At 68.4% G+C, this 56,448-nt stretch carries 55 protein-coding genes and 1 pseudogene (1 of these 56 running past the window's edge); 40 read left to right on the top strand and 16 right to left on the bottom strand.

Translation table 11 applies throughout. The annotated features are described in order from the left end of the window. The first annotated feature begins 139 nt into the window (after nt 1-139). Together rny and EV643_RS46900 are read left to right on the top strand one after the other, a co-directional pair. Nucleotides 140-1,903 carry a ribonuclease Y gene (gene rny / locus EV643_RS12805; protein ID WP_133800245.1) on the top strand — a complete coding sequence of 588 codons (1,764 nt, stop codon included), beginning with the start codon at nt 140-142 and terminating at the stop codon, nt 1,901-1,903. Between the two features lie 273 nt (nt 1,904-2,176). Continuing rightward, nucleotides 2,177-3,046: pseudogene (locus tag EV643_RS46900) on the top strand (IS110 family RNA-guided transposase); the annotation flags it as partial. A gap of 489 nt (nt 3,047-3,535) precedes the next feature. Here EV643_RS46900 and EV643_RS12815 read toward each other — a convergent pair. The 4 genes from EV643_RS12815 to EV643_RS12830 form a co-directional block, all read right to left on the bottom strand. Beyond that, on the bottom strand, nt 3,536-3,910 hold the full coding sequence (locus EV643_RS12815; RefSeq protein ID WP_133800246.1) for a nuclear transport factor 2 family protein: 375 nt from the start codon (nt 3,908-3,910) through the stop codon (nt 3,536-3,538). A gap of 99 nt (nt 3,911-4,009) precedes the next feature. Next, entirely contained in the window at nt 4,010-4,963 is a 954-nt protein-coding gene (locus EV643_RS12820; RefSeq protein ID WP_166665429.1) for a phosphotransferase, read from the bottom strand. Nucleotides 4,964-5,027: 64 nt separating this feature from the next. Further along, on the bottom strand, nt 5,028-6,191 hold the full coding sequence (locus EV643_RS12825; protein ID WP_133800248.1) for an acyl-CoA dehydrogenase family protein: 1,164 nt from the start codon (nt 6,189-6,191) through the stop codon (nt 5,028-5,030). 16 nt (nt 6,192-6,207) lie between these two features. Next, nucleotides 6,208-6,786, bottom strand: coding sequence for a DUF1707 SHOCT-like domain-containing protein (locus EV643_RS12830; RefSeq protein ID WP_133800249.1), 579 nt, complete (start codon nt 6,784-6,786; stop codon nt 6,208-6,210). A gap of 139 nt (nt 6,787-6,925) precedes the next feature. Between EV643_RS12830 and dxr the strand changes: the two genes are divergently transcribed. From dxr to trxA, 10 genes are all read left to right on the top strand, one after another. After that, on the top strand, nt 6,926-8,152 hold the full coding sequence (gene dxr, locus EV643_RS12835; RefSeq protein ID WP_133800250.1) for a 1-deoxy-D-xylulose-5-phosphate reductoisomerase: 1,227 nt from the start codon (nt 6,926-6,928) through the stop codon (nt 8,150-8,152). Beyond that, the gene (locus tag EV643_RS12840; protein WP_133800251.1) at nt 8,149-9,459 is read left to right on the top strand and encodes a M50 family metallopeptidase; all 1,311 of its coding nucleotides are present in this window, start codon (nt 8,149-8,151) and stop codon (nt 9,457-9,459) included. The genes dxr and EV643_RS12840 overlap by 4 nt, the downstream gene beginning before the upstream one ends. A 19-nt stretch (nt 9,460-9,478) precedes the next feature. Continuing rightward, the gene (ispG, locus tag EV643_RS12845; protein ID WP_133800252.1) at nt 9,479-10,630 is read left to right on the top strand and encodes a flavodoxin-dependent (E)-4-hydroxy-3-methylbut-2-enyl-diphosphate synthase; all 1,152 of its coding nucleotides are present in this window, start codon (nt 9,479-9,481) and stop codon (nt 10,628-10,630) included. Between the two features lie 3 nt (nt 10,631-10,633). Further along, a complete protein-coding gene (locus EV643_RS12850; RefSeq protein WP_133800253.1) occupies nt 10,634-11,605 on the top strand; it encodes an LLM class flavin-dependent oxidoreductase in 972 nt (323 codons plus the stop codon). Nucleotides 11,606-11,684: 79 nt separating this feature from the next. Then, nucleotides 11,685-12,566: a trypsin-like serine protease gene (locus tag EV643_RS12855; protein WP_133800254.1), complete on the top strand. Its 882-nt coding sequence runs from the start codon at nt 11,685-11,687 to the stop codon at nt 12,564-12,566. 126 nt (nt 12,567-12,692) lie between these two features. After that, nucleotides 12,693-12,947, top strand: coding sequence for a type II toxin-antitoxin system VapB family antitoxin (locus tag EV643_RS12860; protein WP_133800255.1), 255 nt, complete (start codon nt 12,693-12,695; stop codon nt 12,945-12,947). After that, nucleotides 12,944-13,366, top strand: coding sequence for a PIN domain nuclease (locus tag EV643_RS12865; RefSeq protein ID WP_133800256.1), 423 nt, complete (start codon nt 12,944-12,946; stop codon nt 13,364-13,366). Before EV643_RS12860 ends, EV643_RS12865 begins: the two co-directional genes overlap by 4 nt. A gap of 30 nt (nt 13,367-13,396) precedes the next feature. Beyond that, nucleotides 13,397-13,954 (top strand): nucleosidase, encoded by a 558-nt coding sequence (locus EV643_RS12870; protein ID WP_133800257.1) that lies wholly within the window; start codon nt 13,397-13,399, stop codon nt 13,952-13,954. A 55-nt stretch (nt 13,955-14,009) separates the two neighbouring features. After that, entirely contained in the window at nt 14,010-14,378 is a 369-nt protein-coding gene (locus EV643_RS12875; protein WP_133800258.1) for a MerR family transcriptional regulator, read from the top strand. Then, entirely contained in the window at nt 14,375-14,710 is a 336-nt protein-coding gene (gene trxA, locus EV643_RS12880) for a thioredoxin (protein ID WP_133800259.1), read from the top strand. Before EV643_RS12875 ends, trxA begins: the two co-directional genes overlap by 4 nt. A 37-nt stretch (nt 14,711-14,747) precedes the next feature. On the opposite strand, the gene EV643_RS12885 is transcribed toward trxA, so the two are convergent. Next, the gene (locus EV643_RS12885) at nt 14,748-15,113 is read right to left on the bottom strand and encodes a nuclear transport factor 2 family protein (RefSeq protein WP_133800260.1); all 366 of its coding nucleotides are present in this window, start codon (nt 15,111-15,113) and stop codon (nt 14,748-14,750) included. A gap of 55 nt (nt 15,114-15,168) precedes the next feature. Between EV643_RS12885 and EV643_RS12890 the strand changes: the two genes are divergently transcribed. From EV643_RS12890 to EV643_RS12925, 8 genes are all read left to right on the top strand, one after another. Beyond that, nucleotides 15,169-15,789, top strand: coding sequence for a CGNR zinc finger domain-containing protein (locus EV643_RS12890; RefSeq protein ID WP_133800261.1), 621 nt, complete (start codon nt 15,169-15,171; stop codon nt 15,787-15,789). 94 nt (nt 15,790-15,883) lie between these two features. Continuing rightward, entirely contained in the window at nt 15,884-16,048 is a 165-nt protein-coding gene (locus tag EV643_RS12895; protein ID WP_133800262.1) for a ribbon-helix-helix domain-containing protein, read from the top strand. Next, a complete protein-coding gene (locus EV643_RS12900; RefSeq protein WP_133800263.1) occupies nt 16,045-16,695 on the top strand; it encodes a VOC family protein in 651 nt (216 codons plus the stop codon). The genes EV643_RS12895 and EV643_RS12900 overlap by 4 nt, the downstream gene beginning before the upstream one ends. Then, nucleotides 16,692-17,183, top strand: coding sequence for a GNAT family N-acetyltransferase (locus EV643_RS12905; RefSeq protein WP_133800264.1), 492 nt, complete (start codon nt 16,692-16,694; stop codon nt 17,181-17,183). The genes EV643_RS12900 and EV643_RS12905 overlap by 4 nt, the downstream gene beginning before the upstream one ends. Before the next feature lie 103 nt (nt 17,184-17,286). After that, complete coding sequence (locus tag EV643_RS12910) at nt 17,287-18,111, top strand: GNAT family N-acetyltransferase (protein ID WP_133800265.1); 825 nt, start codon at nt 17,287-17,289, stop codon at nt 18,109-18,111. An 87-nt stretch (nt 18,112-18,198) separates the two neighbouring features. Beyond that, the gene (locus EV643_RS12915) at nt 18,199-19,530 is read left to right on the top strand and encodes a M14 family zinc carboxypeptidase (RefSeq protein ID WP_133800266.1); all 1,332 of its coding nucleotides are present in this window, start codon (nt 18,199-18,201) and stop codon (nt 19,528-19,530) included. A gap of 27 nt (nt 19,531-19,557) precedes the next feature. Then, a complete protein-coding gene (locus EV643_RS12920) occupies nt 19,558-19,929 on the top strand; it encodes a DoxX family protein (protein ID WP_133800267.1) in 372 nt (123 codons plus the stop codon). Between the two features lie 110 nt (nt 19,930-20,039). After that, nucleotides 20,040-21,803 (top strand): proline--tRNA ligase, encoded by a 1,764-nt coding sequence (locus EV643_RS12925; RefSeq protein ID WP_133800268.1) that lies wholly within the window; start codon nt 20,040-20,042, stop codon nt 21,801-21,803. Nucleotides 21,804-22,221: 418 nt separating this feature from the next. Here the strand turns inward: EV643_RS12925 and EV643_RS12930 are convergent, their stop codons facing one another. Continuing rightward, complete coding sequence (locus EV643_RS12930) at nt 22,222-23,025, bottom strand: N-acetyltransferase (RefSeq protein WP_133800269.1); 804 nt, start codon at nt 23,023-23,025, stop codon at nt 22,222-22,224. Nucleotides 23,026-23,213: 188 nt separating this feature from the next. Here EV643_RS12930 and EV643_RS12935 point away from each other — a divergent pair, with 188 nt between their 5' ends. Further along, a complete protein-coding gene (locus EV643_RS12935; protein ID WP_133800270.1) occupies nt 23,214-23,990 on the top strand; it encodes a sulfite exporter TauE/SafE family protein in 777 nt (258 codons plus the stop codon). A gap of 200 nt (nt 23,991-24,190) precedes the next feature. Next, nucleotides 24,191-24,958: a class I SAM-dependent methyltransferase gene (locus tag EV643_RS12940; RefSeq protein WP_238165548.1), complete on the top strand. Its 768-nt coding sequence runs from the start codon at nt 24,191-24,193 to the stop codon at nt 24,956-24,958. Nucleotides 24,959-24,989: 31 nt separating this feature from the next. On the opposite strand, the gene EV643_RS12945 is transcribed toward EV643_RS12940, so the two are convergent. Then, nucleotides 24,990-26,105, bottom strand: a complete 1,116-nt coding sequence (locus EV643_RS12945) for a cytochrome P450 (RefSeq protein WP_133800272.1) — start codon at nt 26,103-26,105, stop codon at nt 24,990-24,992. Nucleotides 26,106-26,228: 123 nt separating this feature from the next. Between EV643_RS12945 and priA the strand changes: the two genes are divergently transcribed. The 7 genes from priA to EV643_RS12980 all read left to right on the top strand — a co-directional run bounded on the left by priA (nt 26,229) and on the right by EV643_RS12980 (nt 34,362). Then, the gene (priA, locus tag EV643_RS12950) at nt 26,229-26,966 is read left to right on the top strand and encodes a bifunctional 1-(5-phosphoribosyl)-5-((5-phosphoribosylamino)methylideneamino)imidazole-4-carboxamide isomerase/phosphoribosylanthranilate isomerase PriA (protein ID WP_133800273.1); all 738 of its coding nucleotides are present in this window, start codon (nt 26,229-26,231) and stop codon (nt 26,964-26,966) included. Further along, nucleotides 26,963-29,254, top strand: coding sequence for an HAD-IB family hydrolase (locus EV643_RS12955; protein WP_133800274.1), 2,292 nt, complete (start codon nt 26,963-26,965; stop codon nt 29,252-29,254). Before priA ends, EV643_RS12955 begins: the two co-directional genes overlap by 4 nt. Continuing rightward, nucleotides 29,251-30,450: a zinc-dependent alcohol dehydrogenase gene (locus tag EV643_RS12960; protein ID WP_133800275.1), complete on the top strand. Its 1,200-nt coding sequence runs from the start codon at nt 29,251-29,253 to the stop codon at nt 30,448-30,450. The genes EV643_RS12955 and EV643_RS12960 overlap by 4 nt, the downstream gene beginning before the upstream one ends. Before the next feature lie 36 nt (nt 30,451-30,486). Next, nucleotides 30,487-32,067, top strand: a complete 1,581-nt coding sequence (larAH, locus tag EV643_RS12965; protein WP_133800276.1) for an NPN-dependent hydroxyacid isomerase, LarAH14/15/16 family — start codon at nt 30,487-30,489, stop codon at nt 32,065-32,067. 1 nt (nt 32,068) lies between these two features. Further along, nucleotides 32,069-33,001 carry a lysophospholipid acyltransferase family protein gene (locus tag EV643_RS12970; RefSeq protein WP_133800277.1) on the top strand — a complete coding sequence of 311 codons (933 nt, stop codon included), beginning with the start codon at nt 32,069-32,071 and terminating at the stop codon, nt 32,999-33,001. A 102-nt stretch (nt 33,002-33,103) separates the two neighbouring features. Further along, nucleotides 33,104-33,865, top strand: a complete 762-nt coding sequence (gene hisF, locus EV643_RS12975; protein ID WP_133800278.1) for an imidazole glycerol phosphate synthase subunit HisF — start codon at nt 33,104-33,106, stop codon at nt 33,863-33,865. Between the two features lie 5 nt (nt 33,866-33,870). Further along, on the top strand, nt 33,871-34,362 hold the full coding sequence (locus EV643_RS12980) for a MarR family winged helix-turn-helix transcriptional regulator (RefSeq protein WP_133800418.1): 492 nt from the start codon (nt 33,871-33,873) through the stop codon (nt 34,360-34,362). Between the two features lie 152 nt (nt 34,363-34,514). On the opposite strand, the gene EV643_RS12985 is transcribed toward EV643_RS12980, so the two are convergent. Together EV643_RS12985 and EV643_RS12990 are read right to left on the bottom strand one after the other, a co-directional pair. Beyond that, nucleotides 34,515-35,801: an MFS transporter gene (locus tag EV643_RS12985; RefSeq protein ID WP_133800279.1), complete on the bottom strand. Its 1,287-nt coding sequence runs from the start codon at nt 35,799-35,801 to the stop codon at nt 34,515-34,517. Nucleotides 35,802-35,958: 157 nt separating this feature from the next. Continuing rightward, entirely contained in the window at nt 35,959-36,555 is a 597-nt protein-coding gene (locus EV643_RS12990; RefSeq protein ID WP_133800280.1) for an ArsR family transcriptional regulator, read from the bottom strand. 141 nt (nt 36,556-36,696) lie between these two features. On the opposite strand from EV643_RS12990, the gene EV643_RS12995 reads away from it, so the two are divergent. Continuing rightward, a complete protein-coding gene (locus tag EV643_RS12995; RefSeq protein WP_166665430.1) occupies nt 36,697-37,233 on the top strand; it encodes an RNA polymerase sigma factor in 537 nt (178 codons plus the stop codon). After that, on the top strand, nt 37,226-37,834 hold the full coding sequence (locus EV643_RS13000) for a hypothetical protein (protein WP_133800282.1): 609 nt from the start codon (nt 37,226-37,228) through the stop codon (nt 37,832-37,834). The genes EV643_RS12995 and EV643_RS13000 overlap by 8 nt, the downstream gene beginning before the upstream one ends. A gap of 83 nt (nt 37,835-37,917) precedes the next feature. On the opposite strand, the gene EV643_RS13005 is transcribed toward EV643_RS13000, so the two are convergent. The 3 genes from EV643_RS13005 to dacB are packed head-to-tail and all read right to left on the bottom strand — an operon-like array spanning nt 37,918 to nt 41,490. Continuing rightward, entirely contained in the window at nt 37,918-38,889 is a 972-nt protein-coding gene (locus EV643_RS13005; RefSeq protein WP_238165549.1) for a GNAT family N-acetyltransferase, read from the bottom strand. Further along, nucleotides 38,889-39,842 carry a GNAT family N-acetyltransferase gene (locus EV643_RS13010; protein ID WP_166665431.1) on the bottom strand — a complete coding sequence of 318 codons (954 nt, stop codon included), beginning with the start codon at nt 39,840-39,842 and terminating at the stop codon, nt 38,889-38,891. The genes EV643_RS13005 and EV643_RS13010 overlap by 1 nt, the downstream gene beginning before the upstream one ends. Before the next feature lie 40 nt (nt 39,843-39,882). Further along, on the bottom strand, nt 39,883-41,490 hold the full coding sequence (dacB, locus tag EV643_RS13015; protein ID WP_238165550.1) for a D-alanyl-D-alanine carboxypeptidase/D-alanyl-D-alanine endopeptidase: 1,608 nt from the start codon (nt 41,488-41,490) through the stop codon (nt 39,883-39,885). A gap of 300 nt (nt 41,491-41,790) precedes the next feature. Here dacB and EV643_RS13020 point away from each other — a divergent pair, with 300 nt between their 5' ends. The 4 genes from EV643_RS13020 (at nt 41,791) to EV643_RS13035 (ending at nt 46,819) form a co-directional block, all read left to right on the top strand. Then, a complete protein-coding gene (locus EV643_RS13020) occupies nt 41,791-43,095 on the top strand; it encodes a family 43 glycosylhydrolase (protein ID WP_133800285.1) in 1,305 nt (434 codons plus the stop codon). 152 nt (nt 43,096-43,247) lie between these two features. Further along, complete coding sequence (locus EV643_RS13025; RefSeq protein WP_238165551.1) at nt 43,248-45,434, top strand: alkaline phosphatase family protein; 2,187 nt, start codon at nt 43,248-43,250, stop codon at nt 45,432-45,434. A gap of 3 nt (nt 45,435-45,437) precedes the next feature. Then, nucleotides 45,438-46,205 carry an MBL fold metallo-hydrolase gene (locus EV643_RS13030; protein WP_133800286.1) on the top strand — a complete coding sequence of 256 codons (768 nt, stop codon included), beginning with the start codon at nt 45,438-45,440 and terminating at the stop codon, nt 46,203-46,205. Then, nucleotides 46,202-46,819, top strand: a complete 618-nt coding sequence (locus EV643_RS13035) for a DedA family protein (RefSeq protein WP_133800287.1) — start codon at nt 46,202-46,204, stop codon at nt 46,817-46,819. The genes EV643_RS13030 and EV643_RS13035 overlap by 4 nt, the downstream gene beginning before the upstream one ends. A gap of 11 nt (nt 46,820-46,830) precedes the next feature. Here EV643_RS13035 and EV643_RS13040 read toward each other — a convergent pair whose 3' ends face one another. After that, nucleotides 46,831-47,472, bottom strand: a complete 642-nt coding sequence (locus EV643_RS13040; protein WP_133800288.1) for a TIGR03085 family metal-binding protein — start codon at nt 47,470-47,472, stop codon at nt 46,831-46,833. A 107-nt stretch (nt 47,473-47,579) separates the two neighbouring features. Here EV643_RS13040 and EV643_RS13045 point away from each other — a divergent pair, with 107 nt between their 5' ends. After that, nucleotides 47,580-49,433 carry an ABC transporter ATP-binding protein gene (locus EV643_RS13045; protein ID WP_133800289.1) on the top strand — a complete coding sequence of 618 codons (1,854 nt, stop codon included), beginning with the start codon at nt 47,580-47,582 and terminating at the stop codon, nt 49,431-49,433. Continuing rightward, the gene (locus EV643_RS13050; RefSeq protein ID WP_133800290.1) at nt 49,430-51,226 is read left to right on the top strand and encodes an ABC transporter ATP-binding protein; all 1,797 of its coding nucleotides are present in this window, start codon (nt 49,430-49,432) and stop codon (nt 51,224-51,226) included. The genes EV643_RS13045 and EV643_RS13050 overlap by 4 nt, the downstream gene beginning before the upstream one ends. A 224-nt stretch (nt 51,227-51,450) precedes the next feature. On the opposite strand, the gene EV643_RS13055 is transcribed toward EV643_RS13050, so the two are convergent. After that, nucleotides 51,451-51,771 carry a Fe-S cluster assembly protein HesB gene (locus EV643_RS13055; RefSeq protein WP_133800291.1) on the bottom strand — a complete coding sequence of 107 codons (321 nt, stop codon included), beginning with the start codon at nt 51,769-51,771 and terminating at the stop codon, nt 51,451-51,453. A 602-nt stretch (nt 51,772-52,373) separates the two neighbouring features. Further along, nucleotides 52,374-53,414 (bottom strand): type IV toxin-antitoxin system AbiEi family antitoxin, encoded by a 1,041-nt coding sequence (locus EV643_RS13060; RefSeq protein ID WP_133800292.1) that lies wholly within the window; start codon nt 53,412-53,414, stop codon nt 52,374-52,376. 456 nt (nt 53,415-53,870) lie between these two features. Here EV643_RS13060 and EV643_RS46440 point away from each other — a divergent pair, with 456 nt between their 5' ends. Continuing rightward, nucleotides 53,871-54,737: a GNAT family N-acetyltransferase gene (locus EV643_RS46440; RefSeq protein ID WP_133800293.1), complete on the top strand. Its 867-nt coding sequence runs from the start codon at nt 53,871-53,873 to the stop codon at nt 54,735-54,737. A 58-nt stretch (nt 54,738-54,795) separates the two neighbouring features. Here the strand turns inward: EV643_RS46440 and EV643_RS13070 are convergent, their stop codons facing one another. Beyond that, nucleotides 54,796-55,896 carry a dipeptidase gene (locus EV643_RS13070; protein WP_133800294.1) on the bottom strand — a complete coding sequence of 367 codons (1,101 nt, stop codon included), beginning with the start codon at nt 55,894-55,896 and terminating at the stop codon, nt 54,796-54,798. 99 nt (nt 55,897-55,995) lie between these two features. On the opposite strand from EV643_RS13070, the gene hisI reads away from it, so the two are divergent. Next, nucleotides 55,996-56,340 (top strand): phosphoribosyl-AMP cyclohydrolase, encoded by a 345-nt coding sequence (hisI, locus tag EV643_RS13075; protein ID WP_133800295.1) that lies wholly within the window; start codon nt 55,996-55,998, stop codon nt 56,338-56,340. After that, nucleotides 56,337-56,448, top strand: partial view of an anthranilate synthase component I gene (locus tag EV643_RS13080; protein WP_133800296.1) — the 5' portion only. It continues 1,403 nt past the right edge of the window; the window shows 112 of its 1,515 coding nt (coding positions 1-112); it begins with the start codon at nt 56,337-56,339; its stop codon lies beyond the right edge, outside the window. The genes hisI and EV643_RS13080 overlap by 4 nt, the downstream gene beginning before the upstream one ends.

Below are 56,448 nucleotides of genomic sequence, written 5' to 3' on the forward strand. Positions count from 1 at the left end.
GGCGCCCACCGGGTGTTCCGGCATCTGCCGGACCTGGTCGGCGCGTTTCGGCGTACCGTTTTCTCGACCGCTGTGTGGTGATTCCCTTCGACCAAGAGCTGGTCACGCCGTGCGCGTGGCTCGAAGAGGGGAGACGCCGATGCAGCAGCTTTCGGCCCGGCCGGCGATTTCGTTCGCGGCGATGCCCACTGTGACCTCCGTCGGGCTGGTCCTGATCGGGTTGCTGATCGTCGCTCTGCTCGCCTGGATCGGGTTCACCCTCTCGCGCCGCAAGGCCGCCGATGTGACCGCAGCTGTAACCGCGGCCGCGACCGCCGCTGAGGCGAACGCCAAGCTGGAGGCGGCGCATGCGGTCGCCGAGGCGAAGTCCGCCGGTGACCGGGTCCGCCGCGAGGCCGAGGAAGAGGCGGCCGCGCTCCGGAACCGCGCGAAGGATGCCGAGCAGCAGGCCGACGAGTCGCGCCGGTTGGCCGAGGAGCAGCGCCGGCAGGCCGAGGACCGCGCGTCGGAGATCCGGCGGGAGGCGGAGCTGCGGGCGACCGAAGTACGGCGCGAGGCGGAGGGCGAGGCACAGTCGATCCGGGAGGATCTGCGCGAGCAGCGCCTCGAGATGGAGCGGCGCGAGCACCGGTTGACCGAGCGCGAGGAACGCCTGGACGAGCAGCACCGCGGAATCGAGGAACGGCAGAACGAGCTGACCACCCAGTTGGCCGAGCTCGATCGGCAGCGGGCCGAGATCCGCAACCTCGAGGAGGAGCGCCGGCGCATCCTCGAAGGCGTCGCCAACCTGACCAGCGAGCAGGCGAAGGCCGAGCTGGTCGCCTCGCTCGAGGCCGAGGCGAAGCGGCACGCGCACACGATCGTCCGCGAGATCGAGCGGCAGGCGCTGGACGAGGGCGAGACGAAGGCGCGCAAGATCATCACCGGCGCGGTGCAGCGGCTCGCGTCGGAGCAGACCAGCGAGTCGGTCGTGTCCGTCGTCCACCTGCCCAGCGACGACATGAAGGGCCGGATCATCGGGCGCGAGGGCCGCAACATCAGGTCGTTCGAGCAGACCACCGGCGTCAATCTGATCATCGACGACACCCCCGAGGCCGTGCTGCTGTCCTGCTTCGATCCGGTACGCCGGGAGACGGCGCGGCTGACCCTCGATTCGCTGGTGCTGGACGGGCGGATCCATCCGAGCCGGATCGAGGAGATCTACGAACGCAGCAAGGGCGAGGTCGCCGAGTTGTGCGAGCGTGCCGCCGAGGACGCGATGGCCGAGGTCGGGATCACCGATCTGCATCCGGAGCTGATCCGGACGATGGGCCTACTCCGGTACCGCACGTCGTACGGGCAAAACGTCCTCAAACACCTGATCGAGTCGGCCCACATCGCCGGGATGATGGCGGCCGAGCTCGGGTTGGACCCGAAGCTGTGCAAGCGGGGCGCGTTCCTGCACGACGTCGGCAAGGCGCTGACGCACGAGTCCGAGGGCAGCCACGCGATCGTCGGCGCGGAGCTGGCCCGCAAGTACGGCGAGAACGACGATGTCGTGCACTGCATCGAGGCGCACCACAACGAGGTCGAGGTGCGAACGGTCGAGGCGGTGCTGACGCAGGCGGCCGACGCGGTGAGTGGTGGCCGGCCGGGGGCGCGGCGCGAATCGCTGGAGGCGTACGTGCAGCGGCTCGAACGCCTGGAGGAGATCGCCATGCACCACGACGGCGTCGAGAAGGTGTTCGCGATGCAGGCCGGCCGCGAGATCCGGGTGATGGTGCTGCCGGACGCGGTCGACGACATCGCCGCCCAGGTGATGGCGCGCGACATCGCCAAGCAGGTCGAGGAGGAGCTCACCTACCCCGGCCAGATCCGCGTCACCGTGGTCCGCGAATCCCGCGCCACCGAGGTCGCGAAATAGTCTTCGTGTCCCTGTGGAGGACGCCCGTCGTGCGTGAAAATGGGGGTGGTTGCCCGCCGACGTCGTACTCGCTTGGTGCCGGGAGGCCGTGAAATAGTCTGATCGCTGGGAGCGTGTTCTAGGGGCCCGGCATTGATGCCTTGAGCTCGAGAGTTCGCCTCTGTTTCCCCCGTTTCGCTCCCGCGGGCAGCCGCCTGTTCGCGCTGTGAGGGATGGAAGGCGGTGGCGTTGGTGGAGGAGATCACGGCGGAGTCGGAGCGGGTGGTTCAGCGGGTGTGTGCGCTGGATCTGGGTAAGGCGGGTCTGGTGGCGTGTGTGCGGGTGCCGCATGAGACGCGGCCGGAGCGCAGGTTGCAGGAGGTCCGGGAGTATTCGACGGTGACGCGGCAGTTGCTGGAGCTGGCGGACTGGCTGCGGGTGCAGCAGGTCGAGCTGGTGGCGATGGAGTCGACCTCGGATTACTGGAAGCCGGTGTTTTATCTGCTGGAGGCTGAGGGGTTCACGTGCTGGCTGCTGAACGCCACGCATGTCAAGCACCTGCCGGGGCGGCCCAAGACCGATCGGCTGGATGCGGTGTGGCTGGCCAAGGTGGTGGAGCGGGGGATGTGCCGGCCGTCGCTGGTGCCCCCGAAGCCGATCCGGCAGCTGCGCGACGTGGTGCGCTACCGGCGGTCGCTGATCCGAGACCAGACGCGGGAGAAGCAGCGGCTGGAGAAGCTTCTGGAGGACGCCCAGATCAAGCTCACGTCGGTGATCAGCGACCTGCAGGGGGTGTCCGGGCGCCAGATGCTGCAGGCGATGATCGACGGCGAACGCGACCCCAAGGTGCTGGCGCAGATGGCACACGGAAAGATGCGCCGCAAGGTCGGGGTCTTGGAGGAGGCCCTGACCGGGTTCTTCGAAGATCACCACGCCGACCTGTGCCGCCGGATGCTGCGGCGCATCGATGACCTGTCGGCCGACATCGCCTCGCTCGACGCCCGGGTGGAGGAGCTGATCGCCCCTTTCGCCCACGCGGTGGCCACCCTCGATGAGATCCCCGGCGTCGGCGTCCGCGCCGCCCAGGAGATCATCGCCGAGACCGGGGTGGACATGACCGTCTTCCCCACCGCCGCCCACCTGGCCTCCTGGGCCAAGTTCACCCCGATCGACCACAACAGCGCGGGCCGCAAGAAAGGCGGCGGCACCGGCAAAGGGCAACCCGTGGCTGGCCGGCACCCTCGGCGAGGTCGTCGCCAGCCTGGCCCGCACCGACACCTTCCTCGGCGAACGCTACCGGCGCCTGGCCCGACGACGCGGCAAGAAACGCGCCATCGTCGCGGTCGGCAACTCCGTCCTCACCATCGTCTGGCACCTACTCAACGACCCCGACCAGCACTACCAAGACCTCGGATCCGACTTCTACGAGTCCCGGATCAACAAACGACGCCGCGAACGCGACCTCATCCGCCAACTCGAACACCTCACCGGACACAAGGTCACCCTCACCCCAACCGCCGCCTGAACACCCCCGACCACCACCCCAGCCCGAACCCACCGGCCCGGCCCTGCTGCCACGCCCTGGCTGAGCATCATTTTCGAGTTAGCCGGTACCGCGGACGCGGCGCGCGCGTAGTACTGGTGTTGGCCGGGTTAGCTGCCGTACTTCGCTCGCCAGGCGGGGGGTTCGAACGGCGCGCCGTAGATCCGGGTTTCCCGGGCGATCCGGCCGTCGCGGAACTCCACGACATTCGCCACGTAGAAGATGTCGCCACCGTAGTCGGACCGGCCGAACACGACGAAGTGGTCGCCCTCGCCGGTGATCCGATGGATCTCGATCGACGGCGGACTCGGGTACACCTGTTGCATCGCCCGCATCCGGTCCCGCCCCACGATCCGCTCACCGGACTGCGGCATCTCCAGCACGTAGTCCTCGGCCCGCAGTTCGTGCTCAGCCTCCGCCGACAACGCCAACTGCCCATCCATCGGCCACAACCGCTCCAGCAACTCCCGATTCCGATCGGTCATCGTCACTCACCCACCCCTTCGTCAGTTCAGTCTGCGCCAGGAGCGTTCAGCCAGCCTTAAAGCCACTCGCCCACGGTCAGCTCATCGAGTCATACGGCGTCAGCTTCTCCGTCGGATCGCGTCGGCGGCGAGCGCGAGGCAATCGTCGAGATGGCCCCACTGGGTTGCGCCCCAGCGGTCGAGGCCGTCCAGGGCGTCGGTGGTTTCGGCGGCGGAGAGGGCGTGTTCGTGGAGGCGGATCAGGCGGGCGGCGAAGTCTTCCACGGCTCGGCGGAGGAGGAAGAAGGCAAGGAGGTCCTGGTGGACGGGGTGCGGGTAGTGCTCGAGAACAGCCTCGAAGGCCGTCGGCTCGACGGGTTGCTCGCCGTGCAGGAGTAGCGCGAGGTCTTGTTCAGGGGGTGCCAGGTGAGCCGTGTCCCAGTCGAGGACGGCGAGGCGGCCGTCGGGGGAGACGAGGATGTTGTCGCCGGTCAGGTCGGTGTGGCAGACGACGTACCGGCGGGCCAGCCGTCTGGCCGATTGCTGGAGGGAACGCAGCCGGTCGAGTTGGTCGAGGAGCTGGGCACGATAAGGCAGGGCGGCCCGGTCGTCGAAGTGCAGAAGGATCTCGTCGGCGACCGCCACCGAGAAGCGTTCGCGGTACGGGACCGTGTCGCCCGGAGCGAAAGTATGCAACTCGGCCACGACCTGACCGAGCTCTTGCAGCACGTCTTTGGGCCAGGACGGCCAGTTCGGCGGGGTAGCGCCGGACAGATAGGGGAACAGGGCAACAACTCCTGCTCGCACAGCTGCGGACAACATGCCGGAACGGGTCGGCACGGGGTACGGCACTCGGGCCCGGAAGCCGTGCGCGTGGAGTCGTCGTACCAAGGGAAGTCGTCCGACCGCGTCACCGGCGCCGCGTCCACCAGGCCAGAGCTTGACGAAGTACAGCTCGTCGCCGGTCCGTACGACGTAACCAGCCGCGACCCAGCCCACCGGGACGAATTCGAGCGAGTCGATGGCCACGCCGTAGGCGAGCTGGAGGTCGGTCAGCAGGCGAGTTCGATCCACTCGCGGTTCAGTCAGCATGGACTATCAGGCGGGCGTCGCGGCGGTATGCGTCGGCGGCGGCAGGTCAGCGGAAGGCGGCGTGGCCGGTGAGGGCTTGGCCGATGACGAGTTGGTGGACTTCCGAGGTGCCTTCGTAGGTGAGGACGGATTCCAGGTTGTTGGCGTGCCGCATGATCGGGTACTCGCCGCTGATGCCGTTGGCGCCGAGGATGGTCCGGCATTCGCGCGCGATCGCGATCGCCTCGCGGACGTTGTTGAGCTTGCCGACGCTGACTTGTTCCGGGCGGAGCGCGCCCTTCTCCTTGAGCCGGCCGAGGTGGACCGCGAGCAGGATCCCCTTGTTCAGCTCGACGGCCAGGTCGGCGAGCTTGGCCTGGGTCAACTGGTACGCCGACAGCGGTTTGTCGAACACCTGCCGCTCACCGGCGTACGAGATCGCGGTCTCCAGGCAGTCGCGGGCCGCACCCATCGCGCCGAAGATGATCCCGAACCGGGCCTCGTTCAGACAGCCGAGCGGACCCGACAAACCCCTTGCCTCGGGCAACATCGCGCTGCCCGGCAACCGGACGTCGGCCAGCACCAGCTCGGATGTCACCGAGGCCCGCAAGGACAACTTCCGGGTGATCTCCGGCGCCGAGAAACCGGGGGTGTCCGTCGGTACGGCGAACCCGCGCATGCCCTCGTCCGTCCGGGCCCAGACGATCGCGACATGGGCGACCGAGCCGTTGGTGATCCACATCTTCGAGCCGTTCAGGATCCAGTCGTCGCCGTCACGGCGCGCGTTCGTCCGCATGCCGGCCGGGTTCGAGCCGAAGTCGGGCTCGGTCAGGCCGAAGCAGCCGATCGCCTCGCCGGCGGCCATCCGGGGCAGCCACTCCTTCTTCTGCTCCTCGCTGCCGTACTTCCACAGCGCGTACATCGCGAGTGAGCCCTGTACCGACACGAGCGAGCGCATCCCCGAATCCGCTGCCTCGATCTCCAGGCAGGCCAGGCCGTAGGCGACCGGACCGAGACCGGCGCAGCCGTACCCGGTCAGGTGCATACCGAGCAGACCGAGTGACCCCAGCTCCTTGGCGAGATCCCGCACCGGGATGGTGGCGGACTCGAACCACTCCGGCAGGGACGGCCGCAGCCGCTCGTCCGCGAACCGGCGAGCGGTCGCCCTGATCGCGAACTCCTCCTCGGTGAGCAGGGAGTCCACATCCACGAGATCCAGCGAAACGGTCATGGCGTCACGCTATCCCTCACTTGCGGTACCAGGGCCACCACCAGTGTCGCTTGCGGGGATGGCGGATCGTCAGTGAGCTGTGCTGGACGCGACCGGTCACGAGCAGGTGGACACCGCCGGGCTGCGGAGCGGTCACCTTGTTCTTGGTCGAGCTGTGCGACAGGTCGACGTCGTCGACGGTGACGCTCCAGCCCTGCGGCACGATCATGACCACCGAACTGTGCTGCGCGTTCGTCTCCACCTGGACCTCCCGCCGGTGGACCGCCGCATCGGTGAAGTCGAGCCGGACCGAGGAGTGCTCGGCCAGTGCCACCACACGTTCCGGCACGACCCAGGCGCCCTCGCGCTTCTGGGCGCTGTGCGAGGCGCGGATCGTCACCACCGGCGCGCTGCTGCTGTGCGAGATCGGCACCAGGTCGGCGGTCGCGGTGCTCAGCTCCAGCTCCGTCTTGGCCGAGTAGATCTGGGTCAGCCGCTCGTCCAGTTCCTGGAAGTCCAGCCGCCCGTCGCTGTGTGCTTCCTGGACCACGGCGGCGGCTCGCTCGCGGTCGCTGTCAGATGCCCGTCGACCGGGCGGCGGCTGTTCCAGACTCATACGCACAAAGTAGCCCTCCTCAAGGCCCGGTACGCCGACCCGCCGGTCCCGTCGGGCGTCGTACTGACGGTCGCGGGTTATCCACAGATCGCGGTACGGCGGATCGCGGGCGCGACGGGTTACCTGGGACAATGACCGGGTGAACCCGCGAACCGTCGTCATTCTCGGCTCGACCGGCTCCATCGGCACTCAGGCCCTGGAGCTCATCGGGCGGAACCGCGACCTGTTCCGGGTGTGCGCGATCTCGGCCGGCGGGGACAACGTCGGGCTCCTCGCGCAGCAGGCGCTGGCGTTCGGGGTCGAAGTGGTCGCGGTGTCCAAGGCGACCGTGGCGCAGGATCTCCAGCTCGCGTTCTACGCCGAGGCGCAGCGGCAGGGATATGCGCAGGGCGAGTTCCGGATCCCGAAGATCATCACCGGCCCGGACGCGTCGAGTGAGCTCGCGGCGATGCCGTGTGACGTCGTTCTCAACGGCATCACCGGGTCTGTCGGGTTGCAGCCGACGCTGGCGGCGCTGGACGCCGGCAACACGCTCGCGCTCGCCAACAAGGAGTCCCTGGTGATCGGCGGACCGTTGGTCACCAGACGGGTGAAGCCGGGCCAGATCGTGCCGGTCGACTCGGAGCACAGCGCGATCGCCCAGTGCCTGCGCGGCGGCTCGGCCGACGAGGTGCGCAAGTTGCTGCTCACTGCCAGTGGCGGCCCGTTCCTGGGCCGGGCGCGGCACGAGCTCGAAGAAGTCACCGTCGAGCAGGCCCTGGCGCATCCGAACTTCGCGATGGGCCCGGTCGTCACGATCAACTCGGCCACCCTGGTCAACAAAGGGCTGGAGCTGATCGAGGCGCACCTGCTGTTCGGTATTCCGATGGACCGGGTCGACGTCGTGGTGCACCCGCAACAGGCCGTCCATTCGATGGTCGAGTTCTACGACGGGTCGACGCTGGCCCAGGTCTCACCACCGACGATGACGCTGCCGATCGCGCTCGGACTGGGCTGGCCCGACCGGATACCGGACGCCTCGCCGCCGTGGAACTGGGCGGAGGCGAGCAGTTGGCAGTTCCTGCCGCTCGACGACGAGGCGTTCCCGGCGGTCCAGCTGGCCCGCGAGGCCGGTACCCGGGGCGGCACCGCTCCGGCCGTGTTCAACGCGGCGAACGAGGTCTGCGTGCAGGCGTTCCGGGACGGCCGGCTGCCGTTCCTGGCGATCGTCGACACCGTCGCCCGGGTGGTGACCGAACACGACGTACCCTCGTACGAGGAACTGTCCATCGACGACGTGCTCGCCGCGGACGCCTGGGCGAGGGCCCGGGCCCGTGAGCTCACCGCCGCTACAACCGACCAGCGCCAGGAGACCACACAGGCATGACCGCACTGCTCACCCTCATCGGCGTGGTTCTGTTCGTCCTGGGCATCCTCGCCTCGGTCGCTCTGCACGAACTCGGTCACATGCTGCCGGCGAAGGCCTTCGGAATGAAGGTGACCCAGTTCTTCGTCGGCTTCGGCCGGACGGTCTGGTCGACCAAGCGCGGTGAGACGGAGTACGGGCTCAAGCTGATCCCGGCCGGTGGGTTCGTCCGGATCATCGGGATGATGCCGCCGGCCAAGGGCGAGGACCCGTCGAAGGTCCGCAAGGCCAACACGGGGCCGATCCAGTCGATGGTGGAGAACGCCCGCACCGCGGAGTACGAGACCATCACGGCCGAGGACAACGGCCGGCTGTTCTACCAGAAGGTGTGGTGGAAGAAGCTGATCGTGATGGCGTCCGGGCCGCTGGTGAACGTCGCGATCGCGTTCGTCCTCTTCGGCGGGCTGTTCATGTTGTATGGCGCGGGCGTCCCGCAGACCACGATCGCCACTGTGACGGACTGCGTGATCCCGGCGTCGCAGGCCTCCGCGGATCGCAAGTGCCAGGACGGCGACCAGGAGTCGCCGGCGAAGACGGCCGGGTTCAAGGTCGGGGACAAGATCCTGTCCTTCAACGGGACCAAGATCGACAGCTGGGACCAGCTGACTCCGCTGATTCGGGCGAACACCGACAAGCCCGCCGAGATCGTCGTCGAGCGCAACGGTGCGCAGGACACACTGCGCACCAACACGATCATCAACCAGGTGCGGGAAGAGGCCGGCTCGGACAAGTTCGTCTCGGTCGGTTTCCTCGGCGTCTCGCCGGAGCAGAAGGTCGAGCGGCAGGACTTCGCCTTCGTCGTCGACAAGATGGGCGAGCTGACCGTCGCAACGGTCAAGGCCCTGGGCAACTTCCCGGAGAAGCTGGTCGGCGTGGCCAAGTCGATCGTCGGCGGCGAGCGCGACCAGGACAGCCCGATGAGCGTCGTCGGCGCCAGCCGGGTCGCCGGTGAGGTCGCGTCGAACAACGAACTGACCGGTGGTGAGCGGATCGCGTTCCTGGTCTCGCTGCTCGCCTCGCTGAACCTCTTCCTCGCGCTGTTCAACTTCATCCCGCTGCTGCCGCTGGACGGCGGGCACATGGCCGGCGCGATCTGGGAAGGGATCAAGCGCGGGTTCGCCAAACTGCTCGGCCGCCCGGACCCGGGCTACGTGGACGTCGCCAAGCTGCTCCCGATCGCGTACGTCGCGGCCAGCGTCATCGTGGTGATGGGTGTGCTGCTCGTCATCGCCGACATCGTCAACCCGATCCGGCTGTTCAACGGATAACTCAACGGTTAAAGGAAAAATGAGCATCAACCTGGGCATGCCCGCGCTGCCTCCGCCGACCCTCGCCCCGCGCCGCAAGACCCGCCAGATCAAGGTGGGCAAGGTGCTGGTCGGTGGTGACGCGCCGGTGTCCGTGCAGTCGATGACGACGACGAAGACTTATGAGGTCGACACGACACTGCAGCAGATCGCGGAGCTGACCGCGGCCGGCTGTGACATCGTCCGGGTAGCTTGCCCGCACCAAGAGGACGCCGACGCGTTGGCGGAGATCGTGCAGCACTCGCAGATCCCGGTGATCGCCGACATCCATTTCCAGCCGAGGTACGTGTTCGCCGCGATAGACGCGGGCTGTGCGGCGGTTCGGGTGAACCCGGGCAACATCCGCAAGTTCGACGACCAGGTGAAGGAGATCGCCGCCGCCGCGAAGGACCGAGGTACGTCGATCCGGATCGGCGTGAACGCCGGCTCGCTGGACCCGCGGCTGCTGAAGAAGTACGGCAAGGCGACCCCGGAGGCGCTGGTCGAGTCGGCGGTCTGGGAGGCGTCGCTGTTCGAGGAGCACGACTTCCACGACTTCAAGATCTCGGTCAAGCACAACGACCCGGTCGTCATGGTGAAGGCGTACGAGCTGCTCTCCGAGCGGGGCGACTGGCCGCTGCACCTCGGCGTGACCGAGGCGGGGCCCGCGTTCCAGGGCACGATCAAGTCGTCGGTCGCGTTCGGCGCGCTGCTGTCCAAGGGGATCGGCGACACGATCCGGGTCTCGCTGTCCGCGCCGCCGGTCGAGGAGGTCAAGGTCGGCCTGCAGATCCTGCAGTCGCTGAACCTGCGCGAACGCAAGCTCGAGATCGTCTCCTGCCCGTCCTGCGGTCGCGCCCAGGTGGACGTCTACACCCTGGCCGAGCAGGTCACGGCCGGTCTGGAGGGGATGGAGGTCCCGCTCCGGGTCGCGGTGATGGGCTGCGTCGTGAACGGTCCGGGCGAGGCCCGCGAGGCCGACCTCGGCGTCGCCTCCGGCAACGGCAAGGGCCAGATCTTCGTCAAGGGCGAGGTGATCAAGACCGTCCCCGAGTCCGCCATCGTCGAGACCCTGATCGAAGAAGCCATGCGCATCGCCGAGGAAATGGGCGAGGCCGCAGAAGGCGGCGAACCCACCGTCACCGTCAGCTGACCCTTGCCGACGTTCGGCGTACTCCACGACTTCCGGCAGAAGCTGCCGTGGTCGGTCTCCACGGCCACGTACTACGAGGAGTGCCTCGGGCTGATCTCGGAGGCCGAGGAGCTCGGGTACTCCGCGGTGTGGTTGTCCGAGCATCACGGCACCCCGGACGGCTTCCTGCCATCACCGTTGGTGGCAGCCGCCGCGATCGCCATGCGGACCGAGCGGATGTCGATCGGCACCAACGTGCTGATCCTCCCGCTGCACCATCCCCTGCGAGTGGCCGAGGACGCGGCCGTGGTGCATGCGCTCTCCGGCGGGCGGTTGGTGCTCGCGGTCGGCCAGGGGTACGCGCCGCACGAGTTCGCCGCCTTCGGGATCGAGCACTCGCACCGGCCGTCCCGGCTCGAGGAAGGGATCGAAGTGATCCGCCGGGCCTGGCGGGACGGGACCACCGGGTTCCAGGGCCGGCGGTTCGACGTACCGGACGGGCCATTCGAACCACGCCCGCCTGCCGGGGCGCCGATCTACGTGGGGGCGGTCGCACCGACAGCGGTTGATCGCGCGGTGCGACTTGGTGACGGGTTGGTGGTCTACGTGACCGAATACGACGACCTCGCCGCGCGGTACGACGTACTGCTCGAAGCGCTCGCGCAGAACGACAGGGACCGGGCGAGCTTCCCATTCGTGTGGACGACGATGGTGCACCTGGCGGACAGCTCGGACCAGGCCTGGGAGGAAGCCGCGCCGGCACTGGCCTACCTGGAATCGCCGCTGCGTGACGAGCACGTTCAGCCGGCCGATCTACCGCGGGACCGCCTCCTGGTCGGCACGCCGGACGAGGTAGGCGACCTGCTCCAGGAGATCCACGCCGAGGTCCCCTTCGACCACCTGGCCTTCTGGGCCCGCCTCCCCGGCCTCGCCGTCCCCCAATCCCGCCGCTCCCAACAACTGTTCGCCAACCACGTCATCCCACGCCTGACCTGATCTTCTCAGCGGTCTCCGATTGGCCTAGGGTGCCAACGGCCCGCCTCTTCGGGTGGGCCGTCCGTCCGGGAGGCTGACCATGAGAACCAAGATCCTCGCCGTACTCGCCACGGGTGCTGCCGCCTGCGCGGCCACCCTGCCGGCCGCGGCGATCAATTCCTACAACGCGACGCCGGCGCCGGAGCGGACCGAGGTGGGGGCGTTCATGGCGCTCTGGGACAACACGGACGACGGCGTCCCGGACCGGTTCGACTGGGTGTGCAGCGGGACGATGGTCGACCGCGACACGTACCTCACAGCGGCCCATTGCACCGATGACTGGCCGGCCGGGACTCGCTTCTACGTCTCCCTCGAGCAGGATGTCCAGTCACTTCTGGACCAGGCCGCCGCCAACGGCCTGACTCCTGCGCAGACGGCCGCCGCCTTCGTCCAGGCCGGCCATGCGGTCGAGGGCGACCCGCACCAGGATCCCGCGTACCCGGGTAACTCGGCCGACTCGCACGACATCGGCGTCATCGACTTCGCTGGGCGGCAGACGGATCCCGCTGACGTCTGGAGCTTCACCTCGGCGACCTTGCCGACCGCGGGACAGCTTGGTCAGCTTGGGAGTCGCGCTCTGGATGCGGCGTCCTGGGTCGTGGCCGGCTACGGCACACAAGAGGCGCAGCGCGGGCCGGGTGGTCAGACCCATCCGGGTGGTGGCGTGCGGATGAAGGCGCCGGTGGACTTCGACGCGCTCAACAAGACCTGGGTCCGGCTGGCGATGACCGCGCCGCAGGGCAACGGCGGCGCCTGCTACGGCGACTCCGGCGGCCCGAACTTCGTCACCCTCGGCGGCAAGTTGGTACTCGCGGCGACCACCATCACCGGCGACACCCCTTGCTACGCGACCAACGTCACCTACCGCCTGGACACCCCCTCCGCCCGAACCTTCCTCGCCCCCTACGTAAACCTGCCCTGACGGGAGATCCATCCAGCGGCATCAAATTGCTGCTGGTTCAGGTGTACGAACACAGCGTCAGTTGGTGCCTGATGTGTCAATCGCTTGGGGCTTCGGTGAAGCCTTCCTTGGTGTATCCTTCAAGTCATGACGCGCATCTCAGTAGACGTGAATGACGAGTGGCTCGACGCCGCTCGTGAGGTGCTGGGCACCGACAGCAAGGTGGCGACCATCAATGCCGCCCTCAGGGAGTTCGCGGTCCGCAAGCAGGCCAAGGAGCTCATCGCGGCACTAGACGCCGTCGAGATGGACTTCACGGGCTCGGCGGAGGCCTGGCGGTACGGCGGCGGGCGTGACCTCAGCAAGCTGGCGGAGCGAGCCCGTGAGGACCGCTCCGCATGATGGCGGCCGCCGCCTACCTGGCAGACACCTCGGTCTTCGTGCTCCGATCCCGGCATCAGGCGGTCAAGGAACGGTTTGATCGGCACCTCCTGGAAGGGCGCTTGGCGTTTTGTCAGATGGTGCTGCTCGAATGTCTGAACAACGCACCGGACCCGAAGGCTTACGCAAGGCTTTCGGGTCTCCTGAAGAACCAGCGCTGGGTCGACGTCACCGCTGAGGTTATGGACCGGGCCGTCGAGGTGCATGGCGAACTGGCCAAGCGGAGCCAGCATCGGAGCTTTGCGCTCCCCGACCTGATCATTGCGGCGACTGCCGAGCTTGCTGGGCTGACAGTTCTGCATTACGACGAGGACTACGAGCGGATCGCCAAAGTGACTGGGCAGCCCGTTGAGTGGGTGGCTCCCAAGGGTTCCCTGTGATGGTGATCTCGTGACGGCTACCCTCTGCGGGTGAGTCGGTACTTGGTGGTCAGTGCTATTGCGGGTGAGGCGAAGTATGTGCCTGAGGGGATTCCCGTGGTGGTGACGGGAGTGGGGAAGACGGCGGCTGCGGTGGCGACGGCGCGGGCGTTGGCCGGCATCGACACGACCGACCTGGTTGTGCTGAATGTCGGTACTACGGGGGCGTTGCGGGACGGGTTGAGTGGGTTGTATCTGCCGAGTGAGGTGATCAACCACGACCTCAACGCGGACGCGATCCGAGCGATCGGGCTGGATCCGATGGAGTCGTTGCCGATCGACGGTGGGGACGGGACGGTGTTGGCGTCAGGGGATGTGTTCGTCACCGATCCGGCGATCAGGGCGCGGTTGGCGGAGCGGGCGGATCTGGTGGACATGGAGGCGTATGGAGTCGCGTTCGCCTGCCGTCAGTTCGGCGTACCGGTTCGGCTGGTGAAGCATGTGTCGGACGCTGCCGACGAGGCCGCGATGGATTGGCCCGCACTGGTCGACGCCAGCGCCAAGGTCCTGGGGGAGTGGGTCCGCGCCGAGACCAGCCGCTCGGCGTAGGCTGGGTTGACCTTGACCCTGGGGGCAAGGTTTAGCGTCGGGGTGAGGAGGCGGGATGCATATCAGCGACCTGGCGGCCGAGGCCGGGGTGACCGTGAAGGCGGTTCGGTACTACGAATCGCAGGGGTTGCTCAAACCGCGGCGGGAAGCCAACGGGTACCGGGCCTACACCGAACGGGATGTCGTGGTGGTCCGCGAGGTGAAGGCGTTGCTGAGCCTCGGGCTGACCGCCGAGCAGACGTATCCGTTCATCGAGTGCCTGCGGGCCGGGAACGAACGGGCCGATGTCTGCCCGGCGTCGCTGACCGCGTACCGGACCCGGATCGCGGAAGTGGATCAGCGGATCGTCGAGCTGACCGAGTTGCGGGCCAAGCTGACCGATCTCCTCGCCGATGCCGAGAGCTGGAGAACGGGAGCAAGATGACGAAACTGCAGTCGGTCGACGACACGACCTTCGACGAGCTGGTCCTGCGTGCGGACAAGCCGGTACTGGTGGACTTCTGGGCCGAGTGGTGCCCGCCGTGCCACCAGATCGTGCCGGTGCTGGAGCAGATCGCCGCGGAGCGCAAGGATCAGTTGACCGTCGTGAAGCTGAATTCGGACGAGAATCCGGTGGTCCCGTCCCACTATCGGGTGATGGCGCTGCCGACGCTCATGCTGTTCCACCGGGGCGAGCTGATCTGGTCCGTCGTCGGTGCCCGGCCGAGGGCGTGGCTGAACAAGGAACTCGACGACGCCCTGCTGACCGCCGTCTGACAGCAGCGCGACCACAGCCCTCTGACGCCGGGCGCCGTCAGAGGGCTGTGTGCTGGAAGAAGACCGCGCGCCACTCGCCGCCGGAGCGATTCCACACCGTGCTCGCATACGCCGGCAGTTGCATCTCGTTGCCCTGGACAAGGGCCGTGACGTCGACCCGGTAGGTGACGATCGCGTTGTCGTCGTCCAGTTGGATGACGCGTTGCTCGGACAGCTCGGTCTTGAGGTAGGGGTTCTCGTTCGCGGCGGCCAGCGAGACCGCCTGCGCCTTGTCCAACGTGCCGTACTTGCTCACCCCGAACGCGTCGTCGCGCAGGTACTGCGCCCAGAAGGCGGCGTCACCCTCCCGGTTGGCCTGCCACATCCGCTCCTCGAGTTCCAGCAACGTCTCCGTGATCGTCATCGCACGCCTCCTGTAACTGGTTATACCGGTATCCAACACCGAATATAGTGGTTACATGACGCCAGGAGCAAGACGGTTGACCTCGCGGGACGGGGGCAGTCACATCTTCGATTCGGGCAGCTTCGCGCTCGAGTTGTTCCTCACCGGCGGCCCGCCGCCGTGGGACCGGTACGAGATCCTGCATGAGCCGGCCGACCTCGCCGCGTGGTTGCCCGAGTCGCATCTCGCCCTGGAGTTGCCGCTCGGAGTCGACGACTTCCGGATCACGGCCAGGGACTTCGCCAAGTTCAAGGAGTTCCGGCAGGCGTTGTGGCGGATCGTCCCGGGTCTCACGGGTAGCCCCAAGCAGCTGCCTGGAGTAGACCCGGCCACCGCCGCGGATCTGCAGATCGTCAACGACGCGGTCGGCCCGATGCCGCGGCCGCAGGTGTCCAGCAACGGTGAGAAGCGCTGGGAGACCCCGGTCACCGGGGCTCAGGTGCTCTCGATCGCCGCCCGCGAGATGGTCGACTTGATCGGCACCGACAAGGCCAAGCGGGTCCGGATGTGCGAGGGGGGCAACTGCTACCTGATGTTCTACGACACCTCACGCCCCGGGAACCGGCGCTGGTGCTCGATGCAGCGCTGCGGCAACCGCCACAAGGTCGGCAACTACCGCAGCCGCCACTACGAGTGATCGCTGAGCTGATACAGCTCGACCAGGACGCCGTGCGGTCCGGCGATGTACGCGGATGTGCTCGATAGCTGTCTAGGATGCTAGCATCCTAACCATGACCGGAGAGGTTGCCAAGAAGGCGCAGTTCAACGTCTATCTGCCGCCGGACCTGATCCGCCGGGTGAAGCACAAGGCGATCGACGAGGGTGCGAGCCTGTCGGCACTGGTCGAGCAGGCCCTGACCGAGTACCTGGACAAGCACGGAGAGGCGCGAGGATGAACGACGTGGTGATCCGTCCGCTGCGGTTCAGCGATGACATACAGGCGATGCGGGCGTTCCTGGAGACGCTCGGACTGCGCTCGCGGATCGAGTCCGAGCGCGGCGGCTGGGTCGACATGGTCGCCGGCCGTGGCATGGTCGCGCTGCACGATGCCGCGACCAGTTCCACCGGCGGCAAGGCCGGCGACACCCGGTTGTCCTTCGAGGCCGACGACATCGACGAGCTGATGGAACGCCTCCTCGCCGCCGGATACCAGGACACGAACGTGTGGGATGAGGCGTACGGCCGGGTGCTCTCGGTCGTCGTTCCCGGCAACCTCACCATCTGGGTCGACGAACGCAACGACGATCTCTACGGCTACAAACTGCATGACGCGCACCCCGACAGCCGCTGGTCCGTCAAGCCGTTCCTGACCGGCGCCGAACAGCCGACCTGCCAGCGTTTCCTGGAGGTCCTGGGCAGCGCCGATGACGTGTACTACGGACCGCCCGCACCCGAGTTCGGCGTACGGCTCGACCTCCAAACGACGGAAGACCTCGACGAGGTACTACGGCGGCTCGCGGCGACGGGGTACGAGGCCAGGCTGGACGAGGACGGCCTCACCGCGACCGATCCGGACGGCCAGATTGTGCGGGTGCACCGATGATCGCCGTACGACGGGCCGGGCGCGACGACATCGACGCGGTTCGTGAAGTCGGGCTGAAGACCTGGCCGGCCGCGTACGCCGGGATCGTGTCGCCCGAGTTCATCGTCGACGGGCTCGCGCAATGGTGGTCCGTCGAGGCGGTCGAGCGCGGGATCGCCAACGGCATCACGCTGATCGCCGAAGACGAAGACGAAGACGCGGACGAGGATCGAGCCGTCGGCATGGTCGGGCTCGGTCAGGAGGAGGGCTTCTGGGTGATGTGGAAGCTCTACGTCCTGCCGGAGTACCAGGCGAGGGGTGTCGGCAAGGCACTCCTGGATGCGGCGATCGAGGCACTCCCCGAAGACGCGAACGAGTTGCTGCTCGACGTACTGGTCGGCAACGCCAAGGCGATCGGCTTCTACCGCAAGAACGGATTCGGACCGGCCCAGCGCAAGCCGTCCAGAGATCTCGGTGCCGACCTGATGTGGATGAGCCTTGACCTCTAGTGTCCCGTTAGCGCGTGTCGCGTGGAGCTCGCCGGTGCGGCGACTCGCGGGAGGGGGTGACCCTGTCCGCGCCTGAGACCGCGGAATCGGCTAGGTTCTGCCCGTGGGTGTACGGGTACTGGGTCCTCGCGACCTGCCGGCAGCAAGGGCCGTCATCGCCCGGGATCCGGTCGTGAACGTGTTCGTGGACAGCCTGGTGCAGGCGTCCGGGCTCGATCCGCGCCGTGGTGCGGAGGTCTGGGGATACGTCGAGAAGGGCGAGATCGAGGCGCTCTGCCACGCCGGCGGCAACATGGTGCCGGTCGGGGCCGACGAGGCCGCGCTGCGGTCCTTCGCGGCGTACGCGCTGCGCCGGGGCCGGAACTGCTTCCAGATCCTTGGTCCGGCGCGTGCGGTCGAGCAGCTCTGGACCGCGCTCGAACCACAGTGGGGGCCTGCCCGCGAGGTGCGCGACGACCAGCCGTTCATGGTGATCGACGGGCCGCCTACGATCGCGCCGGATCCGCTGGTCCGGGCGGTCGAACCCGTCGACCTGTCGATCCTGTATCCGGCCTGCGTGGCGATGTACACCGAAGAGGTGGGGGTGCCGCCGCAGACCGGGCCCGACGGTACGTTCTACCGGTCCAGGGTGGCCGAGCTGATCCGGGCCGGCCGGGCGTTCGCGCGGATCGAGGACGGCAAGGTTTTGTTCAAGGCCGAGGTCGGTTCGGTCGGGACCGGGGTGTGTCAGATCCAGGGGGTCTGGGTGGATCCGTCGCGGCGGGGTGAGGGTCTGGCGGCGCCCGGGATGGCGGCCGTGGTGGAGATGGCGCGGCGGATCGCGCCGGTGGTGACGTTGTACGTGAACGCGTTCAACACGCCCGCGCGGGCGGCGTACGAGCGGGTCGGGTTCCGCACGATCGAGACGTTCGCGACGATCCTGTTCTGAGGCTGAGGGCTCACCGTGATGCTGCGGTGACTGTTGGTGAGGTTTGCTGAACGGCAGCGCCGCCCCGCCCAGCGGAAGGAACCTTCAATGCGAAGAGTTGCTGTCGTACTCGCCTGCCTGGCCGTAGCCGTCTCGGTCCTGCTCGCCCCCGGAAGCTCTGCCGCCCCCGCGGACGTCGGTCCGTCGTACTACGCGTTCAAACTGCCCGCCGGTACTAGTCCTAATACCTTCCCCGCCCCACCGCCCCAGTCGGTCGCGGCCCTGGTGCGGGACGGATTCGACATCAGCCACGGTCACGTGTTGGTGGCCACTCGGGCTGAAGTCGATCAGCTGCGCGACCGTGGGGTGCAGCTGACCAAGATCGGCAACGTGTATCAGCCGGTCGCGCGGGCGGCTACCGGTACGACGTACTACGGCGGGTATCACACCGTGCTCGGTCATGAGCAGCACAACGCGTCGGTCGCCGCGGACCACCCGGAACTCGTGCGGCTTTACGACATCGGTGACTCGTGGAAGAAGACTCGCGGGCAAGGCGGTCACGACATCCAGGCGTTGTGCATCACCAAGTTGGCGGCGGGGGACTGCGCGCTCAACACGTCGGGGAAGAAGCCTAAGTTCGTGCTGCACGCGCAGATCCACGCGCGCGAACTGTCGACGGGTGAGCTGGCGTATCGGTGGATCGACCTGCTGGTCACGTCGTACGGCAAGGACCCGGAGATCACCTCGCTGCTGGACACTCGCGAGCTGTGGGTGATCCCGATCGCGAACCCGGACGGGGTGGACGTGGTCGCCGCGAAGCCGTCGGAACCGGTGCTGCAACGGAAGAACGTGGACAACAGTGCTGGTGGTTGCCCGGCAACCGATGCGGGCGTCGACCTCAACCGGAACTCCGGCTTCCAGTGGGACGCGGCTCAAGGTAGGCCGTGTGAGGAGACCTATCCCGGTACCCGTGCGGTGTCCGAGCCGGAAACCGTCGCGGTACAAGGGCTTCTGGAGAAGATATTCCCGGACACGAAGGGCGAGGTGGGATCGCCGGCCACGGCTGACACGACCGGGGTGTTCCTGACCCTGCACAGTTTCGGCAACGACATCCTCGCGCCGTACGGGTACACGAACACGGACGCGCCGAACAAGGCAGCGCTGGTTGCCCTGGGCAAGAAACTTGGTGCGTCGAACGGGTATCCGGTCTACACCGGCGACGGCGGTGTCGGGTACTTCGCCCCGGGCTCGACCGACGATTGGCTGTACGGCACCCGTGGCGTCCCGTCGTACACGTTCGAGATCGGCCCGGACACAGGTGCCTGCGGCGGCTTCTTCCCGGCGTACTCGTGCATGGACTCCACGTTCTGGCCCGCGAACAGGCCGGCCTTCCTGTACGCCGCCCGCGCCGCCGCCACGCCGTACGGCAAGCTGCCGTGAGGGCTACCTGCCAGTAAGGTCCTCCTCATGAGTGGACGGAGTAGAAGCACCACCGGTCTTGCGGGGCTGTTCGCCGTGCTCGGCATCCTGCATTTCGCCAAGCCGAAGCCGTTCGAGCAGATCATCCCGCGGGCTCTGCCTGCCAAGAAGCAACTGGTCTACGCCTCCGGGGCGGCCGAGCTGGCCTGTGCCGCCGGTCTGCTGCACCCGCGGACCCGGCGCGCGGCCGGGCTGGCGAGCGCGGCCCTGCTGGTCGCGGTCTTCCCGGCCAACGTCCAGATGGCGCTCGACCTCAACCGCAAGGGTTCGACAACCGCGGCGGCGATCGGCTTCGCCCGGCTGCCCCTCCAGCTCCCGCTCATCCGTGCCGCTCTGAACGCTGCCCGCGAGACCCGCTGACCCGTCACCCTTGCCCCCTGTGGAAAAGTGGTGAGAGCAATCGCCTGAGACGGATATCCTCTTGGGCGACCGTTGTTTTCCTTTCCTACTGGTATTTGCTGGAGATTCCCGTGATTCTGCGCATGTCGTCGTTGTTCCTCCGCACCCTTCGCGAGGACCCGGCGGACGCGGAGGTCCCGAGCCACAAGCTGCTCGTCCGCGCCGGGTACATTCGCCGCACGGCCCCGGGGATCTACACCTGGCTGCCGCTCGGCCTGAAGGTGCTGCGCAACGTCGAGCAGATCGTGCGCGACGAGATGGACGCGATCGGCGCGCAGGAACTGGTCTTCCCGGCGCTGCTGCCGCGCGAGCCCTACGAGGCGACCGGCCGCTGGACGGAGTACGGGCCGAACCTCTTCCGGCTGAAGGATCGCAAGGGCGCCGACATGCTGCTCGGTCCGACCCACGAGGAGATGTTCACCCTGGTGGTGAAGGACCTGTACTCGTCGTACAAGGACCTGCCGCTGTCGATCTACCAGATCCAGAACAAGTACCGCGACGAGGCGCGGCCGCGGGCCGGCGTGCTGCGCGGGCGCGAGTTCGTGATGAAGGACTCGTACTCGTTCGACGTGGACGCCGACGGGCTGCAGGCGTCGTACGAGCTGCACCGCAAGGCGTACATCAACATCTTCGACCGGCTCGGCTTCGACTACGTGATCGTCAAAGCGATGTCGGGCGCGATGGGCGGCTCGGCGTCCGAGGAGTTCCTGGCCATCGCGGAGAACGGTGAGGACACCTTCGTCCGCTCCCCGGGTGGGTACGCCGCGAACGTCGAGGCCGTCGTGGTCCCGCAGGCGCCGGCCGTCGACGCGTCGGCCGTGCCCGCCACCGAGGTGGTGGACACGCCGGACACGCCGACGATCGACACCCTGGTCGACGCGCTGAACGCGAAGCACCAGCGGACCGACGGTCGCGAGTGGACCGCCGCGGACACGTTGAAGAACGTGATCGTCATGCTCGTGCACCCCGACGGGACGCGCGAGCCGCTGGCGATCGGCGTACCGGGGGACCGGGCGATCGACGAGAAGCGGCTCGGCGCGCAGGTGGATCCGGCCGAGGTGGTCGCGTTCGAGGACGCCGACTTCGAGAAGAACCCGGCGCTCGCGAAGGGGTACATCGGTCCCGGCGTGCTCGGCTCCGAGAACGCCTCGGGCATCCGGTACCTGCTCGACCCCCGGATCGCCGAGGGGTCCGCGTGGGTGACCGGTGCGGACAAGACCGGGTACCACGTCATCAACCTGGTGCATGGCCGCGACTTCACCGCCGACGGCACGATCCAGGCCGCCGAGGTGCGCGACGGTGACCCGGCGCCGGACGGATCCGGCCCGCTGTCGTCGGCCCGCGGGATCGAGATGGGGCACATCTTCCAGCTCGGCAAGAAGTACGCCGAGGCCCTCGACCTCAAGGTGCTCGACCAGAACGGCAAGCTCGTCACCGTCACGATGGGCTCGTACGGCGTCGGCGTGACCCGTGCGGTCGCCGCGATCGCCGAGGGCAACCACGACGAGCTCGGCCTGGTCTGGCCGCGCGAGATCTCGCCCGCCGATGTCCACCTGGTTGCCACTGGCAAGGATTCCGAGGTGTTCGAGAAGGCGGCGTCGATCGCGGCGGAGCTGGAGTCCCGCGGCCTGTCGGTGCTGTACGACGACCGCGAGAAGGTGTCGCCGGGGGTGAAGTTCAAGGACGCCGAACTGATCGGCGTCCCGACCATCGCCGTCGTCGGCAAGGGTCTCGCCGACGGCACCATCGAGGTCAAAGACCGCCGCACCGGCAACCGCACCGACGTCCCGGTCGCCGAAATCGTCGACCACTTGGTCGCAGTCGTCCGCAGTTGACCCCACCGGCCGTCTGACAACTGGATCGACCCACCCGCTCAGCCCCGGAGTCCCCACCTTCCAAACGGAGGTGGGGACTCCGGCGCATGCGGCGCGCCCCCGGACTGCCACACCACTCACTGGATCGGGGAGCCTTCTTCGCGGCGACTGGTGCGGCTTTCTTACCGCTATACGTGCATTTCCCTCGCACGATCCGCCACAGAGGTAGGCCGGTCTGTGCGGGTCCACCTTGGGCACCGGTCAGGCGGCTCTTTGGGTGATGCGCGACTGGCCCGTGCTCAAGGTGCGGCTGGACAGCTCCAGTGACCGGCGTGGCTTCGAAGGAAGAACCCTGTCGCAGAAAGACGTGGCCCCGGCGACATGACCTAGGTCAGCGGTCCACCGGGGCTTTCATCGGCATGCTACCGCCGAGAGGAAGTCACGGGCGGACCCAGACGGTCCAGCGTTCCAGGCGGTGGTAGTTGAGGCGGGCGTAGACCGGTTGGCCGTTGTCGCTGGCGATGAGGGCGGCGGGCTGGTCGGGGTACTGCGTGGTCGCGGCCCAGGTGATGGCGGCGCCGGCTCCGCGACCACGGGCGGCGGGCAGTACGGCGACGTTCTCGACGATCGTGATTCCTGCGGCGGAGTGGGCGACCGAGGTGGCGAGCGGGATGTCACCGTCGTACCCGAGCCAGATGGTGGACGGGCCGTCGAGGATGGACGGGTGGTAGATCAGGCCGGGCTGATGCGGTTGCAGTTCGGGGAAGGGGTAGCCCTCGATCAGGACGCGTTCGGCTTCCGCGAGGCCGGCCTCATCGGTCACAGCACGGAGCTGCAGATCGGTGCTGGGCGGCGTCGTCATGGTGGAGGGGAACCGCAGCATCAGCGGGGGATGGCCGGCCAGGGCGAGCCCGTGTTCGCGGAGATCGCGGGTCGGCCAGGCGCTGACGAACAGGTAGGGCACGTTGTTCGGCAGTTCGCGGGCGGCGTCGGCGATCACCTCGGCCGGATCCACCGGCTGCTTCGGCACGATCCAGTTGGTCAGCGGCCCGCGATCCCCGAGAATCCCGCCCGCCCAGACGTCCCCGTCGTACCAGGGCCGGCCCGCTCGCCGCGCGGCGTCGGTCGCCCAGGAAGCGTGCGCGAGGACCGCCTGCCGGACCAGCGAGTCGGCCGCCTCAAGGTCGGGCTCCCAGCCGGTCGCGAGCTGCTCACCCTCGGGCGGCAGGATCGAAGAGGCCATCCATTCACTGTTCCACCGCCCGGGCTGACGCACCACCACCCGCCTTCAGCATCTCCAGCACGCAGCGATCTCCTCACCAACCGCAGCGGGGCGCCGTTGTTGTTGCTGTCACAGCTTGTAAGGGTTGAGCTGAATAATGCCCTTACCTGATCATCGATGCGTGATCGTATTCTGCCTGGTGCGCCGCTGTGCCTGACGTAACTCTCTGGACCCTGATCTTCCTGGTGATCGCGGCCTTCTCGGCCGGGTGGATCGATGCGGTCGTCGGTGGCGGTGGGCTGATCCAGTTGCCGGCGATGCTGCTGGGGTTGCCGAACGCGTCGCCGGCGCAGATCCTCTCCACGAACAAGATCTCCTCGTTGTGCGGTACGACGACGAGTGCGGTGACGTTCGGGGTCAAGGTGCGGCCGGATCGGCGTACCGTCCTGCCGCTGACGATCCTGGCCGGGCTCGGGGCGGCCGCGGGGGCGTTGGTGGCGACGAAGATCCCGATGTCGTGGTTCAAGCCGATCGTGCTGGTGCTGCTGGTGGCGGTTGCCGTTTACACCGCGATGAAGCCTTCGCTGGGAGCCCGTACTGCGTTGCGGTTCGACGGGCAGACGCACTACGCGGTGGCGGGCGCGGTCGGTGTGCTGATCGGGTTCTACGACGGTGCGGTCGGGCCGGGGACGGGGTCGTTCCTGATCTTCGCGTTGGTCGGGTTGCTCGGCTACAACTTCCTGCAGGCGAGCGCGAAGGCGAAGATCGCGAACGTCGCGACAAACCTCGGGGCGATCGCGGTCTTCGCGGCACACGGCTCACCGCTCTGGGCACTCGGCCTGACGATGGGCGTCGCCAACATGCTCGGCGGCCTGCTCGGCGCCCGAACCGCAGTCGCCCGCGGCAGCCGCTTCGTCCGCATCATCTTCCTGACCGTCGTCTCCGCCCTCATCCTCCGACTCGCCTACGACATCTTCTTCGCCTGACAGTGAAGGCGTCCTGGGCCTTGGTCGGCGTACCAGTCGACAGGCGGTGGTCGGTTGTGAGGCGCAAATTTCGGTGGGTTCAGGCGTGAAGGTTTGCCGATGAGCGGACTACCTCCTGTCCATCGGTACGCAAATACCCCGGCTGTGTCGGCAGCAGACCCCGGACGTGGAGCGGTCGGGGTGGTTGGAGAGGGTTGGGCATGGTTGATTACGACGGGCGGTTGCATCGGGTTTATGCCGCGGGGCGGGGGCTGGACACGGAGAGTCTGCGGTTGTGGATGCGGGAGTTTGCGCGGTTGGTGCCCGCGGAGCGACCGTTGGCGGTGCTGGATCTGGGGGCGGGGATCGGGCGGTTCACGCCGGCGCTGGCGGAGGAGTTCGGTGGGCCCGTGTACGGGGTGGAGCCGTCCGCGGGGATGCGGGAGCAGGCGATCGCGGGAGCAGCCCATCCACGGGTGACGTATCTGGACGGGGCGGCGGAGGACATCCCGTTGCCCGACGACAGTTGCGACGTGGCGCTGGTCTATCTCGCGTTCCACCACTTCGCCGACCAACGGCGCGCGCTGCGGGAGTTGAGACGAGTACTACGGCCTGGCGGCGTGGTTCTGTTGCGGACCCAGTTCGCGGACTCGATGCCGGATCTGCCTTGGTACAAGTACTTCCCCTCGGCACGGGCCGTTGATGCGGGGATGTACCTGACGCTCGCGGAGACCCGCGCGCTGGCGGAGGCGGCCGGGCTCGTGCCGGACGAGGAGCCGGTTTGGGCGACCGTTGAAGGTCCGCGGACCTTGCAGGCGTCGTACGAGAGGGTGCGGACGAGGGCGCTGTCCACCTTCGAACATCTGCCGGCGGAGGAGATCGAGGCTGGCTTCGAGGAGTTCGAGCGGGACGCGTCGGCTGACCCCGATCGTCCGCTGCCTTTGTTCCCGGCTGCGGTGCTCGTGCTCAGGTGCCCAAGCGGATCCTGAGTGCTCAGGTGCCCAAGCGGATCCTGAGTGCTCAGGTGTCCCAGTGGACCTTGACTGCGGAGGGTTTGCGGAAGACGAGGCCGTGAGGGGCGGGGGATTCCGGGTCAAGGCGGAGGTCGGGGAGTTGGAGCAGGCGGGTCAGGGCGGTGAGGGCTTCGAGGCGGGCCAGGTGCATGCCGAGGCAGATGTGGGGGCCGCTGGCGAAGGCGAGGTGTCGGCGGGCGTTCGGGCGGCGTACATCGAACGTGTCGGGGTCTGAGAAGACGAGAGGGTCGCGGCCGGCGCCGGCCAGGGAGACGATGACGAAATCGCCTCGGCGGATCGAGGCGCCGGCCAACGAGATGTCGCGGGTGGCGTAGCGGTCCACCACCGCGGCGGCCGGCTCCAAGCGGAGGGATTCTTCGACGGCATTCGCAAGCAGCGACGGATCGGCCAGAACCAGGTCGAGCTGCGAGCGGTGGTTGAGGAGATGCCAGAGGGCGTTGGTGATCATCCCCTCGGTGGTCTCGATGCCGCCGAACATCAGCACCGCGGCATTCGCGACCACCTCGTCGACCCCCAGACCCGCGCGCGCCGCCTCGGCGACCAGTGAGGGGGAATCGATGCCCGCGGCAACATGTGCGTGCAGAAGGGCGAACGCCTCCGCACCTTCCGCGGTGACCGGCCGCCCGGCCGAGACGCCCGTGACCGAATCCGAGATCGCCTCGTACCACCCGAGCACCGTCGCGGCCGAGGCAGGCGGCAAACCGAGAGAGTAGGCGACCACCGCCACCGACAACGGCCCGGCGACGGTACGACGCAGGTCGGAAGAGCCGGAAGCCACAATCGCGCCGACCAGATCGTCCACGGTCTGCGAGACCACATCCGCAAATCGAGCTCTCGTCTCCGCCAGCCCGAACGGCTTCTCAAAAGGAGCCCGGTGCGCGGCGTGCGCAGTACCGTCCAACGACAGCATCGACGGCCCCACCACCTGCGCCGTCGAGAATCGCGGATCGTCGACCGTGAAGGTCTCTGGATCACGCATCACCTGCATCGCGTGCTCCCGGCTGCTCACCACCCAGCCGTTCAACGCGTCGACCCACCCGACCGGCCGCAGCGCCGCCAGCGCCGGGTGCGGGTCGTCTTCCAGCTCGGCGAGAGTCGTCATCGAGACCGAGCGTACGATGCAGACCACAGGCTCAACTGGTATTGCTGAGACAGATTGGAGGCCAACGACTCAGCGAGGCAGCGGGTTACGGAAGGGGAACTGAAGCCATCTAGGGTGTGGGCCATGTCTGAGAACCTGGTGCTGCTTCCTGCCGTGGATGTGGCGGATGGTCAGGCTGTCCGGCTGGTGCAGGGCGAGGCCGGCAGCGAGACCTCGTACGGCGATCCACTGGCCGCCGCGCTGGCCTGGCAGGAGGCCGGGGCCGAGTGGATTCACCTGGTCGACCTGGACGCCGCGTTCGGTCGCGGCAGCAACCGTGAGCTGCTCGCGGACGTGACCGGCAAGCTCGACGTACACGTGGAGCTGTCCGGCGGGATCCGCGACGACGACTCGCTCAAAGCGGCCCTCGCAACCGGTGCGCGCCGCGTCAACATCGGCACCGCCGCGCTCGAAGACCCCGAGTGGTGTGACCGGATCATCCAGCAGTACGGCGACCGGATCGCGATCGGCCTGGACGTCCGCGGCCGGACCCTCGCGGCCCGCGGCTGGACCAAGGAGGGCGGCGACCTCTACGAGGTGCTCGAGCGCCTCGAGGCGGCCGGCTGCGAGCGGTACGTCGTCACCGACGTGACCAAGGACGGCATGCTCCAGGGCCCCAACCTGGACCTGTACCGCGACCTGTGCGCGCGCACCGCCAAGCCGATCATCGCCTCCGGCGGAGTCTCCAGCCTGGACGACCTCAAAGCACTCGGCACGCTCGTCAAGGACGGCGTGGAGGGCGTGATCGTGGGTAAGGCACTGTATGCCGGCGCGTTCACCCTGACCGAGGCACTCGAACTCACCCGTGGAGGCGACAAGTGAGGCTTGCCGACAAGCTGGCAGGTAAGAAGGTCCTGGTCACCGGCGCCACCGGGTTCGTCGGTGAGGCGCTGCTGCACCGGATCCTCGGCGAGCTGCCGACCACGACCGTGGTCGCGATCATCCGGCCGAAGGGCTCGCTCAAGGGCACCGACCGGATGGCCCAGTTGCTGAAGAAGGACATCTTCAAGCCCTTCTACGGCGAGAACACCCCGTACGCCGACGCCGAGGCGCTCACCAACGCCCGGATCGAGGTCGTCGAAGGCGACCTGTCCGACGTGCCGGAGTTGCCGAAGGATCTCGACATCGTCGTGCACTGCGCCGGCGACGTGAGCTTCGACCCGCCGATCCACGAGGCGTTCACCACCAACGTGCTCGGCACCAAGAGCCTGCTCGAGCGGATCGTCGAGACAGGCAGACCGGTTCACTACGTGCACATCTCCACCGCCTACACGGCCGGTCGCCGCCGCGGCGCGATCCCCGAGGCCCCGGTCGAGCACAACGTCGACTGGCGGACCGAGGCCGAGGCCGGGATGGCGATGAAGGCCCGGATCGAGGAGGCGTCCCGCGGCGCCGCGATGCTGGTGAAGTTCCGCAAGGAGTCGGAGAAGCTGCACCGCCGGGCCGGTCACCTGACCGCGGCGGCCGACACCGAGCGCCGGCGTACCGAGTGGGTCGCGAAGAAGCTGGTCGAGACCGGCACCGAGCGGGCCCGCAGCCTCGGCTGGACCGACTGCTACACGTTCACCAAGGCACTCGGCGAGCGCGTGGTCGAGGAGTTCTCGAAGACGCTGCCGACCTCGATAGTCCGGCCGGCGATCATCGAGTCCGCGGTGCAGAGCCCGCACCCGGGCTGGATCGAGGGCTTCAAGATGGCCGAGCCGCTGATCCTGGCGTACGGCCGCGGTGAGCTGCCGGAGTTCCCGGCCAGCCCCGACTCGGTGGTCGAGATCGTGCCGGTCGACCACGTCGTCGGCGCGATCTGCGCGGTGATGGCGACCGAGCCCGAGCTGTCGAAGCCGGAGTATTACCACGTCAGCTCCGGTGCGCGGAACCCGCTGACCTTCGAGCAGCTGTACGCCGGCGTGCGGGCGTACTTCTCCAAGCACCCCTTCGACCTGGGCGAGCGGGGCGCCGTCCGGCTGCCGGTCTGGAAGTTCCCCGGTGGCGAGACGGTGGAGACCCTGCTTCGGCACGGCGAACGCGCGCACAAGATCGCCGACCAGATCATCACCCACGTCCCGCGCGGCGAGCGCACCCGCAAGTACGCCCGCGAGCTCGACGTACAGAAGCGCCGGCTGGACTTCCTCCGCCGCTACATGGACCTGTACGCCGAGTACGCGCAGGCGGAGCTCCAGTTCATCGACGACAACGTGCTCGCGTTGCACAACGCGCTCGAGGGTGACGACCAGGAGAAGTTCTGGTGCGACACGTCGATCGTGGACTGGCAGTACTACCTGCAGGAAGTCCACTGCCCGAGCGTGACGGACTCGCTGCGCCGGCTGGACGTCGTACGGAAGAAGCGGAACAAGGCGCTCGCGGAGTCCGCGGGCTCGTTGAAGAAGCTGGACCCGTCCGACGGCGGCGAGATCATCGCCGCGTTCGACATGGACGGCACGCTGCTGTCGTCGAACGTGATCGAGACCTACCTGTGGATGCGGCTGCCCGAGCTGGACAGCCACCAGCGGGTCGGCGAGATCGGGGCGATGCTGCGCAAGCTGCCGAAGCTGATCGCGGCCGAGCGCAAGGACCGCGGCACCTTCCTGCGCACGATCTACCGCCGCTATGAGGGTGCCGATCTGGAAGAGCTGAACCGCATCGTCGACGAGGTCCTGGCCGAGCACGTACTGGAACGGCTCAGTGGCGCGGCCGTCCGGCGGATCCGCGAGCACAAGGCCGCCGGTCACCGCACGATCCTGATTACCGGCGCGGTCCGCCCGCTGACCCGGCCGCTGGAGCCGTTGTTCGACGAGATCGTCGCGGCCGAGTTGGCCGTCGACGACCGAGGTCGCTGTACCGGGTTCCTCACCGGACCTCCCCTGGTCGGCGAGTCCCGGGCCGCGTGGATCAAGCACCGCGCCCGCGGTACGAACATCGACCTGTCCAAGTCCTTCGCCTACGCCGACAGCCACTCGGATCTCCCGATGCTGCAGGCCGTCGGCAACCCGGTCGCCGTGTCGCCGGACGTGCCGCTGTTCCGGGCCGCCCGGGCCGCGCGCTGGCAGATCGTCGACTGGAAGACCCCATCCACCTCGTCCCGCCTGGAGATCCCTGGGGTGAACGCCCGATGATGCTCGCACTCGAGATGTACCGGTCGCCGGCCAAGTTCCTGGCCGCGAAGGCGATGGGGAGCCGGATCCCCGGCATCCTGACCGGCCCGGCCGCGCCGCTGCGACTCGTCACGATCAACGAGCCGAAGGCCGACAAGGAGGGCTGGGCGCGGATCCGGCCGATCCTGTCCGGTATCTGCGGCTCCGACCTCGGCATGGTCACCGGTCACACCAAGCTGTACTTCTCGGCGCTGGTGTCGATGCCGTTCGTCCCCGGTCACGAGATCGTCGGCGAACTGCTCGACGACTGCGAGGACCTGCCGAAGGGCACCCGCGTCGTGATGGACTCGGTGCTCACCTGCGCGGCCCGCGGCGTCGAGCCCTGTGCGGGCTGCGTCTCCGGCCGCACCAACCGCTGCGACCGGATCACCGTCGGCCACGTCGCGCCCGGACTCCAGACCGGCTTCTGCCAGGACACCGGTGGCGGCTGGGGCAACGTCATGGTCGCCCACCGCAGCCAGCTGTACGCCGTACCGGACGGTCTGTCGGACGAGCGGGCGGTCCTGACCGAGCCGCTGTCGGGCGCGGTGCACACCGCATTCAGGGCCAAGGTCGAGCCGGGGCAGTCCGTCCTGGTGAGCGGTGCGGGCGCGGTCGGGCTGTTCGCGACTCTCGCGCTGCGCGAGCTGACCCAGGCCGGCCGGATCACCGTCGTCGCCAAGCACCCCAAGCAGCGTGAGCTGGCTCGGGCGTTCGGCGCGAGCGACGTGGTCGCGCCCGACGAGGTCTTCCGCGGCGTCCGCCGGGCCACCGGCGCCTTCCGGCTGAAGCCGGAGCTGAACGCCAAGGAGTTCCTGCTCGGCGGTGTCGACGTGGCCGTGGACGCGGTCGGCAGCAAGGACTCGATCGACACCGTGCTGCGGGTGACCAAGGCAGGCGGCCGGGTGGTCCTGGCCGGCATGCCGTCGACGGGCGCGGACCTGTCGCCGGTGTGGTTCCGCGAACTGGAGCTGACCGGCACGTATGCCTCCTCGCGGGTGGAGCCGAACGACCGGCCCGCCTTCGAGACCGCGCTGGAAATCGCCGCGAAGGCCCCGCTGGACGGGATCGTCGGGGCGCGGTACCCGCTCTACCGGTGGCGTGAGGCGCTGGACCACGCACAGTCCGCCGGCCGTTTGGGGACCGTGAAGGTCGCTTTTGATGTGAGGGCTTCATGACTGGCCCGTCGAACGTACGACGAGAGAGGTTCTGACATGTCTCGGCCAGGGTTTGTGCTTGAGGTGGACGACCGGACGCCGCCGCTGCTCGTGCACAACGGTGAGGGATTCCTGCTGGAGCGCTTCCCGCTCGGCACCCGGGTGGTGTACCCGCCGGAGGCGCTGCCGCCGGTGCGCGACGTGGAGGAGGCGATCCAGAACGCGTTGCTGAACCCGCTCGAGTCGGAGCCGCTGCCGGAACTCCTGTACGCCGGGATGCGGCTGACGATCGCGTTCGACGACATCTCCATCCCATTGCCGCCGATGAAGAAGCCGGACATCCGGCAGCGCATCATCGAGGCCGTGCTGACGATGGCCGCGGACGCCGGGGTCGACGACGTCGAGCTGATCTCCGCGAACGCGCTGCACCGCCGGCTCACCCCGAACGAGCTGCGCGACATCGTCGGCGAGCGGGTGTTCCGGTCGTTCTTCCCCGACGGCAAGCTCTACAACTTCGACGCCGAGGACCGCGACAACCTGACTCACCTGGGCCAGACCCGGCACGGCGAGGACGTCGAGATCTCCAAGCGGGCGGCCGAGTCCGACCTGCTCGTCTACGTGAACGTGAACCTGGTGGCGATGGACGGCGGCCACAAGTCGACGTCGATCGGGCTGGCGTCGTACAAGTCGCTGAAGCACCACCACAACAGCCACACGATGATCCACTCCCGGTCGTTCATGGACCACAAGGCCTCGAAGATGCACGAGTCGGCCTGGCGGATGGGCGAGGTCCTGACCCAGCACGTCAAGGTCTTCCAGATCGAGACCTCGCTGAACAACGACATCTTCGGCGGTCCGCTGGAGTTCCTGCAGAAGCGCGAGTGGGAGTGGTCGATCAAGGACCAGGCCTCGATGCTCGCGACCAAGCGCGGCCTCGACCTGGCCCCGGCCAAGATGCGGCACAAGATCTTCACCGACGTCCGGTCGAACTACGGCCTGACCGGGATCCACGCCGGCAAGATCGAGCCGGTGCACGACAAGACCCTGGATAACGTGCACCGCCAGCACCTGGTCGAGGTGCAGGGTCAGTCCGACGTCGCGATCATGGGCGTGCCGTTCATCGGCCCGTACAACGTGAACTCGGTGATGAACCCGATCCTGGCCGCCTGCATGGGACTGGGCTACTACTTCAACTCGTACCGGGGCAACCCGATCGTCCGCAAGGACGGCGCGGTCATCCTGTACCACCCGGTCGACTACGAGTTCAGCCAGCTGCACCACCCGTCGTACGTGGACTTCTTCGAGGAGGTGCTGTCCGAGTCGACCGACCCGGCCACCATCGAGGCGAAGTTCGAGAAGCAGTACGCCGAGGACCCGTGGTACATCCACCTGTACCGGACGTCGTACGCGTACCACGGCGTGCACCCGTTCTACATGTGGTACTGGATCTCGCACGCGCTGGACCACTGCGGCGACATCGTCTGGGTCGGCGCGAACCGCAAGACGGTCGAGCGGATGGGCTTCCGGTCCGCCTCGACGCTGCCGGACGCGCTGGAGATGGTGAGCCACTCGGTCGGCCGGTCGCCGTCGATCACCTACCTGCACAACCCGCCGCACCTGCTCGCGGACGTGCGCTGACATGGGTACGAATCTGGTGAAGTTCAGCCGGGACACCGCGCGGGACGTTCGGGTGGTTGCGCGCGGCTGGCGGTGGGGCCGTCGGCCGCAGGTGCCGCGCTCGGCCGAGCCGTACGTGATCCCGCGGGAGAAGTCGGTCTTCCCGACCAAGTGGGCCCGGACGCCGGCAGCGATCGCCGTCCGGGAGGTGCTGCAGAAGGGCGCGCTGAACTCCGTCCTGCGGTTCGAGGTGAACCCGCAGGTCAGCGGGCTCGACTCGTTGCTCAAGCTGGACGGGCCCGCGCTGATCGTGGCGAACCACTCGTCGCATCTCGACACCCCGCTCGTGCTTTGCACGCTGCCGGACGCGATGCGGCGAAAGACCGCGGTGGCCGCCGCGGCCGACTACTTCTTCGACACCTGGTGGCGGGCGACGGCTTCGGCGATCGTGTTCAACACGTTCCCGATCGAGCGCCGTGGCGGCAAACTCAGTTCGCAGCCCGGCGATCTGCTCGCGGACGGGTGGAACGTGGTCGTCTTCCCTGAGGGCACCCGGTCGCCCGACGGGTGGATGGAACGGTTCCGGATGGGTGCGGCGTACCTGGCCGTGGAGCACGGCGTACCGGTGGTCCCGGTCGGCATCAAGGGCTCCTTCGCCGCGATGCCTCGTGGTCGGGGCTGGCCGGTGCCAGGTCGACCTACGGTCGCGGTCCGGTACGGCGATCCGTTGCGGCCGGCTGAGGGTGAGAGTGCGCGTGACTTTGCGCCTCGGATCTCGGCTGCGGTCTCGGCCTTGCTGGACGAGGAGTCGACCACCTGGTGGGAGGCCCGCCGCCGGGTCGCCGCCGGCACGTCGCCCTCCCAGTCCGGCCCGGACGCGGCCCGCTGGCGCCGAGTCTGGGAGTCCACCGCCCCCATCAAGCCCGCCGCCACAAAACGCCGCGCCTGGAAGTAAGCGGCGGAGTGTGGTGCTGGGCTTGCGGTCTGTGCAGGTGAGGCGGTCTCGGCGGCCGTCGGGTGGTCCGGACAAGGTCGGCGGATCGGTAGGCTTGGGCGCATGAGCCTTGCCGTGCGAGTGATTCCCTGCCTGGATGTGGATGCCGGGCGGGTGGTCAAGGGTGTCAACTTCGCCGACCTGCGCGACGCCGGGGACCCGGTCGAGATGGCCCAGGTGTACGACGCGGAGGGGGCCGACGAGCTGACCTTCCTCGACATCACCGCATCGTCGGGATCACGCGAAACGACGTACGAGGTGGTCCGGCGGACGGCCGAGCAGGTGTTCATCCCGCTCACGGTCGGTGGCGGCGTACGGGAGGCGGCCGACGTGGATCGGCTGCTCCGAGCCGGTGCGGACAAGGTCGGCATCAACACCGGCGCGATCGCGCGGCCCGAGGTGATCCGGGAGATCGCGCACCGGTTCGGCAACCAGGTGCTCGTGCTGTCCCTCGACGTACGGCGATCCGCGGAGCAGCCGAGTGGGTTCGAGGTGACCACGCACGGCGGACGCCGGTCGGCCGGGCTGGACGCGATCGAGTGGGCCCAGCGCGGTTGCGAACTCGGCGCGGGCGAGATCCTCCTCAACTCGATGGATGCCGACGGCACCAAACAGGGCTTCGACCTGGAACTCATCCGTGCGGTCCGCGCGGTCGTCGACGTACCGCTGATCGCCAGCGGGGGAGCGGGCGCGCCCGAACACTTCCCGCCGGCGGTTGAGGCGGGCGCGGACGCAGTACTGGCGGCGAGTGTCTTCCACTTCGGCGACCTGCGCCTCGCCGACGTCAAGAAGTCCCTCCGCGACGCAGGCATCGTGGTCCGGTGAGCGACATGCTGGCCCAGAACCACCCAACCTCGGCAGACCGGGAACGCCCGGAGAGCAGCAGCCTGATCGCGGACGTCGAACAGGAACTCTCCGTCCTCCTCCGCCGCTCCCGCTCCGCCTCGATGCAACTCGCCCGCCGAGTCCACCCCGAGATGGACGCCGCCGGCTACGCCCTGATCTCCCAGATCGAACAAGGCACCTCCGCCGGCGGCCCCGGCGTCCGCGCCTCCGACGTCGCCCAAGCCCTCGGCCTCGACAAATCCACTGTCAGCCGAGGCCTCACCCAACTCGAATCCCTCGGCCTGATCGAACGCGTAGGCGACCCCGACGACGGCCGAGCCCGTCTCCTCCGCCTCACCGACTCCGGCGCCGCCTCCTTCGGCGCGATGCGCACCCAACGCCGAGCCCAGTTCCGAGCCATCCTCAACCGCTGGGACCCCCCAGACCTCGCCGATCTGGCCCGCCTACTCTCCCGCTTGAACTCCGACCTCAGCTAACGGGGCCGAGAGGACCTTGAACAACAACACGGGACCGTGAACTAGCCACAGGTTGTTCACGGTCCCGCGTTCTTGTTCAAGCCACGTGATTCTGTGCCCGATCAGGCATGGTGGGGGGTGGTCTTGGGGCACACCTGGGTGGGACTGAGCTGCTATGACAGCGGCGCCTCGACCGGCGCCGCTGTCATGGCAGGCGGCTCCAGGTTGTCCAGCGAACGCGTGTGGATGATGGGGGAGCGCAACAACCACAGCACCGCCAGGAACCCACCGCAGGCCGAGATCAGTAGCGTCTCCCGTACGCCGATCCACGTGCCGAGGAGTCCGCCGATGACAGCCCCGAGCGGCCGTACGCCGTAGTTGATACTGCTGAACGCCCCCGACACCCGGCTCCGCATATGGTCGTGGATAACGGCCGCCTGCAAGGAGTTCAGCGGTACGTCGAAACACATCACCGCGAACGCCCCCACGAACTCCGCCACCGCCAAAGCCGCCACCCTGACCCACACCGGACCCGTCGCGAACGCGGCCAGCGCGATCGAACCCGGGAACACGATCGCCCCGAACGCGATCAACCGCCCAGCGCCGAGCAGCCGGGTCAACGGCGCCGCCGCCACCGCGCCCAGGAGGCCGCCCGACGCGCCGATCCCGAACGCCAGCCCGATCGTCCCGGCCGACAACTCCAGGGTCCGGCTCGCGAACAGCACCAGCAGCGCCATCCCGATCAGGTTGAAGAAGTTCACCGTCGTCGCGCAGCCCAGACTGGCCCGCAGATACGGATGCCGCAGTACATAGCCCATCCCCGCCCGGGCCCGTCGCAGCAGCGGCTCCTTCACCTCGTCGGCCTCACCGGCAGGCGTCTTCAGCCGCGCCAGCTGCACTGCGGAGAACATGAACGACAACGCGTCCACCACGATCGCGACCGGCGCCGTCAGTACCTGTACCAGCACACCACCGGCCGCCGGCCCGGCCATGAACGAGATCGACCGGGTCGCCGACAACTTGCTGTTGGCCTCCAGGAAGTGGTCCCGCGACACCAGTCGCACGAAGAATGCGGAGTACGCGGTGTTGAAAACGACGTGCGCGGTCCCGGCCAGGATCGCGATCACGTAGAGCTGGGTGAGCGTGAGCAGGTCGAGCCAGTACGCCGCCGGCAGGGTCAGCAACAACACCGTCCGGCTCAGGTCGGCCGCGATCATCAGCGGACGTTTGTCGCGGCGCTGGTCCACCCACGTGCCGATGAACAGCGACAGCAGATTCGGCAACCACACCGCCGCGGTCAGGAAGCCGACCTGACTCGGGGACGCGTCGAGCATGGTGACCGCGATCAACGGCAAGGCCAGCTCGCTGATCCGGTCGCCGAACTCCGACACGGCCTGCGCCGACCAGAAGGTGCGGAACGGGCGGTTACGCCACAGGCTGGTGGCAGGCAAAGTCCTCACAGCTGTTCTCCCTACGAAGGGTCGGTCGGTTGCGTCCGGCAACCGCGAAGGTGATTCGGTTGCGTCGAGCAACCGCGAAATCGGTTGTGTCGAGCAACCGCGAAGGCGTATCGGCTGCGGCCGGCAACCGCGAGGTCAGTCGGTTGCGCTCGGCAACCTACGAAGGTCGGTCGATGGTGTCCGGCAACACCATGCGGATCATCCGGACCGGCCGGGCGTCGGCCGGCGCGCCCTCATCGCCCCGTTGCACGTACGGCGCGATCAGGTCCTGTATTGCGTTCTCCAATGCCTCGAGTTCATCGATCGTGAGGTGGACCCGGGTGTTCGCCGAGCCGGTCACGCGACTCCATTCCGGATCAAGTGTCGGCTCGGTCTCGGCCAGCCAATGGCGTGCCGAATCCAGCGCCTGGTTCATCATCGTGGCCATCAACTGCCGCCCCGCCTCGGCGCCTTCGAGGGTGTCCGGCATCTCGAACCGGAATCCGCGGGCGACCGCCTGCCACCAGCGCTGCCGTCGATCGGCAACCCCGTCCGGCGGCGGTCCGTCGCTCACCAATCCGAACGACGCGAGGTGCCGCAGGTGCCAGCTGGTCACCGACGGCGAGGCGCCGACGTGCTCGGACAACTGGGTCGCGGTCGCCGGCCCGTTCTTCTGCAGATAACTGAGCGCGGCCAGCCGGACCGGATGAGCCAGCGCCCGCATCGCCTGCGGATCGGTGACCTCGAAATCGCCGTACGGATTTCTGAGAGACATGTTTCGAGAGTAATCTCTCAGATCTCGGGAAGGCAACCCTCGCGGGAAACCCGAAGCTTTCGATCCACTCGTTCCACCGCCGGGAGATCGGCGGGACCGGGGTGGTGGGGTAGGGAAGGAAATTGGAGGGAACCTGATCGGGTGGCTGCGCGTGTTACCGGTGTGAGGGACCCCGAGGCGGATCCGAATGCGGAGGTCGCGGCGCTCTATGCCCGCACCTGGCCGCGTCTGATCGGCGTACTGGTGTCCATCGGCGGGTCCCGTGCCGACGCCGAGGAGGTCGCGCAGGACGCGTACGTGAAGTTGCTCGGCCGGTGGAGCAGCGTCCGCCGGTACGACGATCCGGAGGCCTGGGTGCGGGCGGTCGCGGTACGGACGCTGATCAGCCGGTTGCGTCGTCAGCAGGTGGCGGCGAAGGCCTCGGCCAAGTTGCTGGGAAGGACTGGGGAAGTGCGGGAGCCGGACGGGGAAGCCCTGGATGTCGCGGCGGCGTTGGCGAGGATCACGCCGGCCCAGCGAGCCGTCGTGGTGCTGCACCACGTGATGGATCTGTCGATCGAGCAGATCGCCGACGAGCTGCAACTGCCCCCGGGCACCGTGAAGTCCCGGTTGGCCCGGGCGCGACAGGCGCTGGCCCCGCTGCTCGCTGTCGAAGAGGAGGTGCCGCGCCATGCCTGAGCTCGGGCCTGAGGTGAGAGACCTGCTGGTCGAATACGTCGACGAGCAGACGCCGCGGGAGGCACCGCCGTTCGCGGGAGTGGAGCGGGTGGTTCGGCGGCGGAAGCGCCGGCGCAATCAGCTCGCCGTCGCGGCCATGGTGGTGCTCGTGGCCGGGATCGCCCTGATCGGCTCCAACCTGCCGCAGGCGGAGGAACCCGCGGCGCCGACGGAGACGCCCACCGTCAGCGTGCTCGACGACGGGCCGCCGCCGGCTCAGTTCAAGTTCGGTACCACGTTGCTGATACTGCAGAAGGAGATCCGGGTGTCGGCTGTGCGGCCGTCGCCGGATTCACCTTCCGTGCTGGTGGTCGAGACGGTCCGGGATGAGGCGGCGGGGGAGACCTGCCTGCCGCACACCGTGGTCCGGATCCTCTCCCAGGACGCGGCCACGGTCCGGATCGCCGCGTACCGGTACTCGGTCGCACCGGACCAGCCCGAGACCCAGGAGTGCTTCAAGCCCCAGGGCGGACCGTTGCGGATTCAGCTGGACCTGCGCTCGTCCCTCGCCGGCCGGACGGTCCTGGCCGGCAGCACAGGCGACCGAGTGGTGCTGAACTGACGTCCTCGCCGGGGCGGACCGCGACCACCCCGGCGAGGACGTCGACCGCAATGTATCTCCGCCGCGGAGCACCAACGCGAGCTTCAGCGGGCCGGGATCACCTGCGTCCAGATGTCGCTGGTCACGGTCGGGCGCATGCCGACGCCCAGGTACAGGCCGACCGCCGGCGTCGGATTCGAGTTGTCCACATGCAGCATCGTCCCGCTCCGCCCGGCCGCCGCATCCAGTGCGAACTGATCCCGCAGCAAGTACTTCGCCAACCCCCGCCCACGAGCCTCCGCGAGTACGGCGAGCCGTCCGATATACCCGCAGTCCTCACTCGCCACGAAGTTGTCGCTGCACTCCCGCGCCGCGACGGCCCGCCCATCGATCTCCAGCAACGTCATCAGCGACCAGTCGAAGGTCGACCGCGCTTCCCGTGACGCCAGCCAATCGTCGTACGGCGGCGGCACCGCCCCGGGCTGATCCGCGAACGTCGTCGCGATCACCTGATGAGCAGCCCGCCGCGTCGCGTCGTCGAAGGTCCCACGCCGTACTGCGACCCCGGCCGGCGCCGGCGGAGCCTCGAGCGTTGGCTCGTGGTCGATCCGCATCCGCTGGTGCGAGGTCTCCAAGGTCATCCCGCGCTCGCTGAGCAGCGCGACCATCGCCTCGTCCTCGCGCAGCACACCGACCTTGACCGTCACCTCATCCAGGCCGGTGGACATCGTCGAGCAGTGCGCGGTGCCGTTGTCGAGGAGCCAACCCGCGACTACCCGGTCGGCGGCGAAGACGTCCAGGCTGATGCGATCCGTGCCGATGTGCAGGAGTGCTGAGCTGGTGCCGACGATCTCGGTGCCGTCGAACACGAGCCAGCTGTCGGTGGCGAGGCTGAGCGCGGGGTTGCGGAGGTAGTCCGCAACATTGTCCAGACTGTGCTTCGGATAGCCGAGCAGCCTCGTCGTGTACGCGGCCATCTGGGCGTGGATCGCCTCGATGTCATCGGGCCGGATCGGCCGGACGGTCAGCCCGGCGGGCAGGTTCCCGGGCAGGTTCGCAGGCGTGTTTGCGGGCATCAGTCGATCGCCAGTTTCAGGCGCCAGACGTCGATCACGAGGACGGCGCGCATGCGGACCGACAGGTAGAGATCGAGCGCCGGTGTTGGGTTGTTCGTGTCCACATGCAGGATCGTTCCGGTCCGGCCGACTGCGGCGTCACGGGCGAACGCGTCACGCAGGAGGTACTTCGCGAGACCACGCCCGCGCGCCTCCCGGAGTACGCCCAACCGCCCTATGTAGTTGCAGTTCTCATCCGGAACGAACTCGTCCGTGCACTCCAGGAAGGCAACCGCCCGGCCGTCGACCTCGAGCAGCGTGATCTGCGACCAGTCGAACGTCGACCGCGAGTCATGCGCCTCGAACCACTCGTCGTACGGCCGCGGGATGAACCCGAACTGCCCGTCGAAACTCGCATTCAGTACTGCGTGCGCCGCGCGCCGGCTGGCGTCGTCGGGTGCGCCGCGGCGAACCACCACACCGGGCGGAGGTTCGGGGACCGGCGGCCTTTCGGTGTGGTCCACGCGCATCCGGTGGTACGTCGTACCGGGGGTGAAACCGCGATCCGCCAGCAGGACGCGCTTGCTCTCATCGGTCCGGTACGCACCGGTGTCGACGGAGATCTCGGTATGGCCCTCACTCCGGCCGAGTTCGGCGGCGCGGACCAGGATCCGGTCGAGCAGCCAGTCGGCGACCACGCGTTCTTCGGCGACCACCTCGATGTCGACGATCTGGCGATCTCCCTTGGCGAAGACAGTCCCGTAGCCCGCAACCCGATCGCCGTCGTACACCAGCCAGCCGTCGGTTTCGGGGTCGAACCCGGGCTCGGCCAGTTCGTCGACCATGTCGTCGAGGGTGTAGTCGGCGAACCCGACCGCCGCGATGTTCCGGGCCGCGACCAGCTCGAAGATCGCCTCCGTATCGGACACGGTCGGCCGGCGGAAGGTGTGGTGAACGGGCAGTACGGCGGTCATGCGATCAGCCTGGAGAACGACCGCCGTACTGTCCATCGCATTAGCAGGCCTTGTCCCACTCGCCGCATTCGTCGGCGACCTGAACGGAGCGGGTCGTGTCGGGCGCGATGGCGGCGACGGGTGCCTGCGAGGTCCACGAGGCGAGGGTGACGCCGACCGCGTCCTCGACCGAGCGCGGGCTGACCAGGTAGTTGTTGCTCATCATCGCGAACACCAGCTTGCGGCCGTCCCTGTCGGTGACGTAACCGGAAAGTGACGTCACGCCGGTGAGCGACCCGGTCTTGCCGTGCAGGTTGTCCGCCGCGGGCGTGTTCCGCATCCGGTTGCGCAGGGTCCCGCCGACGAATCGGTCCGGGTTGCCGGCAATCGGCAGGGCGTCGTACCACTGCTGGAACCAAGGCTCCTTCTGCGCGGCCAGTAGGAGGTCGGTGATGCTGTCCGCCGTCACGTTGACCTTGCGGGACAGGCCGGACCCGTCGGACAGACGGATCGTGCTGGTGTCCACGCCGACGCTCTGCGCGTATTGCGTGGCGACGGCGAGGCCGGCGGACCAGCTTCCGTTCGCGGCGGCGACGGCCCCCATCGCCTTGACCAGGGTCTCGGCGTGCATGTTGTTCGACAGCTTGAGGAACGGGGTCATCAGTTCGCCGACCGTCATCGACTCGTCCCGGGCGAGCTGCCGGGCCTGGTCGACCGGGGTCGCGCCGATCTTGATCCGGCCGTAGACCAGCACGCCCTGGGCAGCGAGTGCGCGCCGGAAGACGTCGGCGGCGTACACCTCGGGCTCCCAGACGGTCACCCACTCCACGCCGGCGGTCGTGTCGTCGACTGGGATCGAGCCGGTCACCCGGACGAGGTTGGTGCCGTGGTCGCGCTCGATGCTGAGCGTGTTCGCGGATCCGGCCGCGCCGGTGGTGGCGGTGTTGACGAGTTTGAGGACGCCGTTCGCGGGGACCAGGGTGAGCTTGACCGGCTTGCCGATCGCGGATCCGGGCAGGCTCTCGACGATCGCCGTACCGGAGTCGTAGTCGGCGTTCGGTGCGAGGGTCAGCGCGGAGATCTGGGCCGAGTAGTAGAACGGCTCGTCGTCCCAGGCCCAGCTGTCGCCGAGGCGGACGTGGTCGAAGTAGGTGTCGTCCGCGACCAGGTCGCCGTCGATCCGCTTCACCCCGGACTGCGCGACCTGCTTGGCGAGGTCGACGTAGTCCGACTCGAGCGCGGTCGGGTCGCCGTATCCCTTCAGATAAAGGTCTCCGCGCAACTTGCCGTCCCGGACGGGCGCGGTCGCCAGAACGTCGGTGTGGAACCGGTAGTCCGGCCCGAGCGTGTGCATCGCGGCCGTCGACGAGAACAGCTTGGTGTTCGACGCTGGGAGCATCCGCGTCCCGCCGTTGCGGTCGTACACGGTCTCGCCGGTCGTCGCGTCCCGGACGACGAGGGCCACCTGCGACCCCTGGAACCGCGAGTCGCTCAGCAACGTGTCCAGCTGCTGCGGCAATCCAATCGCCTGCACGCCGACCTGCCCTCCGCCGACCTGCCCTGCGCCGACCTGTGCCGCGCCGACCTGCCCGACGCCGACCTGTGCTGTGCCGACCGGCTGGCTGACGAGCCCCGCGCTCGCCGCCACGGCCGCCGCGACAGCGACCACCCCACGCCGCGACATCCTTGGTAGAAATTTCACAAGAACTCCAACCCCTCAGGCGGAAACCAACAAGCGGAGTCAACACCCGCGCGAGCCTGCGGTCCAGCGATCAGCCCAGGTTCCTGTGCAGCTCGACATGAGGTAGTGCCCAAACCGAACCCCCGGACCCCTCCCGCCCCGTGGGGGAGCGCCTATACGTACATGACTACGTCCTGTCGAGCTGCACGCGGCTGAGCTCTCGCGCGTCAGGTGAATCGATGGAAAAGTTCGGCGCGACAGGTTCCGCCCCACCTGAGGAGTTGTGTGATGCGCAGACGAATTCTGGCGGTGATGACTGTCCTGGCCGCGCTGGTGGTTTCGGTACCGGCGGCGGCCGGGGAGCTGAAGACGACAGCGGCGGTGTTTCCGGGTGTGGTGATCGGGGAGGACTTCCCGGATCCGGACGTGTTCCAGCACAACGGCACCTGGTACGCCTACTCGACGAACAACGGCCGCGGGCATGTGCCGGTGGCGAGCGCGCCGGCCGCGAACGGCCCATGGACGATCCGCGGCGACGCGATGCCAGGCGGCCCGTCGGCTGGCTGGGCGCAATCGGGCCGCACCTGGGCACCCGATGTCCACCCGAACCCGGACGGCAGTTTCACCCTCACGTACACGGCCTGGCACAAGGCGTCCGGGAGGCAGTGCATCGGCGTAGCGACCGCGAGCTCGCCGCTTGGCCCGTTCACCCCGGTCGGGAGCCAGCCGCTGATCTGCCCGCTCGACCTCGGCGGCGCGATCGACGCCAACACCTTCGTCGCCAACGACGGCACCCGGTACCTGGTGTGGAAGAACGACGGCAACGCGATCGGCGTGAACTCCACCCTCTGGCTGACCCGTACGGCGAACAACGGCACCACGCTCGTGAGCGGCAATACCGCGTTGCTCTCGTCCAGCGGCGTCATCGAGGCGCCGGATCTGGTCCAGCGCGGCAGCCAGTTCGTCCTGTTCTTCTCCGGCGGCGGGTACACCGACTGCAACTACCTCACCTCGTACGCGACCTCGCCGTCGCTCACAGGCCCGTGGACCATCGCGTACCGGCCCCTCATGACCACGGCCAGCTTCGACAACCACGTCTGCGGCCCGGGCGGCGCCGACTTCACCAGCGACAAGGTCTTCCTGCACGGCTGGGTGAACGGCTCGAGACACCTGTACGTCGCCGACCTCGGCTGGGCGAACGACTTCCCGGTGGTCCGCGGCAGCCGGGTCCGTACCGAGGCCGAACGCGGCACCCTCAACCACTGCGTCGTCCGGACAGGCGCGGCGGGGGCCTCCCAGGGCGCGGTCGCGGCGTATATCGACTACGCCGACTCTTGGGTGGAGAACACCGTGTACGCACCACGTGCGGGCGGCTACACTCTGTGGGTCGGCTACGCGAACGGAACCAGCACCACCGCCAGCCACGGCGTGGTTGTCAACGGCAACAACCAGGGCGCGGTCAGCTACCCCGTGACCGGCTGGGACAACTGGCAGCAGACCTCGGCCCCGATCACCCTGAACGAAGGCTGGAACACCATCCGGCTGACCAAGGGCAACTCCTATACCGAGGTGGACTACCTCGAGCTCCAGTGAGGTTCAGGGCGCCCGGAGTCGGGGATGACCCGGGCGCCCACCCCGTTCGGACCCGGGAAGCACCCGTCCGCCGCGTGGCGCAGTAGCAGCGCTGTCGGCGTTGCCTCGTACTCTCGGAGATGCACTACCGCACTCGAACGGGAGTCCGAAGGTTGGCAAAACCACCTGAACAGGTCTCCGGCGACCGGCGCCGGCTGCCGATCCAGCTGAGCCTGCGCCGTACCACGGTCGGCCTGCAGGCGCTGCTGTACGGCGGCCTGGCGTCCCTGGTCTCGCTGGTCATCACCTTCTGGACGCTGCCGCAGATCAGCAGCGACGGCACCGTGCCGGTACTGCGGCTGGCCGTGCTGCTCGCTGTGATCGGGCTGCTGATGCGCTGGCTGCTGGCCGCGATCGCGCTGCTGATCGGGTCCATCGGCGTCCTGGTCGGCGGGTTGTTGTCCCAATTCGGCGTCGTGTACCTGGGCATCACCCTTGACCCGGGGGTCAACCTGCACGGTGGCGTCGAGGCGGTGTGGCTGGTGTCGATCGTGATGTCGTCGGTGAGCGCCTTCGTCGGCTGGGTCGCATACGCCGGCAGCGACGACGCGTATGCGGCCGAGGTGATGCGCGGGGTACGCCGGAAGGCGCGGCGGATCCAGCCGGCACCGAAGACCGGGATGCTGATCATCCAGCTCGATGGGTTGTCGGCGCCGCTGCTGAACTGGATGGTGCTGTCCGGCAACCTGCCCCACCTCGGTGGCTGGATCCGGGACGGCAGCCACTCGCTGGTCGGTTGGCACACCGGAGTCCCGGCCACCACCCCGGCGAGCCAGGCGGGCATCCTGCACGGCGGTTCCGGTCAGATCCCGGCCTTCCGGTGGTACGAGAAGGAGACCGGCCGGGTGATGGTGACCAACCGTGGCCGGGACGCGGCCGAGCTGGAGAAGCGGATGTCGGACGGCCGCGGCCTGCTCGCCGACGGCGGGGTCAGCATCAGCAACAACTGGTCCGGCGACGCGCCGAACTCGATGCTCGTGTTCAGCCGAGCCGCGCTGCCGCCGACCCGGAGCCGCGGTTACGTGCGGTTCTTCTCCAGTCCGCAGGGTGCCGCCCGCGGTCTGGTGCTGTGCGTCGCCGAGATGGTGAAGGAGCTCCACCAGGCCCGCCGGCAGCGCCGCCGCAAGCTGGTCCCGCGGGTCAAGCGCGGCGGTTCGTACATCTTCCTGCGCGCCGTCTCGAACGTGCTGCTCCGCGATCTCAACGTCTCGCTGATCACCGACGAACTGGTCAACGGCACCCCGGTGATCTACTGCGACTTCGTCGACTACGACGAGGTCGCCCACCACGCCGGCCCGACCCGGCCGGAGTCCCTGCAGACGCTGGAGGGACTGGACCGGGTGCTCGGCGCGCTGAAGCGGATCATCGAGATCCTGCCGCACTCGTACGAGATCGTCGTGCTGTCCGACCACGGCCAGAGCCAGGGCTCGACCTTCCTGCAGCGGTACGGGCGGACTCTGCCGCAGGTGGTCGACGACCTGGTCGACACCACCAAGGAGCCGGTCGCGGCGGTCGGTAAGTCCGAGGGCTGGGGTCCGGTGAACGCGTTCCTGACCGAGCTCAGCCTGCGCCGCAGCGTGGCCGGCGCGGTCACCCGGAAGACCTTCCACGGCAAGGCGTCGCGCGGCGAGGTCGAGCTCGGGCCGGCCGACTGCGATCCGCCGGTCGCCGCCGACGAGCAGATGGTGGTCACCTCGTCCGGCAACCTGGCGCTGATCTACCTCGCGACCACGCCCGGCCGGGTCCCGCTGGAGGAGATCGAGCTGCTTCATCCGCGGTTGATCCCGGGACTGGCGACCCATCCGGGGATCGGGTTCGTCGTGGTCGACTCGCTGGCCGAGGGGCCGGTCGCGATCGGTCGCGCCGGAGTCCGCGTACTCCGGACCGGGCGGATCGAAGGAATCGACCCGCTCGCGGAGTACGGGGCGCAGGCGGCGGCGTCGATGCTGCGGCATGCGGAGATGCCGAACAACGGCGACATAGTCGTGATCAGCCGGCTGGACGAGTACACCCACGAGGTCGCGGCCTTCGAGGAACTGGTCGGCTGCCACGGCGGAATTGGCGGCTGGCAGACCGAGGCCGTACTGGTGCACCCGCGCCGCTGGATCGTCGACGAGCCTCCCGTAGGCTCCGACGCGGTGCACGAGCTGCTGATCGGCTGGCTCGACCAGCTCGGCCAGCGCAGGCACCCGGCCGAGCTCACGCAAGCCGACGGGCACTTCCCGGACAGCCGGCTGACCACCGGCAGGCGGGCAGGGGAGCGCGTGCCCAGCCCGTCGGATGCGAGCGTGGAGGCCTGAGGCGTGCGGATCACCTGGTGGGGGCACAGCACCACCACCATCGAGGAGAACGGCACGCGGTTGCTCACCGACCCCGTGCTGACCTCCCGGATCGCCCATCTGCGCCGCCGTCGCGGTCCCGCGCCGCTCCCGGAGGCCGCCGACTGCGACGCGATCCTGGTCTCCCATATGCACGCCGACCACTTGCACCTGACCTCGCTCCAGCTGGTCGCTCCAGGAGCCGCGCTCGTCGTACCGCGCGGTGCCGCGAAGCTGATCGAGAACGAGTGCGGCAAGGAGTTCTCGGACCGCTGCATCGAGGTTGCGCCGGGCAACCAGATCCGGATCGGCGGGCTGGATGTCACCGCCGTGACGGCGCACCATGACGGCCGCCGGTTGCCCTGGTCCTCGTACGCCGGACCTGCGCTCGGCTACCGGATCGAGGGTTCGCCGAGCGTCTGGTTCGCCGGCGACACCGACCTGTACGACGGACTGGCGGCGGAGACGGGCCCCGTTGATCTCGCGCTGGTACCGGTCGGCGGCTGGGGGCCGTCGCTCGGGGCGGGGCACCTCGATTCGGAGCAGGCTGCGGAGGCGGTTCGGCGGGTGCAGGCCAAGGTCGCCATACCGGTGCACTTCGGGACGTTCTGGCCGATCGGGTGCGACTGGCTCAAGCCGGAGATGTTCCTGCCGCCGGGGGAGAGGTTCAAGGTCGCGATGGCCGAGCTTGATCCGGCCGTGAAGGTGGAGCTGCTGGCGCCTGGGGAGTCGGCGGAGGTGGTGCACCGATGAGTGGTGAGCCGCGGTTCGACCTGTGGTACCTCGTCGTGCTCGCCGGTGCGGTCCTGCTCGGCGCGGTGCTGCCCGTTCTCCCGACCGGTGCCGCCGTTTCGGCGGGCGCGGTACTGGCCTCCCACAGCAATCCGATCGGCCTCGTCGGGGTGCTGATCGCCGGTGCGGGCGGGGCGTATCTGGGCGACTTGATCGTGTACGCCGGGTGCCGGGCCGGCGGGGAAGGTCTGGCCAAGCGGATCGGATGGCTCCGCGACAACGCCTCGCTGGACGTGCTCCGCCAGCGGCTCGCGGAGCGTGAGATCACCGTGTTGCTGACGTCGAGGCTGATTCCCGGGGGACGGGTGCCGGTGTTGCTCGCGGCCGGGCTGGCGGGGTATCCGTGGCAGCGGTTCGCCTTGGTGGACCTGACGGCGTCGTCGTTGTGGGCGGCGGTCTACATGGCGATCGGGCTGCTCGGGTATGCGCTGTTCGACGAGCCGTGGCAGGGGGTCGTGGCCGCGATCGTGCTGGTGCTGCTGACGACGGTGATCAGCAGCGTGGTCCAGCGGATCCGCCGCCGCCGGAAGGAAGCGGGCGGTCCGTCTGGAGAGCCGGTCCCAGACGCCGAATGACCCCGTTTTGCTCAGACGCCGAATGAGGTGGTTCGGAGGCGCTCGACCAGGTCCGCGTCGCCGTCGAGGTCGACCTGGGCGACCGACTGGCGGCCGAAGCAGAAGAGGACCAGCTCGGCCGGTTCACCCGTGATCGTGACCGAACCCTGTCCCGTCGGCTTCTTGGCGACCGACTCGCGGCCGTCCGGCAGGCGTAGTACGAGACCGCTGGGCGCCTTCCGGGTCATGCCCTTCGCGGCGAGCCGGACCGCCTTCCACAGGCCGTCCTGCTGTTCGGCCGGAAGCTGCCGGGGCTGCCAATCGGGCTGAGCGCGCCGGACATCCTCATGGTGGACGAAGTACTCGGTCGTGTTGAGATTGTGGCCGAGCCCGGGGAACGAATAGATCGAGAACGTCGGCGGCCCGGTGCGGACCTTGTCGACGATCTCCGTGAAGGAGTAGCGCGCCTTCGCTTGCGCCATCCGCCGCTCGGTGGTGTCCGACAGCGCCGGAATCATGATCCCCGGCCCAGCCATCGGATCGGCCTCGCGCACATGCAGATGAACGGCCAGATCGTACGTCGTCCACCCCTCGCACAGAGTCGGCCGATCAGGGCCGAGCTGGTCCAGCAGATCACACAGAGCAAGTCTCTCTACCCGGCTGTAGTCCGTCACAACTCGATCGTAGTTGTCGGCGCCCAGTGGCAGAATGTCAATCGTTGTCAGCCCTGTGGCTGGTGATCGCCCCTGACACTGTTGTCGCCGAAAGGATGTGCTCCCGCGTGCCGCTGCCGAGAGTCCCGGACAAGGGGAGCGTGACCCGGCGTGGGTTCGCGGTCCTGCGGGTCGCGATCTACGAGGAGCCCTGGGTCTTCGCGTTCTCGGTCGCCGCGAGCATGTTGTACGGCGCGATGACGGTGGCCGACGGCTGGGCCCTCGGCTGGGCGACGGACCATGTGATCCGGCCGGCGCTGGAGCGCGGCGACACCACCTTCGGCGCGGTCGCGTCCCTGGTCTCGCTGTTCCTCGGCATCGCCATCCTGCGCGCGATCGGGGTCGTGGGCCGCCGGATCGGCGCGGGCGTGATGCAGTTCCGGCTGCAGGCGACGTACCGGCGGCGCGTCACCAGGCAGTACCAGAAGCTGCCGCTCGAGTGGCACCACCAGCACCCGACCGGGCAACTGCTGTCCAACGCGAACGCGGACGTCGAGTCGGCCTGGTACCCGATCGCCCCGCTGCCGATGGCGGTCGGGGTGATCGCGATGCTGGCGTTCGCGACGGCGGCGATGTTCGCGGCCGACGTCTGGATGGCGCTGGTCGGCTGCCTGATCTTCCCGCTGGTCTTCGTCGCGAATGTGATCTTCCAGCGCACCCTGCAGCCGCTCGCCACCCGGGCCCAGGAGCTCCGTGCCGACGTGTCCGAGGTCGCGCACGAGTCCTTCGACGGCGCGCTGGTGGTCAAGACGCTGGGCCGCGAGGCCGCCGAGACCGAGCGCTTCACCCAGCCGACGAACGCGCTGCGGGATGCGAACATCGCGGTGAACAAGGCTCGCGGCATGTTCGATCCCGTGATCGACGGACTGCCCCGGGTCGGCATCCTCGCGGTACTGCTGGTCGGTGTCGGCCGGGTCAGGTCGGGCCAGGCCGATGCGGGTGACGTGGTGCAGGTGGCGTTCCTGTTCACGCTGATCGGGTTCCCGATCCGGGCCCTCGGCTGGGTGCTCGGCGAGCTCCCGCGCTCGGTCGTCGGCTGGGATCGGGTCCAGCGGGTGCTGACGGCGAGCGGCGGTCTCGAGTACGGCGAGGAGAAGCTGACCTCGACCGGTGCGGCCCGGCTCGACGTCACCGGCATCCGGTTCGGGTACCTGCCGGAACGTGACGTGCTCGCCGGGGTCGACTTCACCATCGAGCCCGGCCGGACCGTCGCCATGGTCGGGCCGACCGGTTCCGGCAAGTCGACGATGACCACCATGCTGACCCGCCTGGTCGATCCCGAGGAGGGTGCGATCAAGGTCGACGGGATCGACCTGCGATCGCTGGCCCGCGGCGAGCTGGCCGACTCGGTCGCGCTGGTCGCCCAGACCGCGTTCCTGTTCGACGACACGATCCGCGGCAACATCACCCTTGGCGGCGACTACCCCGACGAACTGGTCTGGGACGCGCTCCGGATCGCGCAGGGCGACGGCTTCGTCAAGAACCTGCCGAGCGGCCTCGACACCAAGGTCGGTGAACGCGGCACCACGTTGTCCGGTGGCCAACGGCAACGGATCGCACTCGCCCGGGCGTTGGTACGCCGCCCCCGGCTGCTCGTCCTCGACGACGCGACCAGCGCCGTGGATCCGCAGGTCGAAGCGCGGATCCTGGCCGGCCTGCGGAGCGCCGTACAGGGGGAGCGGGCGGAGACCACCGTGCTGGTGATCGCCTATCGGAAGGCGACGATCTCGCTGGCCGACGAGGTGCTGTTCCTCGACGAGGGGCGGATCGCGGCGCAGGGGACGCACCTGGAGCTGCAGGAGAAGTCGCCGGAGTACCGCGAGCTGGTGGATGCGTACGAGAAGGACGCGGAGCGGCGCCAGGAAGAGGCCGAGCTCGCCGCCGAACTGGACGACCTGGACTCGGAAGGAGCATCCGCGTGAGCGCCGCAGAGGCCACGAGGCTCGATCACGGTGACGACGTCGGTGGGATGGAGACGCTGCGTCAGGGGTTGCGGGTCTCGCCCGAGCTGGCTCGGGGCTGGCTGGTCACCGGACTGCTCGCGCTGACGATGACGGGCGGGCGGATCGTCATCCCGATCGCGGTGCAGCAGACGATCGACAAGGGCCTGACCGGAGCGGGCGGGCCCGACATGTCGTACGTCGCGTGGATGTGTCTGCTGTGCATGGGCGGGATCCTGGTGACGGCGTTCGCGTCGTACCTGACGACCGTTCGGCTCGCGACCAACTCCGAGCGCGGGCTGGCGACGATGCGGATCAAGGCGTTCCGGCACGTGCACGATCTGCCGGTGCTGACGCAGAGCACCGAGCGGCGGGGTGCGCTGGTCAGCCGGGTGACGTCCGACGTGGACACGGTGTCGCAGTTCCTGCAGTTCGGCGGGTTCATCTTCCTGGTCAGCCTTGGGCAGATGTTCCTGGCGACCATCGTGATGTTCGTCTACTCCTGGCAGCTCGCGCTGGTGGTGCTGGTCTGCTTCCTGCCGTTGTTCGCGAGCCTGCGGTACCTGCAGCGGAAGATGTCCGCGGCGTACGGCGTCGTCCGCGCGAAGGTCGGCGAGATGCTGTCCGCGATCGCGGAGCCGGTCGTCGGGGCGCAGGTGGTGCGTGCCTACGCGATCGAGAAGCGGACCCAGGAGCGGATCGACGCGTCCATCGACGACTACCGCCGTACCGCGACCCGGGCGCAGGCGATCACCGGGATCACCTTCTCGATCGGTGGGCTGGCGGCCGGTCTGGCGAACGCGGGTGTGTTGACCGCCGGCGTGCTGCTGGGGGTGGACCGGCAGGCGACGCTGGGGGAGATCCTCGCGTTCATGTTCCTGGTGGCGCTGTTCTCGGATCCGGTGCAGATCGCGACGCAGGTGCTGACCGACGCGCAGAGTGCGTTCGCCGGGTGGCGTCGGGTGCTCGGTGTGATCGCGACGCCGGCCGATGTGGTCGACCCGGGCGCCGACGGTGTCGTGCAGCGGCGTGGGCCGATCACGGTGGAGTTCTCGGATGTCGATTTCGCTTACCCCGAAGGCGATTTGGTACTACGCGACGTCGACGTACGGCTGGAACCGCATCGCCGGGTCGCCGTGGTCGGTGAGACCGGATCGGGGAAGACGACATTCGCCAAGCTGCTCACGCGGTTGATGGATCCGACCTCGGGCGCGGTGCTGATCGACGGGGTGGATGCCCGGTCGATCGCGTTCAGTTCGTTGCGGGAGCGGGTCGTGATGGTGCCGCAGGACGGGTACCTGTTCGACTCGACGCTGGCCGACAACGTGCGGTTCGGGCGGCCTGACGTTAGTGACGCGGAGTTGCTCGACGCGTTCGAGTCGCTCGGCCTGACCGATTGGCTCGAGTCGTTGCCGGATGGGTTGATGTCGCCCGTCGGTCAGCGTGGCGAGTCGTTGTCAGCCGGCGAACGTCAGTTGGTCGCCCTGGTCCGCGCGAACATCGCCGACCCCGACCTCTTGGTATTGGATGAGGCGACCTCCGCGGTCGACCCCGGCACCGAGGTCCGCGTCAACGCCGCCCTTGAACGCCTGATGTCCGGCCGCACCTCGGTCACCATCGCCCACCGCCTCTCCACCGCCGAAGCAGCCGACGAGGTCCTCGTCTTCGACCAGGGCCGAATCGTCGAACGAGGCCCCCACGCCGACCTGGTATCCGCAGGCGGCGTCTACACCCACCTCCACGCCTCCTGGATAGCCCAACGCTCGGCCCCCTGACCACCGAGGCGGGCCGGGGGATCACCCCCGGCCCGCATCAAGCAACAGGCGCACTGGTGAGGCAGCACGCCCAGGCTCAACTCCGCCGCCGCACCCACCGCAAACCGCACAACATCCGCCCGTCTTACGCCGCGCGCTCACGCCGCATGGACGCGCATTGCGCGCTCCGTCTTGCGGTGCGTCGCGTCTGAGCGCCGGCCGGCGCGTCGAGGTGGTGTGTGGACTTATGGGGTCGGTGCGGCGCCGTTCTCGCGGCCGGTGCCTGGCTGCGGTACCAGCAGGAACTCGACGCTGCCCTTGTCGTCCACTGCCGCGTCGAGGATCTTGTCGTCGAGCGTGACCGCGGCGTTCTGCTCCAGGAACACCCGCGCCCCGCTCTCCTCGACCACCTGATCACCCGGCTTCGGCGCCTCGGTGGTGGTGACGGCCAGGGACGGGTCGGCCGGATTCTCCTGCGAGATCCGTACCCCGGCTCCTTCCGGCGCCCCGTCGGCGCCCGTGATGCGCTTGATCACCAGAGTCGCGTTCTCCGTCAACGTCAGCACACTTACTCCCAGTCTCGATCAATACGGTGAGCCCGCCCCGTGCCCGATCCCCCCAACCCCAAACATCCGGACTGTCCGCCCCACCCACCCCGGCTCCCCGCCCCACCGACCCCGGCTCCCCGCCCCTCCCGACCCCGGCTCCCCGCCCCACCCACCCCGGCTCCCCGCCCCTCCCGACCCCGGCTCCCCGCCCCTCCCGAGCCCTTCATTCCCCGGGCCGTGCCCTGGCTCCGTCCTGACCTTGAGCACCGACCAGCAGGAATCCACCCCGTTCGCTGCCCACCGGGTGCCCAATGTCGGCAGTTCGCTGGTCGGCTGCAGCGACGATGGGCACGAACCAGCGACTCCACAGCCCACAGACGGCGGCGCGTGCCCGAGGCGAAGTGCGCGACCTTGGGCACCGGTCAGTCGTCGATTGAGGTATTCGAGCGACTGGTGGGTGCCCAAAGTCGGAGGTCGATGGCCGGGCGGAACGACTTTGGGCACCGCCCGGTCGCCGCTTGGTGGATTGACGCGACTGGTGGGTGCTCAAAGTGGCGTATGGCGTGATGCGATGGCGGGCGTGGTGTGGCGGTTCGAGGTGAGCAGAGGGATAGGAATCCTCAGGCGGAGGCGGCGGGCCACGTGTGCGATGTCAACCAGAGGTCGGGATCTGTGGGGTCGGGCGCACGCCAGAGTGGTTCGTCGCCGGTACGGCGTTTCCCGCGCTGGAACGCACTCCGGAATCGCTCGACGAGTGCCGTGGCATCGCCGACGACGTCCTCCCAGCCGAAGTGGATCAGCTCCACGTTCAGATCGCTGAGCCGCTGATCGCGTTGGTGACTCCGGCGCCAGAGTCGTCGTCTCTCCTCGAAGGTATCGGCGTCGAACTTGGCCAGGCCGTCGGCCTCACCAACGGTCCGGAAACCGGGCCACCAGAGGTCCACTCGCTCCGGCATCCAGCGGGAGCCATCCCAGAAGCTGGCCTGTAGAACCGGTGGCGGCAATCCCGCTGCCGCGAAGGCAGCCCGTGCGATCGACTCCAGGGCGGACTCGGCGCGCGGATCGCCCAACGAGATGGCCGTGCGGGCCTTGGCAGCTCCGGGCCAACGGTATTGGCGATCGAGAACAGCCTGCAGTTCCGTCTTGGTCACATCGATCCGCAGTGCATGGTCGATCGTCACGAGTGCCTCGGCAAGGGGGAGTTCCCGAGCTAGATCCACGACGGTTCGAGCCAGAGATGTGACGAGGAACCCATACTGCCGCGTGAGATCGCCCGTGCTGAGGCCGGCTCGGCGGAGGACGACGTCTTCGCGGCGCTGGTTCCGGTTGGCTGTGGGCGGCCTGGTCAACCAGACAGCGTCCACGAACGGTGCGCCTCTGCGTCGCCGATCCGTCCACGTCCGCAGATCCGCCAAGCGAGCCGCCGTGAAATGGCTGATCGCCGAACCCGGGTACGCAGCCTGCGCACAGATGATCCTCGCGAGCTCGGGGTCGGCCGCCCCGTCGAGGTAATGCTTGCGGACCAGCTGGAGGTGGCCCCGTCGTACCAGCCTCCGCAGATCGTTGTCGAGCACGCCGAGCCGCAGCAGCTCGGATCGCCTGCGCGGCCGTCTGCGGGCCACCTCCAAGAGCGCGCTGATGTCTTCGTCGAGTCGATCCACGCTGTCAGCCTGCCGCCTCCGCACCCGCCACCGCGACCCACATCCGCCCTTCTGTGGATAACCACGCGCACGCCGCAGCCCCGCCGTACGCGTCACTTTGAGCACCCACCGGGCAGGATCTCGGCACTTCCGCGACCGGCCGGTGCCCAAGGACGAATCGCGCGGTCACCTTGAGCACCGGCTGGTCGTGATGGTGGTGGTTCGGGTGGCTGGTGGGTGCCCAAGGTCGCGGCGGCGTGGGCGCGATGGGGTTGAGGGTGTGGGGTGGTTAGTGGGTGCTCGAGGTTGGTGGTCTTGATGGGGACCTTGGGCACCGGGTGGTCGCCGGTTGGGCGTTTGCGTGGTTGGTGGGTGCTCAAGGTGCGGGTGGTGAGGGAACCGTCAGCGGACAAACCCGGACGGCCGGTGCGGAAAGTCGCGTGCGGAGGTGTGGTCGGGTGGTGTGGGATCGGGGGTATGACGATTGAGTTGGGTGTGCCGGGGGTTGTGGGGCTGGAGCGGGTGGTGGGGAAGTTGGGGGAGTGGCAGTACGACGGGGGTGGGTTTCAGCTGCATCCGGGGGACGTGGGGTGGTACTGGCGGTTCGGGGCGGAGCAGACCGCGAACGCGGTGCGGACGTGGGGGCGCGACGGGGAGATCGTGGCGGTCGGGTTGCTGGATGAGCCGGATCTCGTACGGTTGGCGATCGCGCCGGGGGCTGAGCAGGACGATGAGCTCGCGGAGCAGATCGTCGCCGATGCGAAGGACCCGGCGCGCGGCGTACTGATCGAGGGCAGGGTTTACGTGGATGCGCCGATGGAGTCGCGGGTGCAGGAGCTGTTGTTCGAGGAGGGGTGGGAGGCGGATCAGCCGTGGCAGCCGTTCGAGCGTGATCTCGCCGACGCGGTCGAGGATCCTGGGGTTCGGGTCGAGGTGGTGACGGCGGAGCAGGCGTCGACGCGGACGGCGGTGCAGCGGGCGTCGTTCGACGGGTCGACGTTCACCGATGAGCGGTGGCATGCGATGGCGGCGGGGGCGGCGTACGGGCAGGCGAGGTGTCTCCTGGCGTTCGACGGGCAAGGGGAGGCGGTGGCGGCGGTGACGGTGTGGTCGGCCGGTCGCGGGAAGCCCGGGTTGATCGAGCCGATGGGGGTGCATCGGGACTTCCGCGGGCATGGGTACGGGCAGGCGATCACCGTGGCGGCGGCCGCCGCGTTGCGGGAGCTCGGCGCGTCGAAGGCGGACGTCTGTACGCCGGGCTTCAACACGGGCGCGATCGCGACCTACCGTTCCGCCGGATTCGAGCCGCTCCCCGAGACCCGAGCGCAGTACCGCAAAGGCTGAGCGCGCCGAAACGCCAACCGGCGGCGAGACCGGCCCGCAAGCGGCGAGCGCCGGCGGGTCAGATGTCGTCGGCTGCCCGGAGGACTCGGAGGATGTTGCTGCCAGCAAGTTTCACCAGGTCGTCGTCGGACCAGCCGTGGTCGGCGAGGGCTGTGAAGAGAGTCGGGTACGACGCCACGTCGTCGAGGCTGGTGGGGAATTCGGGGCAGCCGTCGTAGTCGCCGCCGATGCCGATGTGGTCGATTCCGGCGACCTCGCGAACGTGTTCGACGTGCGCGACCACATCCTCGAGCTTGACCTCCGGCTTCGCCACGTCGTACACCGATGCGAGCTTCTCCTGGTCGGCGATCTTCAGCGGATCGAGATCGGGGAACGCCTCCCGCGCACCGGCCACCCAGTCGACGTACGCCTGCGACACGAAGTACGGGACGAAGGTGACCATGCAGACACCCTCGTTCCCGGCGAGCTTCTCCAGTACGTCGTCCGGCACGTTGCGCGGTACGTCGCACACGGCGCGCGCGGACGAGTGGCTGAAGATCACCGGCGCCGATGTGACCCGGAGGGCATGCCGCATCGTGTCGGCCGAGACGTGGGAGAGGTCGACGAGCATGCCGATCCGGTTCATCTCGCGGACGACTTGCTCGCCGAAGTCGTTGAGACCGCCAAGCACCGGTTCGTCGGTCGCGGAGTCCGCCCAGGACACGTTGTTGTTGTGCGTGAGCGTCATATAGCGGACGCCGAGCGCGCGCATCATCCGGAGTACGGCGAGAGACTCCCCGATCGAGTGGCCGCCCTCCATGCCCATCAGCGAGGCGACTTTGCCCGCCTCGAAGGCCGCCGCCACGTCCGAGGCGGTCGGCGTCAGCGCGAGCGATTCGGGGAAGCTGGCAACGAAGCGGTGGACGAAGTCGATCTGCTCCAAGGTACGGCGTACCGAGTCGGCGTCCTGCGGAACCCACAGGGACCAGAACTGCGCGCCCAGGTGGCCCTGCCGGAGACGAGGCAGATCCGTGTGCAACTGCGGAACCGGTCCGCTCAGATCGTGGGCGTCCAGGTCGTACCCACACAGCTCGTAGAACGCGATCGGGAGGTCGTTGTGACCGTCGACCAGGGGGTTGTCCCGCAGCAGCGCCTGCACCCGTTCCACGCTCGTCGTCATGGCGTCATCCTGTCAGGACTGCTGAAACCGCGCGCCTGGAAATCCAGCCGGGGCCGGACACTGGTCAGGACCGTACCGTTCATCGGCGACAATGGGTGAGTGAGTATCGAGGATCTGACCTTCGACGCGGCCGGGCTGATTCCGGCGGTGGTGCAGCAGTACGACACCCGCGAGGTGCTGATGGTCGGCTGGATGAACGCCGAGGCCGTCCGCCGTACCGCGGAGACCGGGCGGAGCACGTTCTGGTCCCGCAGCCGGCAGGCCTACTGGGTCAAGGGCGAGACCAGCGGCAACCGTCAGCACGTGAAGCAGATCCTCGTCGACTGCGACGCCGACACCCTGCTCGTCCTCGTCGACCAGGAGGGCCCCGCCTGCCACACCGGCACCCGGAGCTGCTTCGAACACGGCGAGATCGACGTCAAGCCGAGCGAGGTCCAGGCATGAGAGAGACGGACCAGCCAGTGAACGCGGTCCCCAACCTGGAGACCTTCCGCGAGTACGCGAAGGACCGCCGGGTCATCCCGGTGACCCGCCGGCTGCTGGCCGACGCGG

Origin of the sequence: Kribbella caucasensis, from assembly GCF_004361855.1 — a bacterium.
GTDB classification, from domain to species: domain Bacteria; phylum Actinomycetota; class Actinomycetes; order Propionibacteriales; family Kribbellaceae; genus Kribbella; species Kribbella caucasensis.

What these genes read in the sequence shown, in the direction of transcription:
- rny (WP_133800245.1), top strand. Translation starts at nt 140, where the DNA reads ATGCAGCAGCTTTCGGCCCGGCCGGCGATTTCGTTCGCGGCGATGCCC.
- EV643_RS12815 (WP_133800246.1), bottom strand. Translation starts at nt 3,910, where the DNA reads ATGACCGATCGGAATCGGGAGTTGCTGGAGCGGTTGTGGCCGATGGAT.
- EV643_RS12825 (WP_133800248.1), bottom strand. Translation starts at nt 6,191, where the DNA reads ATGACCGTTTCGCTGGATCTCGTGGATGTGGACTCCCTGCTCACCGAG.
- EV643_RS12830 (WP_133800249.1), bottom strand. Translation starts at nt 6,786, where the DNA reads ATGAGTCTGGAACAGCCGCCGCCCGGTCGACGGGCATCTGACAGCGAC.
- EV643_RS12840 (WP_133800251.1), top strand. Translation starts at nt 8,149, where the DNA reads ATGACCGCACTGCTCACCCTCATCGGCGTGGTTCTGTTCGTCCTGGGC.
- ispG (WP_133800252.1), top strand. Translation starts at nt 9,479, where the DNA reads ATGAGCATCAACCTGGGCATGCCCGCGCTGCCTCCGCCGACCCTCGCC.
- EV643_RS12855 (WP_133800254.1), top strand. Translation starts at nt 11,685, where the DNA reads ATGAGAACCAAGATCCTCGCCGTACTCGCCACGGGTGCTGCCGCCTGC.
- EV643_RS12860 (WP_133800255.1), top strand. Translation starts at nt 12,693, where the DNA reads ATGACGCGCATCTCAGTAGACGTGAATGACGAGTGGCTCGACGCCGCT.
- EV643_RS12865 (WP_133800256.1), top strand. Translation starts at nt 12,944, where the DNA reads ATGATGGCGGCCGCCGCCTACCTGGCAGACACCTCGGTCTTCGTGCTC.
- EV643_RS12875 (WP_133800258.1), top strand. Translation starts at nt 14,010, where the DNA reads ATGCATATCAGCGACCTGGCGGCCGAGGCCGGGGTGACCGTGAAGGCG.
- trxA (WP_133800259.1), top strand. Translation starts at nt 14,375, where the DNA reads ATGACGAAACTGCAGTCGGTCGACGACACGACCTTCGACGAGCTGGTC.
- EV643_RS12885 (WP_133800260.1), bottom strand. Translation starts at nt 15,113, where the DNA reads ATGACGATCACGGAGACGTTGCTGGAACTCGAGGAGCGGATGTGGCAG.
- EV643_RS12890 (WP_133800261.1), top strand. Translation starts at nt 15,169, where the DNA reads ATGACGCCAGGAGCAAGACGGTTGACCTCGCGGGACGGGGGCAGTCAC.
- EV643_RS12895 (WP_133800262.1), top strand. Translation starts at nt 15,884, where the DNA reads ATGACCGGAGAGGTTGCCAAGAAGGCGCAGTTCAACGTCTATCTGCCG.
- EV643_RS12900 (WP_133800263.1), top strand. Translation starts at nt 16,045, where the DNA reads ATGAACGACGTGGTGATCCGTCCGCTGCGGTTCAGCGATGACATACAG.
- EV643_RS12905 (WP_133800264.1), top strand. Translation starts at nt 16,692, where the DNA reads ATGATCGCCGTACGACGGGCCGGGCGCGACGACATCGACGCGGTTCGT.
- EV643_RS12915 (WP_133800266.1), top strand. Translation starts at nt 18,199, where the DNA reads ATGCGAAGAGTTGCTGTCGTACTCGCCTGCCTGGCCGTAGCCGTCTCG.
- EV643_RS12920 (WP_133800267.1), top strand. Translation starts at nt 19,558, where the DNA reads ATGAGTGGACGGAGTAGAAGCACCACCGGTCTTGCGGGGCTGTTCGCC.
- EV643_RS12930 (WP_133800269.1), bottom strand. Translation starts at nt 23,025, where the DNA reads ATGGCCTCTTCGATCCTGCCGCCCGAGGGTGAGCAGCTCGCGACCGGC.
- EV643_RS12940 (WP_238165548.1), top strand. Translation starts at nt 24,191, where the DNA reads ATGGTTGATTACGACGGGCGGTTGCATCGGGTTTATGCCGCGGGGCGG.
- EV643_RS12945 (WP_133800272.1), bottom strand. Translation starts at nt 26,105, where the DNA reads ATGACGACTCTCGCCGAGCTGGAAGACGACCCGCACCCGGCGCTGGCG.
- priA (WP_133800273.1), top strand. Translation starts at nt 26,229, where the DNA reads ATGTCTGAGAACCTGGTGCTGCTTCCTGCCGTGGATGTGGCGGATGGT.
- EV643_RS12960 (WP_133800275.1), top strand. Translation starts at nt 29,251, where the DNA reads ATGATGCTCGCACTCGAGATGTACCGGTCGCCGGCCAAGTTCCTGGCC.
- larAH (WP_133800276.1), top strand. Translation starts at nt 30,487, where the DNA reads ATGTCTCGGCCAGGGTTTGTGCTTGAGGTGGACGACCGGACGCCGCCG.
- EV643_RS12970 (WP_133800277.1), top strand. Translation starts at nt 32,069, where the DNA reads ATGGGTACGAATCTGGTGAAGTTCAGCCGGGACACCGCGCGGGACGTT.
- hisF (WP_133800278.1), top strand. Translation starts at nt 33,104, where the DNA reads ATGAGCCTTGCCGTGCGAGTGATTCCCTGCCTGGATGTGGATGCCGGG.
- EV643_RS12980 (WP_133800418.1), top strand. Translation starts at nt 33,871, where the DNA reads ATGCTGGCCCAGAACCACCCAACCTCGGCAGACCGGGAACGCCCGGAG.
- EV643_RS12990 (WP_133800280.1), bottom strand. Translation starts at nt 36,555, where the DNA reads ATGTCTCTCAGAAATCCGTACGGCGATTTCGAGGTCACCGATCCGCAG.
- EV643_RS13000 (WP_133800282.1), top strand. Translation starts at nt 37,226, where the DNA reads ATGCCTGAGCTCGGGCCTGAGGTGAGAGACCTGCTGGTCGAATACGTC.
- EV643_RS13005 (WP_238165549.1), bottom strand. Translation starts at nt 38,889, where the DNA reads ATGCCCGCAAACACGCCTGCGAACCTGCCCGGGAACCTGCCCGCCGGG.
- EV643_RS13010 (WP_166665431.1), bottom strand. Translation starts at nt 39,842, where the DNA reads ATGACCGCCGTACTGCCCGTTCACCACACCTTCCGCCGGCCGACCGTG.
- EV643_RS13020 (WP_133800285.1), top strand. Translation starts at nt 41,791, where the DNA reads ATGCGCAGACGAATTCTGGCGGTGATGACTGTCCTGGCCGCGCTGGTG.
- EV643_RS13035 (WP_133800287.1), top strand. Translation starts at nt 46,202, where the DNA reads ATGAGTGGTGAGCCGCGGTTCGACCTGTGGTACCTCGTCGTGCTCGCC.
- EV643_RS46440 (WP_133800293.1), top strand. Translation starts at nt 53,871, where the DNA reads ATGACGATTGAGTTGGGTGTGCCGGGGGTTGTGGGGCTGGAGCGGGTG.
- EV643_RS13070 (WP_133800294.1), bottom strand. Translation starts at nt 55,896, where the DNA reads ATGACGACGAGCGTGGAACGGGTGCAGGCGCTGCTGCGGGACAACCCC.